Here is a 57,671-nt window from a genome sequence, read left to right on the forward strand (position 1 = left end):
CCTAGAGTAGTTTGCCCATCTCCTGTAAAAAAGCCATTGTAATAAAGCACAGGCACATTTTCATAGGCATCACTAAAAACAGAAATTACATTTTCTGGATTTTGAGTAGGTGTTGGAGCTGGAGAAAAGTTTCCTAAAGATTCAACAATTAGAGAGCCTTCTGCATCATCTTCGCCTAAAGTAGCAGAAATTACAGCAGTTCCTAAGCCTATTACTTGAACTATACCATCTTGATCTACAGTTGCAACACTTTCATCTGATGATTCAAATTCAAAATAACTTGGCGAAACAGAAGCTGTTACATCGCCTTTTGTGGTATTAAAGGTTTGCGTCAAACCAGTTACCTGCAAACTACCACCTGTAAAAGTTTGGGCTACAGTATTATTTCCATTTTGAATAGCTGGTCTAGGTTGGGCTATTGTTCCTAATTTTTCAAATTGCAACTCGTCTACCCAAAAAGTATATGCATTTCCTCCAGTTCCTTGTGAGCCAGCTGCATACCTAAACATTCCTAACACTTGATCTAATCTAGATGAATCTGGTATTGGTATAACTATTTTTTGCCAAGCAGTGCTTAAGCTTATGTTAGTAATTGTTGTTTGAAATTCGTTTTCCATAAAGTCTTCACCGAAACCAAATTCTCCAATGGTTACACCTTGAGATGCTTTAGCCCAAAAAGTTAATGCATCGAAGCCTGTTAAGTTGCGTGGTGATCCATCTATTCTTAAAATGGCACCCGCATAACTTCCTTCAGGGTCGTTTGCATTTGGTACATCAACTCGCATAGAAGCTTGACCTTCGTAACTTTCTTCTTGATCTACAGACCAAGCCGTTGGTTTAGAACCATCATATGGAAAATAAAAATCGCTTCCTAAGCCAACTGGAACATCTGTAAAAATTTCGCCTACATTTGGAAATGAAGCTAATACTGCATCATCTGAAATATCTCTTTCACAACTTAACACAAAAAGCAAACTAGCTGCTAGGCACCAAGTAAAGTTAAATTTTATTTTATTTGTTATCATGGTATTTTATTTTCCTAAGTTAAAATGAATGTATGTTCTAATTTCCCACTCCGAACCATCAGAAAAACCTATAGGATTTAATATTGGCTGAGGTGGAAAAACATTTTCGGGTGGTGTAGCTGGAGCGTATCTAGGCGAATTTTGATTTAATGATCGCCATGTACCACGAATACCAATTCTTGTATTCGGCAATACAAACCAGTCTGGTTTTCCGACAGTAGTTGAGACATCTAACATCAATTGCAAGGGGAAGGTTAAGTTAAAATCTCTGTGGTAATCGAAAGGACCCCAGTCGTTAACTTTTACATGAGTTTGTACTTTTATCTTTTTATAAATCATCCTGATATCTCCACCGTAACGAGTAATTAATCTTGCGTCGTCACCATTGGCTTGCCCATTACCGTAGTACAAGTTAGCGATAAAACCTAAGTCTGGGCTTAATTTAGAAACAATTCTAGTGTTTGCTTCCCATAAATCTTCGGCTGGTGCAGAAGTTGGAAAAGCGAAGAAAGTACGATCGGCTAAGAAACCAATGTGTCCATCCATAGTAGTTGGTAAGTGTCTATATACAAATCCTGCGCTCATTGCAAAAGCAGCATCTTCAGATCGGTCGTTATCCCATTCGTACATCCAAGTTCCTGGAGTTGGATCGTAGGTTAGTAACAACTCTCCAGCTGTTGTTTCTCTATTGCCATCTCTAACTGCAAAAGGATCGTCTATAAAATTACGTAATCTGCCAGGTGCATCAATACCGTTTGGCATTGCTTCAACCAAAGGTTTGCGCCACATAAAATTTGGAGCAATTTGCCAGTTACCAACACTATAAGTAAAGCCCGTTAAAAAATTAGATTGGTTACCACTGCCCGAATCTTTCAATTTCCAGCCTGTAAAGGTTTGTGTCATATCTGCACTTCCGTTAGCAACTAATCCCATAACAGCACCTTGTGCATACCAATTAAATTTTCCGCCTTCGTATATTAATTTGGCTTTCCCTCCCCAGTTGTCTTTGGATTTAATTTTATCTTCAAAAACAGTATAGTTTCCTTCTGTTCCTGTAAAGTCTTGATAGGAGCTTCCATTTAGTGGACTACCAGCCCAAAGACCTCCTAAAGTTATTTCAAATTTACCAAATGTACGTTCGATCGCAACCGACATTTTTTCGCTAGGCCAAGGTGGAATAATACCACTTCGAACTTGATTTTGATCTAATACACGGCGACCATTTTCATCGAAACGTAAATCGGTTTGTATATCTCTATTGTAAACTCCTGTAACATTCCATTTACCAATTTGAGTTCTATATTTTAAGAGAGTTGTTGGGTTTGCTCCCCACCAAAGTTGCGGACCAAAAGCAGCTTTTAAACCTTCAGCTACTCCTTTACCATCAACTTCAAAACCAAGAATTTCACCTCCATAAATATCTAAATTCGGACCATAATTAGCTTCTGGGTATAGGCCAAAAATATCACCTTCGTATTGCCAGTGATAATGATTGGTTCTGTAAAAACCCCGCAAATCGAAGTGTTTAGCATTCCATTCATATTCTGCCTGGTATACATTTAGACGATTAATATCGTTTAAGATTGTTTCTCCTTCTGGAGTATCGACAATTAGGTTTCTAGACCGGTTTTCATAAAAGATTTCGTCAATTGGATTTTCAGCAACATTGCCTATAATATTGAACTGAACTTCTGCTCGCATGTTTGGGGCAGGTTTAGCTTCAACGCCTACAAAGTAAGATTCCATATGGTCGAATCCTAATTGATTTGGAAAAGCATTGCTATCTGGATTAGGTGTGTCTGGTGTAGTAATTAAATGTCCGTCTGTGTAAAAAGTAGAAAATTGAGCAGATAACCTACTAATGCTAAGTTTTTCTGAATCTCCACCACCTAAAGCTGCTTTGTCGCCTCGTGCTTTTAATACGGCTCCCATTATTTCGATTTTTTCGAAATGTATTTCTAAATCTGATAAATCTTTTTCGCCTGCATAAGGATTAAAATCGTGCGCTTCTTTTAAAGCATAATAGGCAGCTCTTGGGTATAAATCGTATAATCCACTTGCATTAGTTGGTCCTTTAGCACATACTCCAAACCATTCTTCGTTCATATTATTTTCTCCTTCAGCAAAGTCTCTGTCGTATCCACCGTTAGACCAAGATGCGTTTGAGTCATGCACATCTAAATTAGAAGTTTGGCCATATTTCCACCAACCATCGCTAAATTGAAAGGTGAAGCCACCAATAGAGTTTTCAGCTAAGCCTAAACCTGCGGCATTTTGGTAAATATCTTTCCAATTATTTAGCATGTAATAAGCTTGCGATTTTTGGTCTTCTTGATTATCTCTAGCGTTAAATGCATCTGCACCAAATTCTGTAAACAAAATTGGCTTTCCATAAACATCTTTCACTTTTTGAAATGCATCTCCAAAGCTTTCTCCACGATACATATTCGTTCCGTAAATATCTACATCTGGACATTCTTCAGCTACAATTTCTAAAAACAACAGGTCTCCGTTACAAATCGCAACAGGAGCTGAATTATCGATAGCCTTCATTTTCTTAGATGCTTCATTCATTAATTGGTACATAGGGCGAGCTCTATTTTCGCCAACTGCATTAATTTGGTCTTCTTCATCTGGAAAATCTTCAGTTTCAGCACCTGCCCAAAACAAACCATAGTTGTTTTCGTTACCTAATAAATATAAAAGTAAACCTGGGGTTCCTTTATAAGTATTGGCTAGATCGGTTATTTCTGACATTAGCAATTGTTTGGTGGCAGGATCGTCATACTTTGTTACTGGCGTCCAAACGCCATCTATTGTAAGGCCATATCTTCCAAAAGAATGGTTTAACATCGTATAAATTCCATAATTCTCGTATATGTATTTAATCCATTTAGGTTGTATACCTGTATATACTCGAATTGTATTTACACCCATATTTTTGAGTAATCCCATTTCAGAATCTAAAGCAGATTTTATAATGTTATCTGGTTGATTCCACAGACTGTAATTGTAGTTTGTACCAATAGGAAAATAATCCCAATTCATCCCATTTACCATTAAGTCTTTCCCATCAACTTGTAGTTTTAGACCTTGGTCGTTAGACACAACTTTAACATTATGACCTTGCGAAAAACTTAAGGATACAAAAAGAAATAATGCACTAGCAAAAATAATTTTTTTCATTTGTTTGAATTTAATAATTCATTATACTCAAACTTAAAGCTTTTAGTTAAGATTTTATTTAGAAAATGCTAAACAAAATATATACATTTAATGAATTAATGCAGTTTATGAATTATTTAAAGCTCTTAAGGCCAATAAACACGATAGAATATGAAGTATATTAAACAAGAAAGTCTTTTAATTCTTTAAGTGTTAAAAAAGAATAATGTAGTGATTATGTATAGCTAATTTAATTAAGTGTATTGTTTTTTAGATTTTTAAATCAATAATGAAATAGTTTTAAAGGAGATTTAAAGACAAAATTCGCAAACGTTATCGTAGTTTCTATTGATTTAAATTAAAAATAAAATTTAAATGTTAATCTGTTTTATTGAAGATTTAGTTCTGCTTGAAGAGATGTATCTGAACTTGTTCCGATAAAAAAATTGAATTTTCCTTTTTCAAAAATCCAATCTCCATTGGGTAAATAATACCCCAAATCTTTTTCACTCAATAGAAAATTTATCAATTTCTTTTGATTTGGATTTAGTGAGACTTGTCTAAAAGACTTTAGTTCTTTAATTGGACGTGATATTTGAGCCACAGGATCTTGAATATATAATTGAACTGTTTCCGTGCCAAATAAAGATCCGGTATTAGTTAATTCTACACTAATACTAACTTTAAATTCATTACTTTCTGAAAAAGAATTCACACTAAAATTGCTTAGTTTAAATTGCGTGTATGAAAGTCCATAACCAAATGGGTAAAGCGGAGTGTTTTGTTGGTCTATATAAAAAGATTTAAATACATCTTGCTGTGAAGGATCGTTGGGTCTTCCTGTTGGTAAGTGGTTATAATAAAGTGGCAGCTGACCTACACTTCTAGGGAATGACATAGGCAGTTTCCCACTAGGATTATAATCGCCATAAAGAACTTGAGCAATGGCGGAACCATTAAAAGAGCCTAGTTGCCAAGCTTCAACAATTGCAGGAATGTGTTGCTCTGCCCATGTTAAAGTAAGTGGACGACCATTTTGAAGCACCAAGACTATATTTGGATTTACTTCATAAACGGCTTCTAAAAGTTCTTGTTGTAATCCGGGCAAACCAAGCTTGGTTCGACTTCTACCTTCACCACTCTGAAAACCATGTTCGCCAAGGTTCATAATTACAATGTCTGCTTGTTTTGCAATTTTAATAGCTTCTTCGAATCCTGATTTATCTGTAGTATTAACATTGAGTTCTTTCACAAAATGAACATCTCCTTTAATAAATTTAGGACCTTGCGCGTAACGAATTGAATTGGTTGCCGGGTAGTTTTGCATTGCTTCGACTAGGGACTCTGCTTTTCCATCGTCTGATGCTATTCTCCAACTACCTAAAGCTGAAGTTTTGTCTTGTGCTAAATCGCCTATTATAGCTATTTGTTGATGATCTTTTTTTAAAGGTAAAAGTTGATTATTATTTTTCAGTAAAACAATAGACTGCCTGGCTATATTTAGAATATCTTTTTTAAATTTTTGGCTATATACGGTTTCCTTTTCACGTTTTTTGGATAAATACTTGTAAGGATCGTCAAAAAGACCAAGCTCAAACTTAAGGGTTAAAATTCTACGAACAGCATCGTTAATTAATTGTAAGTCAACTTCTCCATCATTTACCAAACTAGCAAGCTCTTCAATAAAATGGTAAGACTCCATATCCATGTCACATCCAGCAATAATAGCCTTTTTGGCAGCGTCCCGACCATCTTGGGCAAAACCATGGTTTTTTAATTCACCTACCGAATCCCAATCTGATACAACAAAGCCATTAAAATTCCATTTCTTTTTAAGCACATCTCTGATTAGAAATTGGTCTGCTGTTGCTGGGATACCATTAAGCACATTAAAAGAATTCATAACTGCCTTAACATCAGCATCTACTGCAGCTTTAAAAGGTGGAAATATAGTATTGTACAAAGTAGTTGTACCCACATCTACTGTATTATATTCTCTACCGGCTTCAGCAAATCCGTATGCAGCAAAATGTTTTGCTGTGGCGGCGATTGTATGGGGTAAACCTAAGTCTTTACCTTGAAATCCTTCAACTCTAGCTTTTGCTATTAAACTACCTAAGTAAGGATCTTCGCCAGCACCTTCCATTACTCTGCCCCATCGAGCATCGCGTGAAATATCTACCATTGGAGCAAAAGTTAGATTTATACCTGCTGCAGAAGCTTCTTCAGCAGCAATTTCAGCGGAGCGTTTAATTAAGGATAAATTCCAACTGGCAGCTTCAGCTAAAGGAATAGGGCTTATTGTTTTATAGCCATGCACGATATCGAAAGCAAAAATAAGTGGAATACCTAAACGTGAATTTTCAACAGCTATTTTTTGAACTGCTTTTACATTTTCAACTCCATGAACATTAAGCATTGAGCCCACAAGACCCTTTTCAATATCTTTATATTTTTTAGCCTGCTGACCACCTTTGGGTTGTGGACCTGTAAAATCCATAAAACCACTATACTGGTTCATTTGTCCAATTTTTTCTTCCAAAGTCATTTTGGCTAAAAGTGCTTCAACTTTTTCAGAAATCATGGTATTAGAATTATTTAAAACAAAATCTTGGTTGGATGAATTACAAGCAAAACATCCAACCAAGATTAAACTATAGATCAATACTTTCTTCAAAAAAACAATTATTGATAAACTCTTACGTAGTCAATTTCCATTGTATCTTCTGTAAAATTAGGGTCTACATCACCACCTAAGCTTCCTCCCATCGCGATATTTAGGATTAGGAAAAAATCGCTTTCAAAAGGTAAGTCTGGAGAATTAGCAACCGTATGATACACATTGTCGTCTACAAGAAATTCAATGGTATCTGGGGTCCATTCTACAGTATAATTATGAAATTCTGTTGTAGAAGTGGTTAAAACGGTGCTAGCAGAATCTCCAGCTCCTGGAGAAACACCTGGATGATGAACAGTTGCTAAAACTGTATTTTTATCCTGTCCTTTTTGTTCCATTATATCTATTTCTCCACAAGCAGGCCAAGTATTGGTTTGATAATCAGCTCCTAGCATCCATATTGCTGGCCAAGTTCCAATAGAAGAAGGTAATTTTGCTCTGACCTCAACTCTTCCATAGGTAAATTCAAATAAGCCTTCAGATTTTAAACGGGCAGAAGTATAACCGCTCCCATCTGCTAAAGCTGTAATTTTTAAGAGTCCATCTTCTACAATAACGTTTTCTGAGTTATCTGTATAGGATTGGAGCTCTTGGTTACCCCAACCATCTGAACCAGTTCCTAAATCGTAGGTCCAATTACTTGAATTAGGTGCACCATCTTCATCAAATTCATCTTCCCAAATTAAATCATTGTAAATTGAAGTAAAGTCGTTTGAAGGTGGAGTAGTTGTAAATTTTTGATACCAAGCTAAGACAGGGTTTTCATTATCAAAAAACCTTACGTACAAATAGCTATCTGTAATTTCTAGAATTTCATAGGATGAAACACCCGTATAATAACCCATGAATGCATTATTAGAATAATTCAAAACCGTACCTCTTGGTTCGGGGAACTCAGGATCTGCAACTTGTGACCAATCTGTAGATGAAGGAGCTACAGAAACAATACTCTGTCCTGATGTATCAAATTCAAAACATGTATCTGCAAATTGTTCAAAATCCTGTCCTACAGCTCCACCGCTGGCCCAGTTAAAAAATGTTTCTCCATTATTTTCATGAGTAAAAGATAATTCACCATCTGGAGACATTGTAAATGTTAAAAAGAAATTACAAAAACAATCGGAATCTGAACTTGCACATTTTCCAAAAGCATTAGTTGAATCATATTGAGGGTACCAATGACCGTTTATATTACTATCGTCTGCAAGGTCTTGTGTTAAAGTTGGTCCTACTCCTAAATGACCATTTTCGTCTAATTTAGGATACCAAACTTTTGAGCTGCCAGTACCTCCACTTAAAAACTCTTTTGCTTCCACATCATCGAAGGAGCTAAAAACTTCTACATCTATTGTTGTAGTTGTGGTTAGGCCTCCAGTTCCTGTTGCAGTTATAACAGCTGTATAGGTATTTAAGCCTGGTAAACTATATCGGTTTGTTACTATACCAGAAGGAACAACTTCGCTAGTTCCGTCTCCAAATTGAAAATTGTAACTTATAGCATTATCTGCTGTAGCGGTAAACTCAACAAATCCACTTCCATCGCCATTAGGGTTTTCTGCATCAACTCCAAAAATTTCTGCATTAATCTCAAGATTAGAAGGAGCAATAAGATTTCCCAAGTTAGCATCATCATCTTGACACCCTACAAAAAGCGTAAGTGTAAGAATTATACTTGTTAATTTTATTATATTTTTCATATTCAATTTTTCTAAAGTTTAATTAGTTTGAATTGCCAGAAGATACCACCTCCAATATCGATGCTCACATTAATAGTATTAGCATCTTGAAAGGTTACATTGTATGTTATTGAGTCTGGAACAGGTACATTTGGTAACTCACCTTGATTATTTGCCTTAGCCAAACCAATATATGCGCCAGCACCGTTAAGCGTTAGCGTGCCTGCTGCTTCATCGTAGACATAAGTTGCTGGGCTAGAACCGTCGTGAGGCGCAACAGGAGTGCCACAGGCATCTCCACCGCCTTGCCAGCCTTCGATCCAAGACTGGTCTCCTAAAACATTTGTAAATGAACCGTCTGCTCCAAAAACATAATTATCATCGAAATAACAATCTCTTAAATCAACACAAGCTGCATCGCAAGAAAAGAAACTAATATCACCCATAGAAGGACCAACTCCTAAAGAACCGGCTTCTGGAGCCATTTGCCACACACCAGTTAATGGAGTAGCCGGTGGTAATTCTCTTACTAATTTAAATTGCCAAAATATCCCCCCTCCTATGTCTATATTTACATCTATTTCATTAGGGCCAGTAAAAGTTACGTTATAAGTAATTGAATCTGGAACAGGAACATTAGGTAATTCTCCTTGGTTATTAGCTTTTGCTAGACCAATATATGCTCCGACACCGTTAAGGGTTACCGTACCCGCTGCTTCATCGTAGACATAAGTTGCTGGGTTAGAACCGTCGTGAGGCGCCACAGGAGTGCCGCATGCATCGCCACCACCTTGCCAACCTTCAATCCAAGATTCGGCGCCTAAATCATTTGTGAATGAGCCGTCTGCTCCAAAAATATAACTATCATCAAAATAGCAAGCTCTTAAATCAACACAACCCACATCGCAAGAAAAGAAGCTAATATCACCAACTGAAGGACCTACACCAAGTGAACCAGCTTGTGGTGCCATTTTCCAAGTCCCTTGTAAACCTTCTGGAACATTGCTAGGCGCTTTATAAAAATATACATTATCTATAAAGAAATCGAAAGTCCCTACTGGTAAACCAGAGAATATTAATTGTTGAATTGAACTAATCGATGTCATCCCTGCGTCTGTGAAATTTGACATTGGGATATCTATTGAAACCCATTCGTTTTGTGGTATATCTTCAATTACAATTTCTGCTTCTGTAGGTGTGCCTCCTAAATCTACTAATTTAATTCTAAAAGTAGTAGCGTTTAAGCTCCAGAAATCTAAATGAAATGCATCCATGCCTGAAGCATCTACAGCATCTTCATCATAAAATTCAACTCCTACAAAATCTGCATCTGCATAAAACTTCGTATCGTTTCCATTAATTTGGATGTCTGTAAGAACGCTTGTACTCCATTCGGAACGCCAAGAACTTACATTAACGTCTAATTCGTATGCGTTGCTGTACATTGAAATTACATCTGAATCTTGTCTATTAGGTGGGTTTGGTGCTGCAACTAAGGGTTGTAAAATTTCAGTAACTTCGAACTCTTCCGTGTAAGAAACGGTTTCTATAGCGGCACTAAAAGCGGTTACTGTAATGGTGTACGTTCCAGCTTCATCATATTGATATGAAACTGTATCGTCAATATTAGCAGTTAAAGGCTCAAGGTCTGGCACTCCAAAATCAACTTCATAAGATAAAGCGAAATCTGCCGAAGCAGTAACATTAACTTGTCTTGAAATAGAAGAGTCGTTTTCAATAAACACCTCTAAATTTTCTGGAGCTTGAAATGAAACGTCGATAGTTTGAATCGATGTTGTAGATAAACCATTAAGACCATTGGCTGTAATAGATAATTCGTAGCTGCCTTCTTCGTAAATATGGTCGACGCTAGAACCTGGCTCAATTAAATCTGATACTTCAGATCCATCACCAAAATCGAGAACATAGTTAATAGCTCCTTCTGCTAATGGAATAATAGTTACTAAGCCTGTGTTATCTTGTGTAACGCTTACTTTAGCAGAAACATTTATAGGTGGCTCTGTGTTATTTAGAAAATCTTTATAATCGTCTTCATCTTTACAACCGAAAAGAGACAAAACAACAATAAAGATGCTTAAAATATATTTTACTTTTTTCATAATTCAAATTTTTATCTTTTAATATCCTGCATTTTGTTCCCAATTGCCCTGAGAGAATTGTATTTCTTCTAATGGAACAGGAAATACTTCATTTTTATTAGCTGTAAATCCTTCGATATTTTGGGCGGCTCTGCCTGTTCTAACTAGATCAAAAAAGCGATGACCTTCGCCTACAAGTTCTAATCTTCTTTCAGAGTAGATGTTCTCTAAGAGTGCATTACCTGAAGAGTCTAAATCGTCAAGCCCAGCTCTATTCCTTACTTGATTTACATATCCTCTTGCTAATTCATCATTACCACCACCTCTTATTAAGGCCTCTGCAGCCATTAACAATACATCAGCATAACGAATTGCTCTGTAATTATTAGGTTGTGTTAAGTTAGCATCAGGTTCATTTTCTGCAATTCTTGGAATATATTTCCTGTTATAATAACCAGTATGCCCAGTATCTGGATCTTGGTTTCCAATATTAAAATCTGCACTATTATCGGCTGCCCATTCTTCAATGTTTAAGATGCTAACATCTCTTCTTAAGTCGTTTTCATTATAAGCATTGTAAATATCTTCTCTAGGTAAGATAAAGCCAAATCCTGGTTCAAAAGTAGGGCCGTTATAACCTCTAACTCCACTAAATCCTACCATAACGTTTCCTGTACTACACTGTAAACAATCAAAACTTGCTCCTAAAGCTCCAGTATATTGAATTTCAAAAACAGATTCTGCACTATTTTCGCCAACAAACTCAAATAAGTTTTCGTAGGATTCGTTTCCTTGCGTTCCGTAAAGGTGAAATTGGCCAGAGTTAATTACATCAGTTAATTCTGCAACTGCAGCTCCAAAATTTTCTTGGTAAAGGTATACTTTACCTAAAAGTGCTTTCGCTGAAAATTGATTGGCTCTCCAAACTTCTTGTGCAGATGGGGACATATTTTCGATAGCAAACAACAAGTCTGCTTCAATATATGCATACACATCTTCTATACTAGCTCTTGGCAGTGAAGTTTCTTCACCTAACAAAAATCTACCTTCTGGTTTGATCGGAATTTCACCAAAAAAGCGAACCAAATTAAAGTTAAAAAACGCTCGTAAGAATCGTGCTTCTGCAAGTATTTGATTTTTACCATCAAATTCGATATTATCTTTATTTTCGACCATAAAGCTGGCTCTATAAACTCCCGCATAATTAAAATTCCATACATCTCTTAATTGCTGATTTATTGGTGTATGTATCATTCTATCTATCTGCTGCCAACCAATAACATCTGTTGGGCTTTCTCCACCAGCATTGATATCGTCCGAAGCAATTTCTGCCAACATAACACTAGCGTAGTTAGACTGTAACAAGTCGTAAACAGCAATCAAGCCATTGTAATAATCTTCTTCAGATAAAAAGAAGTTTTCTGAGTCTACCGTAAATGGTGGGTCTACTTCAACAAAATCGTCTGAACATGAAAAGCTTATTAAAGCGATCAATAAGATTGTGATATATTTTTTCATTGTGCTAAAAATTTAAAATTAAAATTGAGCATTTAGTCCAAGAATGGCTGTCCTTGGTAATGGATAAAAACCGAAATCTATTCCGCCTCCAATTGGCGCACCTGTTGATGCAGTAGGGTCATAGCCAGAGTAGTTAGTAAAAGTGAATACATTATCTACCTTAGCATAAAGTCGAAGATTAGAAATTTTTATTTTTTCAAGCAGTTGTGGTTTAAAATTATAACCTACGCTAACTGTTTGTACTCTTAAAAAAGAACCATCTTCTACGAAAAAATCAGAAAAAACACGATTGGCTGTTGCTCCAGAAGTTAGTCTTGGCACTTCGTTGCTTGTTCCAGGTCCAACCCATCGATCCATGTTGTATGACATCATATTTACATTGGGTTGGTCTCTTTCAAAATTTCTAACAATATCGTTTCCTATATTAGCAAACATATATGTAGAAAAATCAAATTGCTTGTATTTAAGGCTTAAGTTATACCCTAGAGTAAATTCAGGTATAGGGCTACCAATTCGTTTTCTGTCATTTAAATCTATCACTCCGTCTCCATTTGCATCTACAAATCTCAAATCTCCTGGCTGAGCATTTGCTCCTAGCGCCAATTGAGATGGATGAGCTGCTACTTCTTCGGGAGTTTGAAAAATTCCATTAGTTTGATATCCGTAGAAATAACCAATAGGTTGTCCTACTTCCATTCTTGATGGAGCGGGTTGCCCAACACCGAATTGTCCGCCTTCTAAAAAGTCTGCACCATTTATGCCTGTTACTTCATTGGTAAGAGTAGATATGTTAAAGCTAGTGCTTATGCTTAAATCTTCTGTCCAATTATCAGAATAGGAAATTTCAAATTCAACCCCTTGGTTACGCACATCACCAGCATTAATTGTAGGTGCAGATGATCCTGGCGCTGTAATTCCAGTAATTCCTGTAACTGGAATACCAGGGATTAATAAATCTTTGGTATCTTTTTGGAAATAATCTACTACCAAGTTTAATTTATTGTTCCAAAGTCTTAAATCAAAACCAATATCAAACATGGTGGTTTCTTCCCATTTTACATTTGGATTCGATAATGGACCTAAAGATTGGCCTTGTATAATTCCAGTGGTAGGATCTACATAATTTGCAGAACCTGTCATTAAGGATCTATATAAAAAATCTCCTATTCTGTCATTTCCTAAAATACCAAAACTACCTCTAACCTTTAAAAAATCTATGGCATCTACTTTTGGGAAAAAGTCTTCATCTGAAGCAATCCAACCTGCTGTGGCCGAAGGGAAATATCCAAATCTATTATCTGGACCAAATCGTGTGGTTGCGTCTCTTCTTAACATCCCTGAAAAAAGATATTTATCTTTCAAGGTATATTGGACTCTTCCAAAGTAAGAAAGCCTTCTTACATCGTAAGCAAATGAACCAGCGTTAAGTTGATCTCCAGTTCCAGTTGCGCTACCAATATTTGCAAATTCCCAAGAATTGTTAGGAACACCTGTTCTAGTTGCATTTACATTTTCTCCAAACTGTTTAAAAATATTCATTCCCACTACAAAAGTTAGGTCGTGGATGTCATTAAATTTATTTGAATAAGTATGAAAGATGTCGACAGTGTAGTCGTAGTCACTTTGTTGATTTTGAATAACCAAGTTATCATCTAATCGGTTAAAAACCTTATTTGGACCGTAGTTGAATATTGGTAAAAACTCTCTGTATCTGGAATTAGCAGAATTAAAACCTATTCTAGCTTGGATATCTACATTTTTCATATACTCAAATGTAGCATGAATGTTACCGCTTAAACGATTAGCTATTCCTTCGTTATACGTGTTTCTAATTTGTGTTAGTGGGTTTACTACCTCATTACCTAAGTCAATTTCACCTGTTAAATTATCTACATTGCGGCCAATTGTTGGGGCCATGTTAATTGCATTAAAAAGAACTGAGCCTAATCCAAAGGTGTTAAGGTTCCTATTTTCAGTACGGAAATAAGAAAGTGTAGTTTTTAAATTGAATTTATCTGTTAAGTCTGAATTTAAATTAAGCTGAGCAGTTTGTCTTTTAAAACCAGATTTATCGCCACCAACTATACCTTCTTGTTCTAATTGAGATGCGCTTAATCGATAAGTTGTTTTTTCTGAGCCACCGCGAACAGAAATATTATGACTTACAACTGGAGCAGTTTCAAAAACTTCTTTTTGCCAATCTGTGCCTGTACCCAAGCTGTTAATATTTTGGAGTGGATTAACTTGTCCAGCATTAGTATACTTTTCGTTCATCAATATGCCATATTCCGTAGCATTTAAAAGAGGCAAACTACGAGTTGTTTCCTGTAAGCCATAATACGTAGAATACTCAAACTGCGCTGCTTGGTTTTTAGATCCTGACTTGGTAGTAACGAGTACAACACCATTTGCACCTAATGTTCCGTAAATTGCCGCTTGTGCATCTTTTAAAACAGTAATGTTTTCAATATCCTGCGGGTTTATAGAATTAAGACCTCCTTCGTATTGATAACCATCTAGTATAATAAGCGGTTTGTTATTACCATTGGTAGAGACCCCGCGAATCCTAATGTTGGCTTCTGCTCCAGGTGCTCCACCTTGTGGAGTAACATTTACACCAGATACAGTACCTTGTAAGGATTGAGCGGCATTAAGAGGTTCTAACTTCTTAATGGACTCTGAACCTACTTTTGAAACTGCTCCAGTAATGTTTCTTCTAGAAGACTTACCATAACCTATTACGACCACATCGTCCAAAGCTTCGGTATCGGGCTGTAACACAATTTCAAACTTAGTTTGACCATTTACTGGTATTTTTTGAGTAACAAAACCCAAATAAGATACCACTATAGTTGCACTTGGTGAAACATTAGATAAACTGAAATTTCCATCGAAATCTGTAGATGTTCCGTTTTGTGTGCCTTCGACTGAAACATTTGCGTCGGGTAAGGGTATGTTACTACTGCCATCGATAACAGTTCCTGATATCTCGATAGTTTGTGCAAATACACCCAAACTTATTACGCTGCATAAAATGAATAAATAGTTTTTGAGCATGACTAAAAGATTTTGAAATAAAAATAGCTTAACAATATTATAAATTGGTTAACATTGTATTTACAAAAAAACTACAACGCTATAGTAAATTTAAAACATTTTTAATTATTTATCTATATTTCTGATTTTCTTATAATTAAATATGGTAATTAAATAATAATTAAATTTAAAAAAACATTTAAAGACCTTAAGATAGAGGTTAAATGTAGTGTTATTTTTAACAAATGTATTGTTTTTAGATCTCTAAAATGTAGTTTGTTAAGCTAGTTTCCCTGTCCAAATCCATCTTTTTACGCAAACGATATCGTTTAACTTCTACACTTTTAATTGAAATATTAAAAAGTGGAGCTATTTCTTTAGATGAAAGGTTGAGTCTTAAATAAGCACACAATCTCAAGTCGTTTGGAGTTAAAGATGGGTGCTTTGTTTTAATTTTCTTTAAAAAATCTTTATCTGCATTATTAAAAGCTTCTTCAAAGAACTTCCAGTCGTCTGAGTTATTTAAATTCTTGTCGATAATTCTTAAAATTCGTTTTATAGCAGTAGACTCTTGTGTTAGTTTTTTTAATTCACTTTTTATACTATTAAGAAACTCATTCTTTTTAATCAAACTCATTGTTGAGATAGCTAATTCTCGATTTTTGCTTTCAATATCTTGCTGTAGTTTTTCATTTTTAATATTCATTAAATTTTGCTCTGATTCAAGCTTATTGATTTCAAGAAAGCGTTGATTTTCTGCTTTTATTTTCTTCTTTTGTCTTTTGTAATATTGTTTGTAAATATTATGAATAGTAATGATTACAAGTAAAAGGATAATAATATAAACAGTAATCATTAAGTTAGAAAGCAATTTAGGTCTTTTAATTGTAAAAGGAAATTGTATTTGAGTTGCAGAAGTTTTTGAGCCTCTTTTAGCTCGAGCTTCAAAAGTGTAATCTCCAAAAGAGAGATTATTAAAACTAACCTTATTCTTGGTATGCCAATTACTCCATTGATCGGATAGACCTTTCAGTCTATATTGATATTCAATTTCGTAAAGATTATCGAATAATGCTGAGCTAAAATTGAACTGTAAATTATTGCTTTTGTTTTCAAGTACAGTTGCATCGTTTAAAGGTAAGTATTCTAATGGTTCGTCTAAAGAATTTACCTGTACAGAATTTAAAGTTAAATTAAAAGATTCTTCCATTGCTTTTAATCGGTATAAATCTAAGAGTAAATAACCTTGCGAATTACCAAATAAATAGGTGTTTTCTGAAAATTTGGTTATATTCTCATAACCTATCATAGCGTTTCTTACATGACTAGGAATTGGTATAAATAAGGATTCGAAATCTCCATTTAATTTACTAGGTGAAATAAAATTAATTCCCTTATTGGTGAAAGACCAAATTGAATTATTAGAATTTTCAGGAATAAGTTTACCTGAAGAATAGGTGCTTGTATCGAAACTTAAATTACTTAAGGTAGAATCCTTTTTAAATTTATTTTCTTGTTCATGGTAGTAAAAAACCCCTTCTTCATAAGCGTACAAAACCTTGTCGTCGAATTTAGTAATGCTTGAATATAGCCCTTTTTCAATTTCGTTATGCTGAAAAGAAGAATCTACATTGGTATAATTAGCATTCAAATTAAGATGAAAAACACCTTTGTATTCGTGGTTAATAATTAACTCATTGGGCTTAGAAAATTCAACAAACTTAGAAGATATATGAAAGCCATCTACAGCATTTCGGTAAAACCAGCCTTCATCACCAAGACTTAAGACACCTAAACCGTTATATGTACCTAATAATAGCAAGTTAGGTCGATTAGGAATTTTTTTAAAACACCAAGTGCCGGGTGCTCCTTGTAATACTTTAAGCTCAAAATCAGCAACAATAAATGCCCCATTATTATGACCACAAAACAAACTGTTTTTATGTACAAATAAATTCCAAACCTGTCCGCTAGAATTTTTAACCAATTTAAATTCTTGAGATGCGGCATCAAGGGCTTTATAAAAAAGCCCTTGATTTGTTCCTAAGTACAAAACCCCTTGATGAACTATGGATGTATAAACAGTACCGACATTTCCGCTACCATCACTATAAATTCGTACTGGAAGTGACAAATTAATACAACTTATACCATTATCAAGACCTAACCAAATATTGTAATCCGCATCTTCAAAAATATTTAAAATCGTATTGTTGTTAAGTCTTTTATTCTGGTTGATATGATAAATAATATTACCATCTTGATCTAAAAAAACCACTCCGTTAGAGATAGTTCCTAAAACAAGTTTACCAGAATGTGTTTGTAAACTGCTGTAAACAGTTAAAGAACTTAAAAAGTCGCTATTTTTGTTACCCCATACTGCAGGTTCCTTTTCTAATGTAAAAATTCCGTTTTTATCGGTTTGAACTAGAATTTGATTGCCATAAGCATAAATATTTATAACTAAATTATCAGTAAAAATAGGGTGGTTACTTATTAATTTAGAAGTTCCATTTACCAATTGAAATATTCCTTTGTTAGGCACATTATAATATAGTTCGTTATTAACAACAAAAAGTTTAAATAACTCTGGTATGTTGTCTACTTTATTGATTGTATTTTCTTGGGAATCATAAAAGTAAATATTGTTTAAAGATTGAAAAATAACAAACTTATTTAAGCTTATAATTTTCCAAAATTGCTCATCTTCTTCAAGTTGAAGATCATATTCTTTTACTAAAGATTGGTAATTAAAATTTCCTTTCTGGTCTTTTTCCCAATATCCAAAATCTTTGTAACAGCCTGTATATATTGTTTGTTTAACAGCGTGAACTGATCGTATAATGCTTTCATTTGGAGAAGGATACAAAGTCCAATTCTCTCCATTAAAATTGAGTAAGCCTTTATTATTTGCAACAAATATTTGTTTGTCTTCTGTTTGAGAGATAGACCAGTTTTGGTTATCGGCTTGATATTCTAAAGGTGTGAAATTATTTATAGGGGGGAGTTCTTGTGCGAAAAAGTTAATGGATAATAAAATAGCTATTAAACTAATACAGTTAGTTGATTTAAAAACTTTATCCATAACTAAAATAATTACCTTAAATTAATAAAAAGCATACAATAAAAGCCAAACTAAATTTATAATTAAAAATTAGTTCATGTTAAAACAACACTCTATTTTGTTGTAAAATTGGGTTACAATAATTTGTTGCAATTTAGTAAGATAATCTAAATAAATCTATTTTTGTATAGGTAAAATTAAGGTTGGTATGGGTAAATAGAAATAAAATTATAGGTATAGCATGTTGCTTTATTACTATTTCCCGTGTTCTAAATTAAATAGATTAGGTTGATTTGTTGTAAAAATTATAGATAAGAGCTTTCAATACATTCTTTTTTGTAAATCAGAGATTAAAAATTTATATGTTGGTAAACATTAGTATATAATGAGTAAAAATGAAACACAAAAACATCATAAAATAAACTTAATGAAGGCTTTAAAAGATGTTGTGGTATGTTTTTTGGTAAACTCAATTAAAATATATAAAAAAGAAAACTATGAAACTAAAAACATTTTTGGGAATTGCCCTAGCGACAATTTTCATGAGCAATTGTGCCGTAATTAGGCCTGGAGAAGTCGGTGTAAAACAAAGACTTGGAAAGTTGAATGATAAAGTAGTAGATCAGGGTATTCGTTTTTTTAATCCATTTACAACTATTTATGTTAAGGTGCCTATTAGAACTACAAACATCGAGCAAGTTTTACTGTTGCCATCTAAAGAAGGTTTAACTATTACTGCAGAAGTTTCTGTATTGTATAATTTAGAACGTGATCAAGTTCCTAGAATTATAAATGACATAGGTAAAGACTTTGAAAGAAATGTACTCGTAAATACCTTACGTTCTTCTGCAGCGAACATTTCGGCAGAATATTTTGCTAAAGATATGCACAGTTTGAAACGAAATGAAATTGAACGTTCTATTCAAGATAAAATGAATAAAATATTAGGCGATAAAGGCTTCGAAATACAAACAGTTTTAATGAAGAGTATTAATCTTCCACAACGATTATCTTCTGCTATTGAAGATAAATTAAGAGCTGAGCAGCAGTTTCAAGAAATGGAATTTATTGTACAACGTGAAATTAAAGAAGCCGACAGAAAACGTGCTGAAGCAGAAGGAATTCGCGATGCACAAGCCATTATTAATGAAGGCTTAAGTCCTTTGCTAATTCAGTACCAATCTATTGAAGCTTTTAGAGAGTTAAGCCAATCTAATAATGCAAAAATTATTATTACCGATGGCAAAGCACCCATTATGGTTGGAGAATAAATCATCAACTTATATCTACTTGTAAAAGCCCAATTTAGTTTTGGGCTTTTTTTATTTAATACTAGCCTAAGTTTGTATAACTAGTCAAAATATAAAAAGGCATCTTCTAAATGTTCAATTCGCGTTCCCATTTTATTTTTAATAATTGCAATTACATCAAAACGAACCTCTACATCTAAATCGCGTTCGTTTACATAATGGTCTACTGCTTTTACTAATCGTTTTATTTGTTGTGGTTTCAAAAAATCTTGTGGATCGCCAAATTCGGGTGTGCTTCTTGTTTTTACTTCAACAGCAACCAAAGTTTCTCCTTTTAGTGCAATAATATCTACTTCAGCTTTTAAAAAGCGGTAATTATTTTCTAGAATCTGAAAGCCTTTTTTCAACAAAAAATTTGTGGCTAAATCTTCTCCTTTTTTACCTAATTCGTTGTGAAACGCCATACTTAACATTTTAAAATTGAATTTCTGTACCTTTTTCACTCACCATTAAGTGAACTTCTTTTCCAAACGGAATCGCCAAATTTTCTTTTAAATGTCCGAATGAAACACCAAATGCAACGGGAATTTTTAGCTCGCTTACGTATTCATGTATAATTTCTTCTGCAGTTTTTCCAAAAGGAATTCTGTTATCGTTCATATCGGTCATTCCACCAATAACAATTCCAGCAAGGTTTTTAAAAACTCCATTTTGTTTTAAGTTTTGCATCATTCTATCGATGTGGTATAAGTACTCATCTAAATCTTCTAAAAGTAAAATTACATTTTCTAGCTTCGGAAAACTAGCTGAACCACAAAGCGAATACAAAACCGATAAATTACCACCCATTAGCGTAGCTGAAACCTTTCCTGTTTGATTAAAAGGATGATTTGCAAAACAATAATGCATTTTTTTTCCAAACAAAACATCTCGTAAAGTTGAAGCACTTGTTTCTGTTTTACTCGAGATACCCACCGGCATTTGCGCATGTAAACTGGCTACACCTAGTGTTTGTAAATGGCAGTGTATGGCGGTAACATCAGAATAACCAATAATCCATTTGGGTTGATTTTGCAGAGAAGAAAAATCGACTAAATCTAAAATCCGAACACTGCCATAACCACCTTTTGCACACCATATTGCTTTAAGCTTTGGGTTGTTAATTTGTGTTTGTAAATCGGCCGAACGTTCTGCATCACTCCCTGCAAATTGGTTTTGTATTTTGCCAATACTACTTCCTATTACAACTTTTAAACCCCAACTTTCTGCTAATTGAATTGCTTCTTTTAAATCGCTTGCATTAACACTTCTTGCAGTGGCTACAATAGCAATACAATCGCCTTTTTTTAAATTGGAAGGGATTTTCATTTTAGCTTTGGTTTGTTGTTATATGTATTAAGCTGCTGTTCATAACATTAATAAAAACAAATATAGAATTTTTGTAATGAATTAAATAGCTGATAATTAAGACGATATTTGAATTTTATTTCAAAAATTTATACTTACAAAGAAACAGAAAGAAAATGAATGAGTTAGATAACAAGGTTTGATATTTAAATTGGTTTAGCTTTATCCTTATTTCTGAAGCTTTTGGTTAGTTTTGCACTTGTGCAAGGGAAAGTAGCGGTTACCCTGCAAAAATAAGTTGTAGTTTTTAAGTTTTTTGTAGGCGACCTAAGAAGCCCGGCAAAAAGCTATAAAAACAAGGCAGATTTTGAAGCGTAAAAGCGAATTGCCCGACCCCGATTTTTCATCGGGGTTGCGCCCAAAATATAAATCACTATGTATATTTACAATGTAACAATCAACATTCAAGAAGATGTAGAGCAAAAATGGTTAAATTGGATGCGAGATACACACATTCCTGCTATGTTGAATACGGGGAAGTTCAGTAAAGCTTTAATGACACGTGTAGATGTTGAAGAACCTATGGGCGGAATAACTTATTCGGTACAATACACAACGGCTAATAAAAAAACTCTGGAAGCCTATTACCAAGAAGATGCAGAAAAATTAAGAAACCAAAGCAAAAAATTTGAAGGCAAATTTGTTGCTTTTAGAACTACTTTAAAAGTTATATACGAGCAACATGAATAAACCTTTTAAAAAATACCATAAATCGGAAAAATCTGAAGAAAATGTGCGAGCTAAAAAACACCTTGGTCAACATTTTTTAAAGGATGTAAACATTGCTCAAAAGATTGCGGAAACTCTTACCGAAAAATCCTACGAGACCGTTTTAGAAATCGGCCCCGGAATGGGTGTGCTTACACAGTTTTTAATCAGAAAACACAAATGTGTAGTTGCTGTAGACGTGGATCGTGATTCGATTGCATATCTCAATTCTACTTTTAAAGATGCACATGAAGCAGAAATTACTCCTGATAATTTTGAAGTAAAAGAAGCCGATTTTTTAAAAATGGATGTGCTTACAGCCTTGGGTAATGAGCAATTTGCAATTATTGGAAATTATCCGTATAACATTTCATCGCAAATTGTTTTTAAAATGTTAGAATTGAGAAACTTTGTCCCCGAATTTTCGGGCATGTTTCAAAAAGAAGTAGCGCAGCGAATTTGTGCTGGACCAGGAAGTAAAGTTTACGGAATTTTGTCGGTTTTAAGTCAAGCTTATTACGAAGCTGAATATTTATTTACGGTAAAACCAGGAGCTTTTAATCCGCCGCCAAAAGTAGATAGTGGAGTTTTACGACTAAAGCGCAAAGCGAATTTTAATTTAGCCTGCGATGAAAAAATGTTTAAAGATGTGGTAAAAACTGCTTTTAACCAACGTAGAAAAACCTTGCGCAACAGTTTAAAAAAATTCGATTTATCGGTTGAATTAAAAGAAGATGCTATCTTTGCGCAGCGACCAGAACAGCTTTCGGTAAGCGAATTTGTTAGCTTAACGCAAAAAATTGAAGCCGATGCCATTTGAACTCACTAAAGAATTAATCGAGAAAATTGAGTTTTTGATTGAAGAAAAAAACAATCAAGAACTACTCTTGCATTTTGAAGATTTGCACCATGCCGATATTGCTGAAATTCTCGATGAGCTCAACTTAGATGAAGCCACTTACATTATCAAACTTTTAGACAGCGATAAAACTGCTGAAGTTTTAATGGAGCTGGATGAAAATGATCGGGAGAAAATTTTAAGCAACTTAAACGCCAAGGAAATTGCCGATGAAATTCGGGAAATGGACACCGATGATGCAGCCGATATTATTGCTGAATTAACCGAAGAAGTTAAGGAGCAGGTTATTGAAAACTTAGACGATGAGCAACTTGCCAAGGATATTAAAGAATTGTTGCGCTATGATGAAGATTCTGCTGGTGGATTAATGGCAAAAGAACTGATAAAAGTTAATGAAAACTGGAGTGTAACGGGCTGTATGACCGAAATGCGAGCGCAAGCTGAAAATGTTACGCGCGTGCATTCTATTTATGTGGTAGACAATAAAGGCAAACTAAAAGGAAGACTTTCTTTAAAAGATTTAATAACCGCACCCAGCGATGCACATATTGAAGATGTATACATAGACAAGGTTGATTATGTAAATGTACATACCGAAGGCGAAGAAGTGGCCAGAGTAATGCAGAAATACGATTTAGAAGCCATTCCTGTGGTGGACGAAATGAACCGATTAGTAGGGAGAATTACTATTGATGACATCTTAGATTTTGTAAGAGAAGAAGCCGATAAAGATTACCAAATGGCTGCTGGTATTTCTGAAGATATCGACACCAGTGCAAGTATTCCACAAATGATTCGAGCACGGTTACCTTGGCTAATTTTAGCATTACTAGGCGGTTTTATTGCTGTAAAAGTAGCTGAAACATTTGAACCCGCAATGGACAAATTTGGTGTGCTTTTCTTTTTTACACCGTTAATTGCTGCTATGGCAGGAAATGTGGGTGTACAATCTTCAGCAATTATAGTACAAGGGCTTGCCAATGGAACGCTAAGTGGTTCGGTTTTTCAGCGCCTATTTAAAGAATTGGGCTTGAGCTTATTAAATGGATTAATCTTAGCGGTTATACTATTTTTAGGTTCACACTTTTTATTAGGTCATGAGTACATTATCGGTTTAACGGTTTCCGTTTCGTTAATAAGTGTAATTTTAATCGCTTCATTTATCGGTACTTTCGTGCCAATTGTGTTAGACAAATACAAAATAGATCCTGCTTTAGCTACCGGACCATTTATTACTACAAGTAACGATATTTTTGGTTTGTTGATCTTTTTTACGATCGCAAAACTAATTTTAGGGTTTTAATTCCTGGTTTGCAATATTTCAAACGAAGTTATGCTAATTAGGCTAAGCGAAGTTTAAAACTTCGCATTTATGCTTACCCCATACAATTTTTAAAACTCACTTCTTTAGCAATAATAGAGTTGAGTTCTTCTATTTTAATGCGTTTTTGTTCCATGCTATCGCGATGACGAATGGTTACGCAGCCATCTTCTTTGGTTTCATGGTCAACGGTAATACAAAAAAATATTAATATCAATAATTATTTAAGAAAAAAACACGAAAAATAAATTAATTTAAGATAAGCTAACTTTATATTAACAATTTGAGTGATTTGTGATAATTTGTTAATACTAAATGAAAGGAAGGTTAACCTTAGTTTAATTTCAGAAATAAAGTGTGTGACTAGTTTTGTTTTGAATCAAAAAACAATACGATGAAAGCAAAATTATTATTCTTATTTTTATTAATTAATGTTGGATTGTCTTATTCCCAAACGGGAAATTTAAAAGGTGTAGTTACCGATGAATCAGGACTTTTTGTACCTGGAGCAAATGTGTTTTTAGCCTCTTTAAATAAAGGAGCAATTACAGATGTAAATGGTGAATATGTTATATACAATGTAGAAGAAGGAACACATGAACTGACTATTCAATATTTGGGATTTAAAGACGTAAAAACAAATGTAACTATAGAAGCAAATAAAACCATAATTTCCAATTTAGTATTAACCGAAAATGCCGATCAGTTGGATGCTGTTACTGTAACTGGATATTCGTTAAACAGCCAAGCCAAAGCGTTGAATACACAAAGAAATAAAATAAATGTTACCAATATTGTTTCAACAGATCAAATCGGAAAATTTCCTGATGCTAATATTGGAGATGCTATGCGAAGAATTCCAGGTATAACGATGCAGGTTGACCAAGGTGAATCCAGAGACATCATTATAAGAGGTTTAGCACCACAATTGAACAGTGTTACCTTAAATGGTAGTAGAATTCCTTCTGCTGAAGGTGATAACCGAAATGTACAGATGGACTTAATTCCATCCGACATGATTCAAACTATAGAAGTTAATAAGGCCGTTACTCCAGATATGGATGGGGATGCTCTTGGTGGTTCTGTAAATTTAGTAACTCGATCTTCACCACAAAGTTTCAGGTTATCTGCAACTGCTGGTTCAGGTATTAACTTTTTGACCAATAAACGAATTTTGACGGGATCATTTATTTTAGGAGACCGTTCTAAAAATAAAAAATTTGGTTGGATGGTATCGGCATCAATCAACGACAATGATTTTGGGTCTGATAATGTAGAAGGCGTTTGGGTTAATGAAGCTGAAAGCCCAATTACAGGGGAAGATATTACCGTTAATCCTTATTTAGAAGAGAGCGACATACGTGTTTATTTGGTAGAACGTATCCGAAGAAGCTTTTCAGCCAACTTTGATTATGCATTTAATGCCAATAATAAAATATTCTTTAAATCAATGTATAACTGGAGAGATGATAGAGAGAATAGATTTAGATTAAGGTATGATAATATTGAACCTGTTTTTGAATCAGGAACCGAAAACGTAAGCGGTTATACAGGAAGACTGCGTCGTCAAACCAAAGGTGGTATTGATAATGATAGAAGCCAAAATAGAAGACTAGAAGACCAACGAATGTATAACTTTACATTGTCTGGGGAGCATTTATTTGGTAACCTTCAAATGGATTGGATTACCTCACTTGCCAAAGCATCAGAAGAGCGACTGAATGAACGGTATACATCATACAGAACTGGAAGTAATATTGATTTGGCTGGTGATTTTTCAGATCCAGAATTTCCATCTTTTAGACCAACCAATCCTAACCAAGTTACTTTAGACCAATTTAATCTGAACTCAATTTCAGAAGAAAATCAATATACCGAAGAAGAAGATGTAAACGCATTTGTAAATTTCACCTTGCCTCAAGATTGGTTTGGGCACGGAGATGGAACGTTTAAATTTGGTGGTCGTTTAAGACTAAAAGAGAAGTTTAGAGACAATAACTTTTTTGAATTTGAACCTACAGATGGAAATCCTCAGGCTTTTTCTACATTGGCAGATGTACCAACTAGAGATTATACCGATGCAGACTATTTACCAGGTAGTCAATACCAAGCAGGTTCTTTTGTCACAGCAGATTTTTTAGGCAGTCTTAACTTAAATAATGCGTCTTTATTTGATAAAGAAGATATTCCAGATGAGTATTTAAGAGCCAATTATAATGTGTCTGAAGATGTGTATGCAGGTTATGTTATGGCCAACCAAAAAGTTTCTGATAAACTTAGTGTTTTAGCTGGTTTAAGAGTAGAATCTACCAAAGTTACAGCCATAGGAAACCAGATTATAGATGAAGAAGAATTGATAGGGCAAGTAACCGATGAAAGTTCTTATACCAACATCCTTCCAGGGGTACATTTTAAATATGATTTGAATGACAATACGGTATTTAGATTAGCCTGGACAAACACATTGGCAAGACCTAACTATGAAGACTTGGTGCCAACAGTAGATGTTATTGCTGAAGATTCTGAAATTGTTTTAGGTAATTCAGACCTAGACCCGACTACTTCTATGAACTTTGACTTGATGGCGGAGCATTATTTTGATAATGTAGGTATTCTTTCAGGTGGAGTATTTTACAAGCGCATAAACGATTTTATTTATACACAAATCGGTGAAGTAGCTGCCGGTGAGCCCAATGCAGGTTTCAGAACTTTCCAACCACAAAACGGTGATAATGCTTTTGTTACTGGTGCTGAATTTTCTTTTCAACGTCAACTTGACTTTTTGCCAGGATTTGCTAAAAATTTCGGAATTTACTTAAACTATACCTATTTAAATTCGCAGGCTAACGGGATTAGAAATGAAGACGGAGATGAGCGTGGTGATTTGGAATTACCTGGAGCAACGCCAAACATGTTTAATGCATCATTAGGCTATGGAGATAAAAAGTTTACAGCTAGACTTTCAGCAAACTTTTCTGATGCTTATCTAGATGAATTAGGCGGAAATAACTTTGAAGACCGTTATTACGACCAACAGCTATTTGTAGATTTCAATGTTACGTTTGCTATTAATAAAAACCTTAGATTATATGCCGATTTAACCAATATTACCAATCAACCATTACGCTACTTCCAAGGGGTAAGGAGCCGTACACAACAAGTAGAGTTTTACAACAGAAGATTCACTATCGGTCTGAAATACGATTTATTTTAAGCGAACTTAATTACTATTGCGGTGTTTTAATTGAAATTAAACACCGCAATCTTTAATTTAAAAAAAAAAAATGTCACTGAAAACTTCAACTATTGCTTTAATTATTTTCCTATCAGTAACTATTTCATCTTGTAACACCAAGCCACTGCCTGTTGTTGAGCCAGATGTAATTACAGAACATACTCTACATGATACAGACGATCCAGCCATTTGGATAAACCATGATAATCCTGATCAAAGTATTGTTTTTGGAACCGACAAAGATACTGATGGGGCTATTTATGCTTTTGATTTAGAAGGTAAAATTATAGAATCAAAAACCATTAGGGGATTAAAAAGGCCTAACAATGTAGATATACGTCAGGGAATTCAAATGAATGATTCTACAAATATAGACATCATGGCTTTTACAGAGAGAGAGAACGAACAAATTCGTTTGTTTTCTATTCCAGATATGCGACCACTTGATAATGGTGGCTTTCCTGTATTTCAAGATGAAACTGAAGAAGAATTTAGATTACCTATGGGTATAAGCTTGTTTAAATCGCCAAAAGATGGTTCTCTTTATGCTATTGTAGGTAGAAAAAATGGTCCTGAGCAAGGTTATTTACATCAATTTAAAGTTAAATTTACAGACGAAAAAGTATCATTAACTCTAGTAAGAAAGTTTGGAAGATACAGTGGCAAAAAAGAAATAGAAGCCATTGCCGTTGATGATGCGCTCGGGCACATTTACTATTCTGATGAAATATTTGGGATTAGAAAGTATCACGCCGAACCATCTATGGGAAATGAAGAAATAAAGCTTTTTGGCGGAAAAACCTTTCAACGGGATAATGAAGGTATTGCCATAGTAGCTAAAGATGGTAAAGAAGGTTTTATCGTTGTATCTAACCAACAAGCTGAAACATTCAACGTATTTTCAAGATCCACCAACCAATTTTTAAAAGAAATTAACCTGAGCACAAAACAAACGGATGGTTGCGATGTAGTTGCTGTCCGGTTGAATAGCACATTCAAAAACGGACTATTTGTTGCTATGAATGATGAAAAGAACTTTTATTTTTATGATTTAGATAAATTGGGTTTAGAAGAATAATACAAAACAACCCAATAAATAAAAAGTCCTTACTGATTTACTTCGGTAAGGACTTTTTTAAGTTGATTAAGTTTTAGAGCTAACAGCTGAAGTTTCATTTTTGTAATTTCGGATAAGTAAAAGAACTAAAGGGAGTGTAAAATGGGGCACACGAATTAAAAACTCTACGTAATTTAATATACTCGCATCAAGTACGCGTAGCATGGCAGTTAAAAACCCCCAAAAAATAAGCCAATACAAGAGGTAATTCGATGACTTTATCATTACTAAAACAGCAACTGCAACATCGATAACTCCTATGATGTTCAAAAACTGTTCGGCGTCTTTTTGCTTCATAGGAATAGCGGAAAAATCTCTAAAAAACCCAAGAATATAATCAATATAGACTCCATTTTTTAAGAAGCAACCTATCCCGTGGGATAAAAAAATTAAGAAAACAGAAAACTGAATAGACAGTAAAAACCATCGGTTAAATTTTGCCTTCCTGTTGTAAAAATGGTGGATACTAATCAAAGTAAGAATTGGAAGCCACCATTTAGAAATGGCTGAAATAAGCGACAATTCTAAAAATGCCTTACCACCATTGGCATAACTCAGTAAACTATACAAAACAAGAAAAGTACTAATCAACCATAAGCTTAGTTTGTAAGTGGATTTAAAAAACACCCCAATCAAACAAAAAAGTAAAAGGATGGCAATACTTTTTTCTATCCAAAAAGAAAACTGCTCACTAAATCCATTTTCTACCACTAATACAGAGCTGATAACTGCTCCCTTATATAGCTTTAAGCAAAACGCAAGAATATAGAAAACAAGTGTGATTTTAAAAATAGTTGCAATTGTAGTGAGTTTATAAAAATTGACGCTACTCATGCACTTCACTTTTGGTTTCAAAAACTTTGGATGTTACAGAAAAGCTGTGTAATGTGTCTTGCTCAATTCCAAAGGCAGTCACATTAGCAATGGTATCATCAACTGAAATTTTCCATAAATGATGTTTAGCTTCCACTATGCTTTCCTCATCAAAAAACCACCTCTCTGGAAATGGTTCTCGTTGAGGTACACCTAAGCCACCTTCACCAATGTAAATAATACCCTTAGGGTCAATTTTTCCATCTAAAATAGGAGCTGTTTTTTTAAGCGAATGCCCGTCTGATTCAAGAGCCATACTTATTTTGTGTTTTTCAAATAAAGGCACCCAGTATTTTCTTACGTGATAAAAATCTTCTCGGTTAAAATCCTTGACAGCAGGATAGGCAGGTTTATGGTATTGGACAAACATCCAATTATTTTTGGCACGGTGTTCTTCTAAGGTCTCTTCTAAAAATTCTAATTGATCTCCTGCCATACTCGTTTCAGTATTAAGTGTAAGCAGTGCTGATGTTGGGGTAATCTGGGTCATAAAAAAATAACCATCGCTATGTTCATTAGATATTTCACCCAACCAGAAGTTTTCAAGAAAACCTATTTCATGTTCATGATTTCCTCGAGTTAAGATTAAAGGTAAAATCCGTTTATCTTTGGTAATGGTGAGTTCATGGTCTTCAAACCAATAGTATAAATGTCGCCAATCTGCAGTTGTACAATAATCGCCTCCATGAGCAAATGCCAAAATCGAAGGGTCTTCTTCAGTCATTTTAGCAATCATTTTATTCATTTTTTGTCTTTCAATTAAAGGTGTTCTTCCTGCAAAACGAGGTTTTTTTCCTCCTAATCGAGAATCGCCTCCAGAAATGATTGAGTAAGACTGATCTTTTTCTGGTGCGGTTATAAAATAATATATGTCAGAACAAGTGTTGTCTGTACAAAATTTGAAATAGTATGTTGTAGAAGAATTTAAATTCTTTAATTCTGCATGATGGTAGTAGGCTTCTGGAACTCCTTCCTCATAATCCATAGAGCGCATGGTTATTTTTCCTTCCTTAAGACTTTTTGATTGAAGAGTGTTTTTATTTAGTTGTTTATTAGTTCCGAAAACTACATAGTTATCTGTACCAAAAACACTGCTCGTCCAAGAAACAATGGCATGTTCAGATGGCTTTTCAGTCCAAATAACACGCGGGTGCATGACTTCAACATTTACTTTTAAAGTGTTTTTGTTTTGATGTTGATTTTCACTACAACACAAAAAGCTTACGATGCAACTTGAAATAACAATAAATTTGAATAGGGTTTTCACAAGAGTTAAATTTGAATTAGTTCTTAACTCAAATTTAGCGAATTCTACTAATTAATTTTATAAGCGGGAATTATCAAATTGTTAATGATTTACCCCATCCAATTTTTAAAACTCACTTCTTTAGCAATAATAGAGTTGAGTTCTTCTATTTTAACGCGTTTTTGTTCCATGCTATCGCGATGACGAATGGTTACGCAGCCATCTTCTTTGGTTTCATGGTCAACGGTAATGCAAAATGGAGTTCCAGCTGCATCTTGACGGCGGTAGCGTCTTCCTACGGCATCTTTTTCGTCGTAGGCTACATTGAAATCCCATTTCAATTGGTCAACAATTTCATGAGCAATTTCAGGTAATCCATCACGCTTCAATAAAGGAAAAACAGCTGCTTTTACAGGAGCTAAAATCGAAGGAATTTTAAGTACTGTTCTGCTAGAACCATCTGCTAATTCTTCATCCTGAAGTGCAGTGGCAAAAACGGCTAAAAACATTCTATCTAAACCTATAGAAGTTTCAATTACAAAAGGAACATAATTTTTATTGAGTTCTGGATCGAAAAATTGCAGCTTTTTTCCCGACATTTTTTCATGTGCTTTTAAGTCGAAGTCGGTTCTAGAGTGTATTCCTTCTAGTTCTTTAAATCCAAAAGGAAAATTAAATTCAATATCGGTTGCTGCATTGGCATAATGGGCTAATTTTTCATGGTCGTGAAAACGGTAATTTTCTTCACCTAAACCAAGCGATCGATGCCATTTTTGGCGTTGTTCTTTCCAATATTCAAACCATTTTAGTTCATCTCCTGGACGCACAAAATATTGCATTTCCATTTGCTCGAATTCTCTTTGACGGAAAATAAATTGTCGAGCTACTATTTCATTCCTAAAAGCTTTTCCTATTTGGGCAATTCCAAAAGGAATTTTCATTCGGCCTGTTTTTAGCACATTAGCAAAGTTGACAAAAATACCTTGTGCCGTTTCTGGACGCAGGTATAAATCGGATGCAGAATCTGCAGAAGCACCTAATTTAGTACCAAACATTAAATTGAATTGCTTTACTTCTGTCCAATTTCTAGAACCACTTTCTGGGCAAGCAATCTCTAATTCTTCAATCAAGTTTTTTACATCGACCAAGTTTTCCGCTTCAAGCGATTTGGCCATGCGTTGTAAAATTTCTTTTTGTTGAGCTCGGTATTTTACAACTCGTGGATGGGTGGCAACAAATTGGGTTTCATCAAAATCATCGCCAAAACGTTTTTTAGCTTTTGTAATTTCCTTTTGTGCTTTTTGTTCTAATTTTTCGCAATAATCTTCAATTAGCACATCGGCACGGTAGCGTTTTTTAGAATCTTTATTATCAATTAACGGATCATTAAAAGCATCTACGTGGCCAGAAGCTTTCCAAGTTTTAGGATGCATTAAAATTGCCGCATCTAAGCCTACAATTTCTTCATGCAATTGTACCATGCTTCTCCACCAATATTCTTTTATATTCTTTTTAAGTTCTGCCCCGTTTTGACCATAGTCGTATACTGCACTTAAACCATCGTATATTTCACTGGAAGAAAAAATATAGCCATACTCTTTAGCATGGGCTATAACTTGTTTGAATTTATCTTGATTATTTGCCATAGCGCAAAAATAGGAAATAGAAATTGTACAGAAGCCATTCTAAAAAGTGTTTTTTATTTATAATTAAATTGTCGTCTGTTAAAAGACAAAAGTCTTGCTTCGAGAAGTTTAGCTAAGTAAGTTCTGTAAACTCAACACGGGTGTTTCGATTAGACTTAACAAAAATCGCTAAAAGAAATAAGTTTTTTTTTGTTGAACGCTAATGGTATAATTTATTAAAGATTATCTAGAAAAAGAAAACTTTCAAATTAAAAAGTAAGAATTCCATAAAAAAGAAATCTATAAATTTCGCATTCCATAGAATAAAGTATATTTGCTGTATGAAAAAATTATTTGTAATCCTACTCGCTTTGAGTTTAGTAGGTTGCGCATTACGAAAAGATGTTGCCTACTACCAAGATATCGATGAAAAAAAATTCACTCCACTACCTGAAATTAATTCTCATCAAGTAATTCAAGTTAACGACATCTTGAATATTAAACTCACTTCTCTTAACCCTGAATCTGTGGCTCCTTTTAGTTTTGAAGGAGGAGATGGTCAAATGCGACCGCAGCAAATTGAAGTTTTACGATTATCTGGTTATATTGTAGACGCAGACGGGTTTATTGAATACCCACATATAGGGAATATTTACTTAAAAGGTAAAACCACTATCGAAGCGCAAAATATTATAAAAGAAGCTGTACAGGACGAAGTTAAAAATCCCAATGTTAAGGTAAGTTTGCTGAATTATAAATTTACAATTCAAGGCGAAGTTAGGATGCCAGGAACCTACGAAATTTTAGAAGAAAACATTACATTACCGCAAGCTTTAGGTATGGCAGGAGATTTAACCATTAACGGAAGAAGAGATAATGTAACTATAATTCGTCACGATGGAGATGAACGAATTGTAAAGCGAATCAATCTTACTCAAACCGATTGGATGGACACTCCGTTTTATTACGTAAAACAAAACGATATTATCTATGTTGAACCCAATAATCCACGCGTTAAGTCTGCAGGTTTTATTGGAAATGTAGGGACAGTTATATCAGTTTTTTCAATTATACTGAGTACAGTTGTAATTCTTAGTCGTTAAATATTATGATGGAAAATCAATCTCAAAATTCGCCACAGTTGGAATCGAATGATGCAGAAGACATCAAAAAACTTTTAATTAAATATTTACGCTACTGGCCTGCATTTATATTGTCGGCAGTTATTTTTGTTTCTGGCGCATTTATTTATTTACGTTATACACCTAACGTATATCAAACCAGTGCTAAAATTAAAGTCTTAAAAGATCAAGGCGGGATTGATATGAGTGGCTTTCAAGGATCTTCTCCTTTAATTGATTTAAGCAAAGTAAACCTAGATAACGAAGCCGAAATTTTAAAATCAAGACGTTTGGCTGAAAATGTAATCGAAAACCTTGGCTTACAAACACAATTTTACTCGCAAGGAACTATCAAAACATTTTTACTTTGGGGGAATGAAATTCCTTTTCAAGTAGCTTGGAATCTTGATCAAAAAAGAAGTACGCCACAATTTGAACTTACATTAATTAACCAAAATGAGTTCAAATTATTTGAAACTGAGTCAGAGTTTAAAGGAACATTTCAATTTGGTGATTTAATAGAGTTTGAAGATTATTCGTTTAGCATACTAACTAAAGGTGAAGCTTCTTTAACCGAAAACCTTGACGAAAACAAGGTGTATAAATTTAGCCATGCTGGTTTAGATAATGCCGTGACAAGACTTACTTCAAAAGTGAATGTAGAAAATGTAGGTGATAGAAGTGAGATTTTAAGAGTGAGCATGAATGGTGAAAATAAAGTTCAAAATGAAGCTATTATTAATAATCTAATCTACCAATTTAATAAAGATGGTGTAGATGATAACAAGAAAATTGCAGAACAAACTGAAAAGTTTGCTAGTGAAAGACTAGAATTTCTTTTCGAAGAATTAGATACTGTAGAAACCGATTTGGTTGATTTTAAAAAAGAAAGCAACTTAGTGACAGTTGAAAGTAGTGTCACCGAATTATTCAGTAAAAATGCTACTGCAGAAGGTGAAGCTTTTAAAATAGCAACACAATTACTCTTGGTTGAAGCGCTTCAACAACGCATTGAACAAATGGATAATTATGCGTTACTGCCAGCCAATATTGGTTTATCTGATGGAGAAGTGAATTCATTTATCGAAAAATATAACGAAATTGTATTAAAAAGGCAAGAACTCTTGGTTTCTTCAACTGAAAATTCATTGGTAATACAAGAAATAAACCAACAATTAAAAAGACTAAAACAAAATATAGTTAGAACGGTTGACGCTTACCAAAGTGGTTTAGAAATTTCAAAACGAAGGTTAGATCAAAAAGAACGTTCAACACAATCTAATATTTCAAGCTTGCCCGAAAAGGAAAAAAGATTACGCGAAATTACAAGACAGCAGCTGGTAAAAGAACGCCTATACGTATTTTTACTTCAAAAAAGAGAAGAAGCTGCTTTAACTTCGGCAGTGATGTCTGACATTGCAAAAGTAGTAGATTATGCATACACAGCTCCTGTTCCTGTAAGTCCTAAATCTAGAATTGTATTATTAGGTAGTTTTTTACTTTCGTTAATTTTACCTTTTGGTATTTTATACATTAAATTTTTACTAAACACTAAAATTAATGACAAAGAAGAGATAAAAAGCTACCTACCCAACTTACCAATTGCGGGAGAAATACCTTTACTAAATAAAAATGAAGATACTTTAATTCGAAAAAATTCTAGCGATGCTTTAGCTGAATCTTTTCGGATTTTGAGAACGAACTTAAACTTCATGGGGCTAAATAAAAATGGGGCTAAAATTATTTTTGTTACCTCTACGATGAAGGGCGAAGGAAAAACTTTTGCATCGATTAATCTTGCAGCAACTATTAGCACTACTCGATCTAAATGTTTATTAATAGGAGCAGACTTAAGAAACCCACAAATTCATAATTTCTTAAAAATTAAAAAAGACAGAGCTGGTTTAAGTAAGTTTTTATACGACGAAACTACAGCTATAGACGAATTAATTATTAAAAATCCATTACCAGATTTTAATCTTGATGTTGTGCTTTCTGGCGAAATACCTCCAAACCCATCAGAGTTATTAGTAGGTAATCGTTTTGAAGAGTTTTTAAATGAAGTAAAAAAAGATTACGAATATATTATTGTAGATACTGCTCCAACTATTTTAGTAACCGACACCTTACTTATTTCAAAATATGCCGATATAACACTGTATACCATTAGAGCTAATTATACAGACATTCAATTACTGGACCATGTAAGAGAAATAAGTAGTAGCAAAAAACTAAACAACATAGGCATTGTTTTTAATGGTGTTGAAAATACAGGAGCTTACGCATATAATTACGGCTATGGCTATGGTTATCAAACTAGCACTAAAGCTAAAAGAAATAGACTGAAATTCTGGTAAAATTGTATAAGTATTAAACTTAACAAATATGAGTTTTGATGTAATGATTATTGATAACGATAAAATGGTCTTGTTTATCCAAGAGAAAATAATGCAAATAAGCGGTTTTTCTAACAAACCGTATAAATACGAAGATGCATCCAAAGCTTTAGGATATTTTAAGCCAACCACTAAAAATCATCAAAAAGTTAAAGATGTTGTTGTTTTTTTAGACATTAACATGCCTTATGTAAGTGGTTGGGAGTTTTTAGATGAATTGAAAAAATTAAAACTAGAACAAAAAATACATGTAATAGTTGTTACTTCTTCCATTGATTTAAGAGATAAAGAAAATGCTTTTGAATACAATAATGTGGTAGATTACTTTATAAAACCTGTAACTACTGAAGATTTAGAAAAACTAAAACTAAATAAACGTATAAAACATTTATTCTAAATTTTATAGTTTGGAACGATATTGGATACATTTGTACTTTAAATTAAATTAAAGTATGAAATTAGTTGCATCGTTCATTTTTTTAAGTTTTTTAATATGTATTTCTTGTAATACAAACAAATCGGATACAAAAAGAACAGCTAGTGAATCTTCTGGCAATATCAATTCTTTAAATATTATTATTGAAAACGAAGATTGGAATGGAATGCTGGGCGAAAAAATACGCTCTGTATTTGCTGCAAATGTAGATGGCTTACCACAACAAGAACCGCTTTTTAATTTAAACCATATTCCTCCTTCAAGTTTTTCTGGTTTTGCACGAAAAAACAGAACCTTCTTTAAAGTTGAACTTAACAAAACCAAACCTAAACATGTTTTTTTAAAAGACTCTTTTGCTAGACCCCAAACAGGAATTTTAGTATCGGGTAACAGTAAAATAGAAGTTGCAAATTATATTGGCGAACATGCAAATTTGTTTATTAAAGAATTTAAAGAAACCGAAATAACCGAACAACTTAGAAGAATTAGTAAATCTCCAAAAGATGATACTCCTCTTAAAGAAAACTTAGGTGTTAGTTTGTTGTTTCCAACCGCATATCGCTACGCAAAAGAAGAATCTAACTTTGTTTGGATGCGAAAGGACATTAAAAATGGCAGTATGGAATTAACCATTTACGAAGTTCCTATCAATGCTATTGAAAATAATAAAGATGTAATTTGTAATATAATTAACATTAGAGACTCTATCGGTAAAAAACATATTCCTGGACCGTCCGAAGGACAACATATGATTACTGAAGAAGCTTTTGCACCCTATATTAATGAAATTAAGTTTAGAGGAAGAAAAGCATACGAAGTAAAAGGCACCTGGGAAGTAAAAGGAGCTTTTATGGCTGGACCATTTTTTACCTACGCTATTAAAGATGAAGCTAAACAACACTATATTATAGCCGAAGGCTTTGTTTTTAGACCATCCTACTCCAAGAGAGATCAAATCTTCGAAATTGAAGCGATTTTAAAATCGCTTCAATTTACCGAAGATTAGTATTACAAGCTAAAATTTAAAGGTTGCGCCTACTAAAAAGTTAATTCCCGCTTGTGGATAATAACCTGCACCACCAAAGGTTTGAGTTTGTCCTTGTTCGTTTACATCGTCAAAAGTGAAAAAGTATCCGTTAGAAACAAATTTTTCATTAAAAATATTGTTTACCAATCCATTAATTAAAATAGATTTAAAAAAACCAATATTTTTTAATTCATAAACAATATTTAAATCGTTGGTGAAAAAGGCATCTAATTTTGAAGACTCAAAATCTATATTCCCCATATATTGTTCACCTACATATTTGGTTAATAAACCAAATTGAAGTTGTTCAGTTGGATGAAACATCAACATATTTCCAGCAATTATTTCAGGTGAAAAGGAAATATTTGTAGTCCCTAGATTTACTAATTCTCCATTAATTTCAGCTGAAAAATTTCGGTTTTTATTTCTGCTTAAAGCCAAATTAGGTCGAGTGCTAAATAGCTTATTGAACTTGATTTCTGCATCGATTTCTATACCCAATCGGTAACTTTCTCCAGATGTTTCTCGAATAGGTGCGCCTACATCGTCTAATTGGCCAGTTAACACCATTTGGTCGGTATAATCCATATAATACAAATTGGTATTTACCTTTACTTTTGGAGTTTCAAAACGCCAGCCCAATTCGTAATCGTCTAGTTTTTCGGCATCGGTAATACCTTCTTCAAAATCAGTACGTCTAGGTTCGCGCTGTGCTTTACCATAAGAAACATACAATTGATTGTTTTTATCTGCTTGAAAAGTGGCTCCCGCTTTAGGATTAAAAAAATTGAAATCTCGGTCTACTAATAAATTTTCTAAATCGGATGTTAATCCTGTAGTTTTGTAATTGATAAATCTTCCTTGCAAATCGCCATACACGCTCCATTGGTTATTAATTCGATGGGTTGCTTTGGTAAAAATTGTTACTTCTGTTTTAGTACCATTGCCTCGGTAATATTCATCTCTAATTTCAGAATTACCTGCAAACTTAGCCCAGATTACTTGACCAAAATGCTCGTTAGTATAGTAGCTATAAAATCCACCAGCAGTTACATCCCAAGCATTATCGGTATAATTAATGTTTCCGTTCACAACATAATAGTCATTATCAAGCCATCTTCTGCGAATCAAATCAGTTTCATCAATAGTTTCGTTGCCAATTTCAACAGGCTCAATTCCATGAAAACCCATGCTTGCATCTTCTCGGTATTGCTCAAAATAACCGCGACCGTAAGTATAATTTAATCCTAAGTTTGTCGACCAATTTTTATCTAATTTTTGGTTCCAATGCAACTGATAATGGTCTTGTTTATAATCGTCAATTTCGTTGTCGTAAAACTGAGCCTCACCGTTTTCATCGGTGTATTGTCCGGCTGGATTAAAGGTTCTATTTTCTCTGAGTGTTTGTGCATCAATACCAAACCAAGATTGATAAGTAATATTGTGTCCGCCAAAAACAACTGCCTTTACCAAGGTGTTTTCATCTTTATAAGCCGCTTGCAAGAAATAGGATTTTAAATCTGAAAAAGCTCGATCGATGTATCCATCTGACTGAATATTTGATAGTCTTCCAGAAATTTCAATTTTATCTTGTAGTAAACCCGTGCTGAATTTCACGTTGTGGCGTCGAGTGTTAAATGAACCAAAAGAATTACCAATTTCGCCATAAGCTTCTTCTGAAATTCCATCTGTCAAAATGTTTAAACTCGCTCCAAAAGCACCCGAGCCATTGGTAGATGTTCCGACTCCACGTTGCAACTGAATATTTTCGGTAGAAGATGCAAAATCTGGCAAATTAACCCAAAAGGTTCCTTGGCTTTCTTGGTCGTTGTACGGTATTCCATTTAAGGTAACATTTACCCGAGAAGCATCGCTACCACGAACGCGAATACCTGTGTAACCCACTCCGTTTCCTGCATCGGAAGTAGAAACTACAGAAGGTAAAAAATTTAATAAAATAGGAATATCTTGCCCTAAATTTCGTTCTTTAATCTCCTCCTTGCCAATGTTAGAGTGCGTAATTGGCGAATCTGCATTTACCCGAACAGAGCGCACCATTACTTCTTCTAAAGATTCCATAGCATCAGACAAATCTACGTTTAAGTTTAGATTTTCAGAAAGTTCAATTCGAACTTCCTTTTTGTTTCCAAAAGCAAAAACCAGCGTATGTTTTCCAGGAGAAAGTTGAAGTTGGTACCTGCCATTTTGATCGGTATAGGTTCCTTTGGCACTTCCTTTGGCATGAACACTTACATCGGCAAGCGGAATTGCTTTATCGGTAACTTTACCGTTTACTAAATAAGTTTGTGCATTGGCTTGTACGGCAAATAAAAGTAGCAAGCCCAGTTTAAATAAGGTTTTCATTCGTAAATTTTTTTACGAATAAAAGGGGCCATTATTCTGGTTGTTATTAAAATAAAAAATCCTGAAAACCACTTTGGTTCACAGGAGTAATACAATCTAAAGCTACAGCCTTTAGTTTTCCCTTAGCAGCATTACCTGCCCAGGTTCATTGGGTATAATCTCAGTCTTACAACGAAAATTCGATATAAAACACCCCTTATTGAGATTGAAAGTGCAAAACTAGTTTTTATATTTAAAAAGGCAAGTGCTTTTTTGTGGTTTTATTTAAAGCAAAGGTTTCTTCCGATTGACCTTCTTTTCTGAATGAAGCTTCTTCTTTTTTAAACGTTTCAACTTAGCAGACTTAGAAGGTTTTGTTGGTTTTCGTTTCTTTTTTTGTTGAAGTGAAGCTTCAATTAAATGTAAAAAGCGTTCAATCACTAATTTTTTATTTTTATGCTGACTTCGGGTTTGGGCAGAATTCATTTGAAAAACACCTTCTTTAGTAATATTGTTTTTTAGCTTATGTTGAAGCCTTTCTTTTTCTTCTACCGAAATCGCTTCACTCGTAAAAACATCCCATTCTAAAATAACTTTGGTTTCAGTTTTATTAACATGCTGACCACCAGGACCACCACTTAACGCCGTTTTAAAATTAATTTCCTGAAGTAATCGAATTGTGTTCATTTTTCAAATAAAGGCTTTCTAACATAATTTTCTTGTTTAATTTAGCTTAAAATCAAACAAATGAAGCTTTTTTTTCAACATCTTGTTTTTACTTTCGGTTTTTTCATTTTCCCAAACCGAAGAATACTTCACTTCTATAAAAGCATTTCAAGATAAATATACCGAACATTACACCAATCCTGAAACTTAGCCTTCCAAGCAAAATGTAGATTTATTTGGTGGTCACCAATTTTTTCCGATTGATAAAAAATTTAAAGTAAATGCTATTTTTAAAGAAACACCTTCACTTGCTGTTTTAAATACCAGCACTAGCCGATTAGCAGAATATACAAAACTGGGCGTTTTAGAGTTTCAACTAGAAGGAAAAACTTTTCAATTGGCGGTATTTTATAGTGATGGCTACGCTAAAGACGATGAATATGCCGACAAAGCTTTTGTTCCTTTTATGGATTTAACCAATGCAGAAACTTCGTACACCAACGGCCGATATTGCTATGTACAATTGCCTAAAAAAATGGTGAAGAAGTAATTTTAGATTTCAATAAAGCAACCAATCCTTATTGTGCTTATGTAAGTGGTTACTCTTGCGCAAGACCTCCAGAATAAAATAACTTGAGTATCGAAATTTTAGCTGGAGTAAAAAATCCAAAGTAAGAACTATTTTTAAATTGATGCAGAAACAGTTTTTCCTAATTTGCCTATTTCACTGACAAAAGCGTATTTTTGAAAATCTGAATTGATAATATCTCAAATTGAAGCATCAACCCATTAAAATTGGAACGCGTGATAGCGAATTAGCACTTTGGCAAGCTAAAAAAGTAGCGAAAGAATTGGCTAATTTAGGCTATGAAACTGAATTAATTCCCGTAAAATCTACTGGCGATCTTAATCTTGATGAACCACTTTACGAAATGGGAATTACTGGAATTTTTACCAAAACCTTAGATGTTGCTTTAATTAAAGGCAAAATTGACATTGCCGTACATTCTATGAAAGATGTACCAACACATTTACCTAAAGGTGTAGTAGAAGCAGCTGTTTTGCCAAGAGCAGATGTAAGCGATTTGTTAATTCATAAAGGTGAAGATTTTTTAAAGCAAAAACAAGCTACAATCGCCACAGGAAGCTTACGCCGTAAAGCGCAATGGTTAAACAAATATCCTACACACAAAGTGGTAAACTTGCGTGGAAATGTAAATACGCGTATGCAAAAATTAAAAGATAATAACTGGAATGGAGCTATTTTTGCCGCAGCTGGTTTGGAGCGTATCAATTTAAAACCCAAAAACAATCTGGTACTCGATTGGATGATTCCTGCACCCGCACAAGGAGCTATGTTAGTGGTTTGCATGGAAAATAACAAGTATTGCAAAAAAGCATTGGCCAACTTGAATGATGCAGAAACTGAAATTTGTGTTCATATAGAACGAGAATTTTTACAAACTTTAGAAGGTGGTTGTACTGCTCCCATTGGTGCTTTAGCTGAATTTAAAGATGGCAAAATTCATTTTAAAGGCGCGTTATTTAGTTTGGATGGAAAACAAAATATTGAAGTTAAAAAAATAGTAAGTCCTTCTGAAGCTACTCAATTGGGAAAAAACTGTGCTAGAGAAATCCTGGCTAATGGCGGAAAAGAGCTCATGAAGGCGATTAAAAAAGTTTTGAAATAATGCCTCGTGTACTTTCTACCAAATGCTTAACCGAAAGTCAAAAAAATTTGATTTTACAATCGGGTTGGAGTTTGGTAGCATACAATGCCATACAAACTAAAGCCTTTCCCAATCTGTCTTATTTAGAAAATGCAAAATTTGAAAATGGAATTGTAACAAGCCAAACGAGTGTCTCCATTTTAAAAGAAAAGCAAGTTGAACTTAAAAATGTATTTTGTGTAGGACAAAAAACTGCTTCAAAATTAAAAGAGCTCAATTTTTCTATCGCTGAAGTCGCCAACTATGGAGAAGATTTAGCTAAAATTATTTCAACAACATACACAGGTTTAAGCTTTTCTTTTTTCTGCGGAAGAATAAGAAACGACGAATTACCTAGTTTATTGAAAAAAAATAAAATTGATTTTACAGAGCATCATTTATATAAGACTGTAAGCATTCCAAAAAAATTTACACATTGTTTTGATGCAGTTATGTTTTTTAGTCCTAGCGGAATAAAAAGTTATTATGCACACAATTCATTTAAAGGAGAACGCATAATTTGCATTGGAAAAACTACAGCCATGGCTGCAAGGCAAATTAACAATAAAATTGAAATTGCTAATAAAACAAGTGTAGAAAGTGTAATTGTACAATTGGTAAAGCAAGTTTTTTAATTTTCTTCTTCGGGCAGAAGTAAGTCGTTTTCTTTTGCGTAGGTAACTAAATCTGGTAAATATTCTTCTACTACATCATCAAAAAAAACGTATGTAACCGAATCTTTAAAAACGCTTTTATTTTCTAAAAATCCTGTTTTTTTATTAATGGTATTCAACACCAAAACTAAAACCAAAACAATTAGTGTCATTTTTAACAATCCAAAAACACCGCCAGCTAAACGGTTTAACATTCCTAAAGCAATAGCATTAGCTAACCTAGTTAGAACTTTACCAATAAGGGAAACCGAAATTACAATTATCAAAAAAGTAAGTACAAAAGCTGTTAACTGAATATACTTTGCATCCCAATCTAAATATTGAAGCACATAACTTTCAACTACATCTGCAAAGAAGAATGCACCAACAATTCCTAGTATAACCGATAGTAAAGAAGTAAGTTCTAATATAAAACCCTTCATTAAACCGCGAACCAATCCAATTGCTAGAATAATGGCAATACCAATGTCTATTTCATTCATAAGCGGTAAAGATAAACATAGAAGTGAATTTAGAAATAATTTTTTATGAGTTTGACCAATTGGTTCAATAAACAATTAAACTGAACTTGCTAAAATGAGTTTAACTTGAAACGTAAGAACAATTTAATCTTCCTAGGTTTCGTACCTAAAGGAAAAGACCAAAAATCAATAAATTTCAATGCATTCAGAAATATAAAAACTTTTCTAGAAAAGAACTTCACTTTACAAAATAGAAAGAGAGTAGTTAAAAGTAAGCTTTTATACTAAAAACAATAGCCCAAAATAAACTTTTGGGCTATTGTTTTTATTGGACTTTTAATTAGTAAAGCAACAGTTGTATACTTTATAGTGTAACAAAAAATGCTAATTTATAGAAGTCATTCTGAGCAAAACCATCGTCATCGACTAAGTTGCTTCCAAATGAAAATCTTAAGCCAGCATTGCCTTTTGTAAACTGAACATAAGGGCCAAACCATTTGTAACCATCAACTCTGTCTAGACTTCCTCCGCCGTTAACTTCACCACCAGAAAGGTATAATTCTTCATAATGAGCACCAAAAGATAAAAATGAGTTAGCTACGTAGCCAAAATTTGCCCAATAATGAACATAATTATTGGTAGCTCCTTGCGGCATTGTATTATCGCTTAGTGCAGCATAATAGCCAAAGTAAAATTGGCCTTCAAATTTATCTGACCCATAATTTACAGTTAAGTTAGGAACAATACCGTCTCCTACTATTCCTTCCTGAGAAGCACCACTAGATAATAAGCTACCCATGGTAAAACCCAATTGAGGATTGATATCAAAATCCCCCAAGGTTTTATTGTAACCTACACCAAACTCTGTCCATTGACCCCAAGCACTTGCTGTACCAGCACCCCACTGAATACCATATGCAGTAAAAGCATCTGTATCTGATAATGCATAACTAACAGTCATCATGGGGTTAAAGCCAAAAAAAGCATCGTGATTTAAATTAAGACCAACACTAACCTTGTCTTCTAAGCTTTCATCTTGCGCAAAAGATGCGAAAGCAAATAACATTAATGTTAAAAAAGTAAAGATTTTTTTCATGATTAAAATATTTAAAATTAAGCTTCAAATATATGTTAATATACTATAGACCCCCTAAAAAAATAGCCTCGTGTTGTTATTTTTATTGTATTTAAATTTTATACCCCCTTTTATTTTGTATAAATCTTTAAAAACTTTAAAAATTATTCATTTGACATAAAAAAGATGTTTTTTTGAACAGACGGGATAACAATTATTTTAATTTACATCAATAAAAAACACTTTTTTTAAATAATAATCGCATTAATTAACAACAATAATGATTAATAATTAATCTTTAGGCTGTTTATATGAATTTAAATCATTTTAAAACTAACGAAAAGAGTTAAAGATAAGCCCTGAAAATATTTTAAATAAATCGCTCATGTATAAGTTTTCTGTTTACGGCATAGTTCCCTTTTGTGCAAAAAACAAAGGCCGACTAAAAATAAAATTCACAACATCTAAAATTAAAAGCAGAAACCTTAATTTTGCAATATGGCAAGAGACGAACAATTAAAAGAACTTTGGGAGCAAGTTGAGCAAAAAATTTCGACCGATTTTGGTGATGGCGAACGCTTAGAATTAGATGCCATTATCTATTTAATTGGTGTTCAAGAATATGGAAAACCCCACAAACGCTTCAAAAAAGACGACAAAATTAATTTGATGCACATTGCTATTTGTCGTTTATTAGAGCCTTTTGGCTATTACAATTTCGATTTTATAGACGATGAAGGTTGGCCACATTACCAAATAACCGAAAAACTTCCGAATTTAAAAGCTGGCGAACAAAGCGTATTGATGAAAGAAGCAATCATACAATATTTTCAAAATAAAAAATATATATAAGTAGCTAAATTTAAAAATTCATAATAAAAAAACAGCTGCTTGTATTTTGTTTGTTCAAAGTTATTTAATCGAACATTTAATAAAGCATGCGGCTAAATTTTTATAAATTTGCAGCCCATTTAGAAGTTATGATAGACCAGATAAAAAACTACATTAAAGAAGCTGAAGCATTCACTTCAGAAAAGTTAGATGAAGTAGAAGCTTTCCGCATAAAATTTCTTGGTAAAAAAGGAATTTTAAACGAGTTTTTTGCAGAATTTAAAAATGTACCTAATGAGCAAAAAAAAGAATTTGGTCAAAGCATCAATCAATTAAAACAAACGGCTCAAGCTAAAGTTGATGAGCTGAAACTTAAAATTGAAAGCCAAAAAGATGAAGCTGGTATTTATGGCGATTTAACGCGTTCTGCTCAGCCTTCTGAAATTGGCGCACGACACCCCATTTCGATTGTAAAAAATCAAATTATCGAAATTTTTGCTAACATCGGATTCAATGTTTCAGAAGGACCAGAAATTGAAGACGATTGGCACAATTTTACAGCTTTAAATTTACCTGAATACCATCCGGCCCGCGATATGCAGGACACCTTTTTTATACAAACCAATCCTGAAGATATTTTACTAAGAACACATACTTCTAGTGTGCAAGTTCGGTACATGGAAAACAACCAACCGCCGATTCGAACCATTTCTCCTGGCCGTGTATTTAGAAACGAAGATATTTCTGCACGTTCACATTGTATCTTTCATCAAGTGGAAGGTTTATACATCGATAAAAATGTTTCGTTTGCAGACTTGAAGCAAACTTTGTTGTATTTCACCAAACAACTTTTTGGGAAGTCTAAAATTCGTTTACGACCATCCTATTTTCCATTTACTGAACCAAGTGCAGAAGTAGATATTTACTGGGGTTTAGAAACCGAAACTGATTACCGCATTACCAAAGGAACAGGTTGGTTAGAAATTATGGGTTGCGGAATGGTAGACCCCAATGTGTTGAAAAATTGCAATATCGATCCAAATACTTATTCTGGTTTTGCATTTGGAATGGGTATCGAACGCATTGCCATGCTGCTTTACCAAATTGGTGATATTAGAATGTTTTACGAAAATGATTTGCGATTTTTGAAACAGTTTAAATCGGTAGTTTAAGTTTTTTAAATGAAAAAAGACCTTACTATTCCAAAAGTAAAAGATGTGTTTGTTGCAGCAGTTTATGCTTATAATCCATCTTTTGAAGCCAACGAGTGGAATGTATACCTCATCAATAATCAACATGAAGCTATTGAAACGGTCTTGGTCGTTTCCAAAGGAAAAAGCAAAACTAAATCAACTTCCGTTTTGCGGAAAAAATTAGATGTACTTCCAGCAAAATCTTTTGCCAAACTAGAATTTATTCAAGATGAAGTTTTGGCTTTAGAAAACCAATTTCTAGTGAGTTTTTTTCAAGGCAATCAATTGTTTGATAAAATTTTCGTGTTTCAACCCAAACAGATTCAAGTGAAAAACTTAACCGAAATTCCTTTGCTAAGTGACAAAGGGGTTTTGGCAAGTTAATTTTTTTCTTTTCAAGGCTTCATTTAAAATTTATACAAAAAACATACATTTGAAGCTTAATATAAATCTATGCGTTTCAATACTTTTTCTGCTCTCTTATTTTTAGTCAGCTTTTCTTTTTTACTAACTTCTTGTGGTGGTGCCAAAAAACTCCGCCAGCAACAAAGTGCCAGTGTTGTGGCCAACGCAAAAACTTTTTTAGGAACTCCTTATGCTTGGGGCGGAACTACGAAAAGTGGAATAGACTGCTCTGGATTAGTATTAAATGCTTTTCCTAATCAATATAGCTTGCCCAGAACCGCCAAAGCCATGGCTAAAGAAGGAAAAAGAACCAAACTAAAAAAACTAATACCTGGCGATTTGGTTTTTTTTAAAACAGGTCGGGGACGCAAAATCACGCATGTTGGCATTGTAGTAAGTAACAACAAGGATTATCCGGAATTTATTCACAGCTCGACAAGCAGAGGTGTTATTATTTCTTCTTTGGGTGAAGCTTATTGGCGAAAAAATTTCAGAAAAGCAAGGAGGATTATTCATTAGCCCATTCAGAAAAATTTGATGGTTTCCTAAAAAAACACTATTTTTAGTTTCACAACCATCTACAAATGAAACTTTTAAACTTTTTAGTCATTCGACTAAGTTTATTTTTCTTACTCGGAATTTACTTAGGCTTGCAGTTTTCCATTCCTACAGAAACGCTTCTTTTTTATATTGGAATTGGTATTGTAGTACTTGTTGTTTTTCATTTAGCTTACCTTAAAAGCTTCAACATAAACTACGGATTTTCAATCTTTGTGCCTATTGTTTTTGTATGTATTGGAATGCTTTCCAGTGCAATTCAGCAAGCTAAAAACCAAAAAAACCATATTGCTCATCAGGTAAAAAAAGATACCGTTCATTGGGTTTTAGTTGAAGTTAATGAAGTTTTAAAATCCAACAATTATAATTTCAAGTATTTAGTTGATGCTCATTCAATTGATGATGCAAAAACCCACGGAAAATTACTTGTACAAATTGCAAAAGAAGATGAAGATGAAGCATTTTCAGTTGGCGATCAGTTAATTTTTGCAACCGAACTTTCTGCTTTTAAAGATCCTAAAAACCCACAAGCTTTCAATTACAAAACCTATATGAATAATCAATTGGTTTTTTATCAAGCCAAGCCTAAAGTATACATCCATCAAACTAATGAAGACGGGACAAGCTTATTGTCTAAAGCAGATAATTTTCGGAATCAAATTCAATTTAAATTAGACCAAGCAGGATTCAACAAGCAGCAATTAGGTTTAATACAAGCTTTACTTTTAGGACAAAAAAAGCAAATTGACCCTGAAACTTATGCTAACTTTTCAAAAGCGGGAGTAGTTCATATTTTGGCAGTTTCGGGTTTGCATGTAGGAATTGTCTTGCTCTTATTACAATGGGTTTTTAAACCTATAGATTACCTTAAAAATGGACGGATTTTCAAAACTATAATCATCGTAATTTTACTTTGGGGGTTTGCGCTGATTGCTGGATTTTCTCCTTCTGTAACGCGCGCTGTAAGCATGTTTAGCTTGTTTGCCATCGCCTTAAATATGAAACGTAAAACCAACACCATTAATTTACTGTGTTTATCCTTATTTCCCATTTTAATCGTAAAACCACATTTTATTTTAGAAGTGGGTTTTCAACTGAGTTATGCAGCTGTATTTTCTATTGTTATGCTGCAACCGAAACTATATGCATTGTATCGACCCAAATTTTACATCGATAAGCTATTTTGGTCTGTTTTTACGGTAACCAAAAGCGCACAATTGGGTGTTTTGCCATTCTCTTTGTTTTATTTTCATCAATTTCCAGGATTATTCATGCTGGCTAATTTGGTAATTATTCCATTTTTAGGAATTTTATTAGGCGGTGGCATTTTGGTAATCATTTTAGCTTTCCTGGATTTCTTACCTGAATTTTTAGTTCGCTCCTATTCTTTTTTATTAGATGTGCTTCAAAATTTCGTGAACTTTATCGCTTTACAAGAAGAGTTTGTTTTTCAAGATATCTTTTTCAATTTCACTATGTTTTTGTGTCTTCTTTTTATGATTTGGAGCTTATTATTTTACGTTAGAAGCAAGCATTACAATTACATTATTGGTTTTTTTATAGGTGCAATTGGCATGACTTGGTCTTATACTTTAGCAATTGAAGAACAACAAAATTCGGCTGAACTTATTATCTTTAACGAATACCGAAAAACGGCATTGGGCATAAAAAAAGCAAGGCAGTTTAGCTTATATTTTTCGGACAGTTTGCAAAACCCAAAAGAATTATACAGCATAAAAAACTACTTACCACTGTACAATATTGAACGTTTTGAAGTAAAAAATCCCAAGCCGTTTTATCATTTCAACCAACATGAAACTTTATTAGTTATTGATAGTACAGCCATTTATCCACGAAAAGTGAAAAATGCCTATGTGTATTTAAGTCAATCGCCAAAACTGAATTTAGAACGTTTAATCAACGAAATCAAGCCCAAAGAAATCATTGCCGATGCCAGTAATTATCCTTCGTTTGTTAAGCAATGGCGAGCAACTTGCAAAGAATTAAATATTCCGTTTCATTCTACATATCGAGATGGCGCTTGGCGTAGAAAAATCGAAAGAAAAGGATTGTAAAATTTATGCTCATGTAACATAACCACAGAGACACAAAGTGCACAAAGAACATAATTAATAAAAATTCAACTTAATTTGAATCTTCCAACACCTTCTCCACTTCCTTTAAGTGATGCGTTCTTTTGATGATTTGTTGGTCTTCATTTACCAAAATATAAGTTGGAAAACTCATTACTTTAAATTGAAGTGCAGGTTTTTCAGAATCCTTAGCTTCTGCAGTAGCAAATAAAGTGTTCCAATCCATTTGCTGTCTGGCAATCATGCGTTCTACCGCACCTTGATTGGCGTCTACCACAACTCCCACTACAGCTAATTCATCGTGTTCTTGTTGTAATCTTTTCAATCGATTAACATCTTCCAAGCTTGACAAACTCCAGGTAGTCCAAAAATAAAAAAGTTGCTGTTTTCCTTGGTATGTTTTAGTTGAATACGGCTTACCATCTATGTAATCAATATGTATTTGTGGTAAATAAAAACCTTCAGTTACTCCGGTTGGCTTTTCATTAAAGCCTAAGTTTTGAAGCATAAATTGTTCACCTTCATAAACGAGCTTAAAATCATATTGATTTAAATGAAGCGTATCGTTCAATTTAAAACGAAGTAAATTAACTTCTTGACCAACTTCAACAGAATCCTTTTTTTCAAAAACCAAAAATTGAAGTTTTTTAGGATTGGTTTCTAATTGAGTAAAATTCGATTTAGCTTCTAACACATAGGTTTTATCTTCTATTGTAAATTCTTGTGTTTTTAAATGTGGAATGCTCAAGCCTAAAAAATATTTTTCAGCGGTAGTACTGATGCCTATATTTTCGTTGTATGGGTCTAACAACAAAACAAACTGTTCATTTTTACGGGTACCAAACTGAACTTTGGTTTTCGGTAAAAATTGAACCTTATTTTCTTCGTAAAAGGCTTCATCTTGTTCATCTATAAACTGAATAGGGTATTCAAATTCTTGGATTTTTTCATTTTGAAAATCAAGGTTTAAATCTGTATCTACTACAAGAGCTCGATTTCCATTTTTAAGCTCACCTATAACAATATGAACTTTAGATGGAATATAAGCATCTGAAACTTGGGTGGTATCGATTTTATAAATCTGTTGAAGCAAAGAAAACTCTTCTTCAGAAATGTTGTCATTTATAAAATCTTGGTAATAGGCTTGTGCTACATTAAAAATGAAAAGCTTTATCTCATAATCGTTAAACTCACTTGGAATATTTTTGAATTGTATGCTATCGGGAGAAATGCTATTAACAGGTTCACGTTGCGGATAAAAATGGCCATAAGAGATTTTACTTTCTAGGTTCAGTTTAATGTTTTTTAATGCTTTCTCTTGTTCTGATGTTGTTTCTTTACAAGCCCAAAAACTGACTATACTACATAAAAAAACGACTTTTAATATGTTTCTCATTTTTGTTGTTTTCTTTTTTGCTTAAAAAAATCTTTTAATAATTGGCTACATTCCTCTTGCATAATTCCAAAAGCTACTTGAGTTTTAGGATGCAGATTAGCACCAAAAGCTCGGTATCCGCGTTCGTGGTCTTCTGCTGCAAAAACTACTTTACTTATTTGGCTCCAATACAAAGCGCCGGCACACATTTGGCAAGGTTCTAAACTTACATAAAGCGTACAGCATTTTAAATATTTTCCGCCTAAAAAATTAGCTGCCGAAGTAATAGCTTGCATTTCGGCATGTGCCGTAACATCGTTTAAACGCTCAGTAAGGTTATGGCTTCGTGCAATAATTTGATTTTTACTTACAATTATAGCACCAACTGGAACTTCTCCTAGTTCAAAAGCAATTTGGGCTTGCTCTAAGGCTTTGCGCATAAAATAAGTATCGTCGAATTCTGCTATCATGCGCTAAAAATACAAATTCATGCTTTACCTTTGTAAGAATGAAGAATGGAATTTTGTCGCAAATCAATTCGCCTGCAGCTATAAAAAAATGTAGCAAAAACGAGCTATTAGCTTTAACTAAAGAGTTACGCGAATTTATTATAGATGTAGTCTCTACCAAAGAAGGCCATTTGGGAGCGAGTTTAGGTGTCGTTGAGCTTACGGTTGCTTTACACCATGTATTTAATACACCTAAGGATCAATTAATTTGGGATGTGGGACATCAAGCCTACGGACATAAAATTTTGACAGGCAGAAGAGCTAATTTTCACACCAACCGTAAACTCAACGGAATTTCAGGTTTTCCAAAACGCGGAGAAAGTGAGTATGATGCATTTGGCGTTGGGCATAGCTCTACTTCTATTTCGGCAGCTTTAGGAATGGCTATTGCTGCCCAACTCGATGGTGATTTTGAACGCCAACATATCGCAGTCATCGGCGATGCGTCTATAGCGGCAGGAATGGCTTTTGAAGGTTTAAATCACGCTGGAGTTACCGATGCTAACTTACTCGTTATTTTAAACGATAATGCCATTGGCATCGACCCCAGTGTTGGCGCGCTAAAAAACTACCTTACCAAAGCAAAAGTGGGTTTTAAACCTAAACAGAACAACATTATTGAAGCTTTAAATTTCAATTACAAAGGCCCAATCGATGGTCATGATTTACCTGCTTTAATTGAAGCTTTAAACGAGTTAAAACAACAAAAAGGACCACGATTTTTACACGTTATCACCAAAAAAGGAAAAGGTTTACAAAAAGCGGAAGAAGACCAAGTTACTTACCATGCGCCGGGTAAATTTGACAAGACAACGGGCGAAATTATCTCGAAAACAGACGAAAATTTACCGCCTAAATTTCAAGATGTATTTGGGTTGACCTTGGTAGAATTGGCTGAACAAAATCTAAAAATAATTGGTATTACACCGGCCATGCCCACAGGAAGTTCATTAAAATACATGATGCAAAAATTCCCCAATCGAGCCTTTGATGTAGGTATTGCCGAGCAACATGCAGTGACGTTTGCAGCAGGTTTAGCCACCCAAAACTATATAGTTTTTTGTGCAATTTATAGTACGTTTTTACAACGTGCCATGGACCAAGTTATTCATGATGTGGCTTTGCAAAATTTACCGGTCATTTTTTGCATCGATCGAGCGGGATTGGTGGGTAACGACGGCGCAACCCATCATGGTGTTTTTGACATTGCTCTATTGAAAAGCATTCCTAATATTATGATTGCTGCACCTTCTAATGAAATTGAATTGCGGAATTTATTGTTCACAGTTTCAAAAGGAGTTAACCAACCCATTGCCATTCGCTATCCGCGTGGACGAGGAAACATCATCGATTGGCAACAAGATTTTAAAGCTATTCCGCTTGGAAAATTTCAACAGTTAAAAAAAGGAACCCAAATTGCAGTAGTTAGCTTAGGAACACTTAGCGTTGAAGTGGAAAAAGCTATTGAAATGCTTGATGAAAAAGACAAACCAAAGATTGCACATTTTGATGTTCGCTTTGTGAAGCCTTTTCAAAATGAATTTTTTGTGATGCTTTTTTCTAAATTCAGTTGTATGATTACTTTAGAAGATGGAAGTATAAAGGGCGGTTTTGGTGAAGATGTAAGTGCTTTTGCTCAACAGAAAAACTATCCTGGAAAAGTGATTAATTTAGGCATTCCCGATGAATTTATCGAACACGGGAGTCCAGAAGAATTGTATGATTTGGTGGGTTTATCTGCTGCTAAAATTGCGAATGTGTTAGAAGAAAATTTGTAGATAAAATGAAACTCAGCAAGGATTCAAAGCCATTGCAGAGTTGGTTAAAACTTCAGAATTTAAACCTTCAAGGTCTTCGAGACCTTGAAGGTTTTTATGCTAGATTAAAATAGCAATTGATGCTTACTTCTTCACAAACTTCTTAACTAACTCACCTTCACTTGTACTCACTTTTATAAAATATATCCCATTAGTAAGCTGACTTACATCTATGCCATTTAGATAAGCAGAATTGAGTTGCATAACACGTTTTCCTTGCAAATCAAAAATTCCGATAGCAGTAATATCTATTTGACTAGTTTCTATATGTAGCAAATTACTCGTTGGGTTGGGGTAAATCATGATTTTTTTCAGTTCTTCTCCTTCAATACCCAAATTATCTTCACCGAGCAAACAATCTTCCTCATTTTCGCATGTGTAATAGCATTGATGAAATTCGATAGTATTTGTGAATTCATTCAGAATATCAAATAATTTTATATTAGACTCTATATCAATAACTAAATGCAAATGAATAAAAGAAGAAAATTCAAATGGTTTAATCACTGATATTATTTCTTGATTCAGCATTGATATCATATCATCTGAAATATTATCATTGATGGATAAAAGGTTTATTAAGTCGTCTTTATCAAAACCATCTTCAGGATAATCACTTATCACAGCGGAATAAGTAAATGGCCCTTCATCCCCTTCACATTCTGTTATAAAACAATGGTAACTACCTACTGAATTGGTAATCTCTGTTATGATTGAAAGAATACTTTCTGTCGATGTTATACTTACATAATGGTTATGTTCCCATGGTGGAACTGTTTTTTTAACTGATGTGATGAGCGTATTAAGTGTTTCTTCATCTTCTACTGAAATATTATCATTGCTAACCACATAATTTATAAAATCATCTTTGTCAAAATCAGGAGATACATTATCAATGTTTAAACTTACAGCATAGCTATAAGTATCATCAACTTGCATACAGTCATTTTGAGCGAATGTTAGACTAACTACTGAAATAAAAATGATTACAAATATTTTTTTCATGATTTCTAGTTTTATTGTATTACTAAATGTTTTGCATCGATGATGTTACCGTCTATCGCCAAATTAACTATATAAGCGCCTGTGGTAAAGTAATGAAGATGAACACTAAGCAGGTTAGTTAGGATGTGGACTTGTGGTTTCATACATGCTAACTTTGGTAATTTGAATGGGATTTATTAAATTTTTACTAAAAGTAAAGAAATAAATTTTAATTTTTAGATTGTTTATAAGAATTTAAAAGTCAAAGCGAAAAATGACTAGCAACTTAAAGCATTGTATTATAATTCCCAAGTTCGCCTTGCGCAAAAAATATGTGCATCATCACGATGGAAGATGAAGTCTAATTGGTGGTTTTGGTGAAGATGTAAGTGCGTTTACACAACAGCAATCTAATAGCGAAAAAATGATTTACCTCGGCATTTCTTATGCATTTATCGAACACGGAAGCCCAGATGAATTGTATGAGTTGGTGGGTTTGTCTGCTGCTAAGATTACTAAGATGATAAAAGAAAATTTGTGAATGAAATGAAACGCTCCAAAGGTTCTGAGCCCTTGCTGTGTTGGGTAAAATCATTAATAGGAATCAAACCTGCAAGGTCTCAGAGACCTTGCAGGTTTTTCACGAAATAACCTAAAACTGAATCAACCCATTTACGATATCGTATACCAACTCCGATTCATAACCTTTGTAGAGTAAATGTTGTACAACTTTTTGTTTGGTTTTGGCATCTTTTGTGTTGCTGAGCAACTTCCACTTCTTGACTGCCAAATTTTCTAAAGTGTCTAAGTAATCTTCTTGTTTAATTTCCTGCATTCCAATTTTTATGAGGTGATCAGGAATGTTTTTTTGCTGCAAATGCATTTTAATTTTCTGTTTTCCCCAGTTTTTAAAGTTGAATTTTCCGCGTACAAAACTTCTTGTAAAACGCTCTTCATTTAAAAATCCATCTTGCATTAATTGAATAATAATTTGCTCTTGTGCTTCGGGAATCATATTCATTTTGTGGAGCTTCTCTTCTACTTCTTTATGGCATCGATCCTGATAAGCACAATACTTCATCAAGGTAATTAAAGCCTCTTTTACCGTATAGGTTTTAGTGTTTATATGTTCATTAAAATTCATTTATCTAAGTTACAGAAAATTTCACTTTTAAGCATAAAAAAACCCTATTTCGAATAAACGAAACAGGGTTTTTTTTAAACTTTTATCTCATTTCCAGAAGCATCGTGGAAATGATATTCTAGATACGTATATGCATCTCTCGATTGAATTTTTACCCACTTTTTATGGTCGAAAAACCATTTACTACGGGGTGACGGAAATCCGCGCGTTAAATAAGCTGCGATAAATGGATGCGTAGTAAGCGTAATTTTTTTGTGGTTTTTTTTAATGATTTTTAGTAAATCAACATTAATTTTATTTACCACTACAATTGGCGCTTCAATTTCTCCATTTTCGTTAGGATTTTTCTCTCTTGTTTTGATATCAATCTCGGGGCGAACACGTTGTCGTGTAATTTGTACCAAGCCAAATTTACTGGGTGGTAAAATTTTGTGTTTAGCCCGATCATCACTCATTTCATCACGTAGATAATCGTATAATTTTTTTCGGTTTTCAGATTTATGCATATCGATAAAATCGACTACAATAATACCTCCCATGTCGCGAAGGCGCAATTGTCTTGCAATTTCATTGGCACTAATCATATTTACCTCGAGTGCAGTATCTTCTTGGTTTTTTGCTTTATTGCTTCTATTACCGCTGTTTACATCAATTACGTGCATCGCTTCCGTATGCTCGATAACCAAGTAAGCTCCTTTTTTCATGGTAACTGTTTTACCAAAAGAAGTCTTGATTTGACGTTCTATATTAAATTTTTCAAAGATGGGTACATTTGCCTTGTATGGTTTTACAATGGATTCTCTATCGGGAGAGATATCTTTAACGTATTCTTTAATTTGGTCGTGTACATCTTCTTCATCTACACAAATAGAAGTAAACGTGTCGTTAAAAATATCGCGTAAAATAGACGATGCTTTATTAAGCTCACCTAATACTTTAGAAGGCGGTTTTGCTTTTGGAATTTTTTTGCAGAGTTTTTCCCAGCGATTTAATAAATTTTGTAAATCACGGTCAATTTCGGCAACTTTTCTTCCTTCGGCTACGGTTCTAATAATAACGCTGAATCCTTTGGGTTTTATGCTTTTTACTAAGCGTTTTAGTCTGCTTTTTTCTTCTTTGCTTTCAATTTTTTGAGAAACTGAAATACGGTCTGAAAAGGGGACTAAAACAATATATCTACCTGCTAAGGAAAGTTCAGAGCTAAGTCTTGGACCTTTGGTAGAAATAGGTTCTTTTACTACTTGAACCAATATGGATTGGTTGGAGTGAAGAACATCGGCAATGCTTCCATTTTTTTCAATGTCTTCTTCAAAAGTTTGATTTTTAAGTGAAAAATCTTTGATTTTATTGGCTCCAACGCCTTTAATATATTTCAGCATGGTTTTTACTTGTGGTCCTAAATCGTGGTAATGTAAAAAACCATCTTTTTCGTAACCAACGTCTACAAAAGCAGCATTTAAGCCTGGTAAGGCTTTTCTAATTTTAGCCAAAAATATATCGCCAACTGCAAATTTATTGTCTTCTGTTTCTCTATGAAGTTCAACAAGTCGTCCATCTTTTAATAAAGCAAAATCCACAGCATTGGAACTTGATCTAACTATTAATTCCTTTTTCATGCTAATAAGATTTTTATTCCGATTTATCGGAATGGATTAAACATTTTATCGACTAATTTTAAGTCGATACCGGTGAAATTCTTCTGTTAAGAATTTCGATGTCAAAGAACTTATGAAATACAAAAAGTAGTTGAAAACAACTACTTTTTCTTTTTGTGACGGTTTGCTCTGCTGCGTTTTTTTCGCTTGTGCGTTGCTACCTTATGTCTTTTTCTCTTTTTACCACTTGGCATACATTTAATTTTTTAGAGATTAATATTTGTTATTTTACCTCAACATTAGATTTTACTCCTTCTAAAAATACTTTAGCCGGCTTAAATGCAGGAATGTTGTGTGCTGGAATTTTAATAGTTGTGTTTTTAGAAATGTTTCTTCCTGTTTTAGCAGCTCTTGTTTTGACAATAAAACTACCAAAACCTCTTAAATATACATTGTTACCTTTTTCTAAAGAGCCTTTTACTTCTTCCATAAAATGCTCTAAGGTAGCCTGTACATCATTCTTTTCTAAACCTAATTTTTCTGATATATTAAGTACAAGATCAGCTTTTGTCATTATCTTTTATTTTAAGGGGTTTATTTTTATTTTGCGAGCGCAAATATACGTAATTATAATTCAATATTTCAACTCAATTTGCTAAATAGTAGATAAATAAGATTTATCATTGCACAAAAAAGCCCAATAAAATGTTTTTTTCTAAACAAATTACGCAATGGTACACCACTCATAAACGCGATTTACCTTGGAGAAACACAAAGGAAGCTTACCCAATTTGGTTAAGTGAAATAATGTTACAACAAACTAGAGTTGATCAAGGTCTACCTTACTTTTTAAAATTTTTAGAGCACTTCCCAAAGGTGGAAAATTTAGCTGAAGCTACTGAAGAAAAAGTACTTAAACTCTGGCAAGGTTTAGGATATTATTCTCGAGCTAGAAATTTACATGCAACGGCTAAGTATATTACCGAAAATTTAAATGGAGAGTTCCCCAATACTAAAGATAGCTTGCTTCAATTAAAAGGAGTTGGAGATTATACATCGAGTGCGATTGCTTCTTTTGCATTTAATGAAGCAACACCCGTGGTAGACGGAAATGTAAACCGCGTACTTTCGCGTTATTTTGGAATTGATTTACCAGTTAATGAAAGTGCAGGACAAAATTTAATTAAAGAAAAAGCAATTGAAGTTTTAGACAAGAAAAATCCTGCTCTACATAACCAAGCCATAATGGAATTTGGTGCTTTACAATGTAAACCCAAAAACCCATATTGCCATATTTGCCCGTTGCAATCTAAGTGTGTGGCATATCAGCAAGGTATGGTGGAGCGTTTACCTGTTAA

General features: G+C 33.9%; 44 protein-coding genes and 2 pseudogenes (2 of these 46 only partly in view). 21 read left to right on the plus strand and 25 right to left on the minus strand.

Features of this window, described 5'->3' with window-relative positions; all coding sequences use genetic code 11:
• The 8 genes from IEV63_RS00950 to IEV63_RS00985 all read right to left on the minus strand — a co-directional run.
• Positions 1 to 1,025, minus strand: the 5' portion of a protein-coding gene (locus IEV63_RS00950; protein ID WP_188404877.1) for an Ig-like domain-containing protein. It extends 403 nt beyond the left edge of the window; 1,025 of the gene's 1,428 nt are visible here — the first part of the coding sequence; it begins with the start codon at positions 1,023 to 1,025; its stop codon lies beyond the left edge, outside the window.
• Positions 1,026 to 1,031: 6 nt separating this feature from the next.
• The gene (locus IEV63_RS00955) at positions 1,032 to 4,211 is read right to left on the minus strand and encodes a glycoside hydrolase 5 family protein (protein WP_188404878.1); all 3,180 of its coding nucleotides are present in this window, start codon (positions 4,209 to 4,211) and stop codon (positions 1,032 to 1,034) included.
• Positions 4,212 to 4,578: 367 nt separating this feature from the next.
• A complete protein-coding gene (bglX, locus tag IEV63_RS00960) occupies positions 4,579 to 6,867 on the minus strand; it encodes a beta-glucosidase BglX (RefSeq protein WP_229737143.1) in 2,289 nt (762 codons plus the stop codon).
• 8 nt (positions 6,868 to 6,875) lie between these two features.
• Positions 6,876 to 8,564, minus strand: coding sequence for a glycoside hydrolase family 16 protein (locus IEV63_RS00965; RefSeq protein ID WP_188404879.1), 1,689 nt, complete (start codon positions 8,562 to 8,564; stop codon positions 6,876 to 6,878).
• A gap of 11 nt (positions 8,565 to 8,575) precedes the next feature.
• Entirely contained in the window at positions 8,576 to 10,663 is a 2,088-nt protein-coding gene (locus IEV63_RS00970) for a hypothetical protein (protein WP_188404880.1), read from the minus strand.
• A gap of 18 nt (positions 10,664 to 10,681) precedes the next feature.
• A complete protein-coding gene (locus tag IEV63_RS00975) occupies positions 10,682 to 12,160 on the minus strand; it encodes a RagB/SusD family nutrient uptake outer membrane protein (RefSeq protein WP_188404881.1) in 1,479 nt (492 codons plus the stop codon).
• A gap of 18 nt (positions 12,161 to 12,178) precedes the next feature.
• Positions 12,179 to 15,217: a SusC/RagA family TonB-linked outer membrane protein gene (locus tag IEV63_RS00980; RefSeq protein ID WP_188404882.1), complete on the minus strand. Its 3,039-nt coding sequence runs from the start codon at positions 15,215 to 15,217 to the stop codon at positions 12,179 to 12,181.
• A gap of 235 nt (positions 15,218 to 15,452) precedes the next feature.
• Entirely contained in the window at positions 15,453 to 18,281 is a 2,829-nt protein-coding gene (locus IEV63_RS00985; RefSeq protein WP_188404883.1) for a triple tyrosine motif-containing protein, read from the minus strand.
• A gap of 476 nt (positions 18,282 to 18,757) precedes the next feature.
• Here IEV63_RS00985 and IEV63_RS00990 point away from each other — a divergent pair, with 476 nt between their 5' ends.
• On the plus strand, positions 18,758 to 19,531 hold the full coding sequence (locus IEV63_RS00990; protein WP_188404884.1) for a prohibitin family protein: 774 nt from the start codon (positions 18,758 to 18,760) through the stop codon (positions 19,529 to 19,531).
• An 80-nt stretch (positions 19,532 to 19,611) separates the two neighbouring features.
• Here IEV63_RS00990 and IEV63_RS00995 read toward each other — a convergent pair whose 3' ends face one another.
• Together IEV63_RS00995 and IEV63_RS01000 are read right to left on the minus strand one after the other, a co-directional pair.
• The gene (locus IEV63_RS00995; protein ID WP_188404885.1) at positions 19,612 to 19,974 is read right to left on the minus strand and encodes a YraN family protein; all 363 of its coding nucleotides are present in this window, start codon (positions 19,972 to 19,974) and stop codon (positions 19,612 to 19,614) included.
• 10 nt (positions 19,975 to 19,984) lie between these two features.
• Positions 19,985 to 20,878: a S66 peptidase family protein gene (locus tag IEV63_RS01000; protein WP_188404886.1), complete on the minus strand. Its 894-nt coding sequence runs from the start codon at positions 20,876 to 20,878 to the stop codon at positions 19,985 to 19,987.
• 414 nt (positions 20,879 to 21,292) lie between these two features.
• Here IEV63_RS01000 and IEV63_RS01005 point away from each other — a divergent pair, with 414 nt between their 5' ends.
• Genes IEV63_RS01005 through mgtE form a run of 3 tightly spaced genes read left to right on the plus strand, consistent with a single transcriptional unit; the run spans position 21,293 to position 23,787 of the window.
• Complete coding sequence (locus tag IEV63_RS01005; protein WP_188404887.1) at positions 21,293 to 21,607, plus strand: DUF4286 family protein; 315 nt, start codon at positions 21,293 to 21,295, stop codon at positions 21,605 to 21,607.
• Positions 21,600 to 22,445: a 16S rRNA (adenine(1518)-N(6)/adenine(1519)-N(6))-dimethyltransferase RsmA gene (gene rsmA / locus IEV63_RS01010; RefSeq protein WP_188404888.1), complete on the plus strand. Its 846-nt coding sequence runs from the start codon at positions 21,600 to 21,602 to the stop codon at positions 22,443 to 22,445. Before IEV63_RS01005 ends, rsmA begins: the two co-directional genes overlap by 8 nt.
• Positions 22,435 to 23,787 carry a magnesium transporter gene (mgtE, locus tag IEV63_RS01015; protein ID WP_188404889.1) on the plus strand — a complete coding sequence of 451 codons (1,353 nt, stop codon included), beginning with the start codon at positions 22,435 to 22,437 and terminating at the stop codon, positions 23,785 to 23,787. The genes rsmA and mgtE overlap by 11 nt, the downstream gene beginning before the upstream one ends.
• Positions 23,788 to 23,860: 73 nt before the next feature.
• Here the strand turns inward: mgtE and IEV63_RS01020 are convergent.
• Positions 23,861 to 24,007: pseudogene (locus IEV63_RS01020) on the minus strand (His/Gly/Thr/Pro-type tRNA ligase C-terminal domain-containing protein); the annotation flags it as partial.
• 192 nt (positions 24,008 to 24,199) lie between these two features.
• Between IEV63_RS01020 and IEV63_RS01025 the strand changes: the two are divergent.
• Both IEV63_RS01025 and IEV63_RS01030 read left to right on the plus strand, forming a co-directional pair.
• A complete protein-coding gene (locus tag IEV63_RS01025) occupies positions 24,200 to 27,019 on the plus strand; it encodes a TonB-dependent receptor (RefSeq protein ID WP_188404891.1) in 2,820 nt (939 codons plus the stop codon).
• 70 nt (positions 27,020 to 27,089) lie between these two features.
• Positions 27,090 to 28,118, plus strand: a complete 1,029-nt coding sequence (locus IEV63_RS01030; RefSeq protein ID WP_188404892.1) for a phytase — start codon at positions 27,090 to 27,092, stop codon at positions 28,116 to 28,118.
• A gap of 66 nt (positions 28,119 to 28,184) precedes the next feature.
• Here IEV63_RS01030 and IEV63_RS01035 read toward each other — a convergent pair whose 3' ends face one another.
• From IEV63_RS01035 to IEV63_RS01045, 3 genes are all read right to left on the minus strand, one after another.
• Positions 28,185 to 28,991, minus strand: a complete 807-nt coding sequence (locus IEV63_RS01035) for a hypothetical protein (protein ID WP_188404893.1) — start codon at positions 28,989 to 28,991, stop codon at positions 28,185 to 28,187.
• Positions 28,984 to 30,297 carry a fibronectin type III domain-containing protein gene (locus tag IEV63_RS01040; RefSeq protein ID WP_188404894.1) on the minus strand — a complete coding sequence of 438 codons (1,314 nt, stop codon included), beginning with the start codon at positions 30,295 to 30,297 and terminating at the stop codon, positions 28,984 to 28,986. The genes IEV63_RS01035 and IEV63_RS01040 overlap by 8 nt, the downstream gene beginning before the upstream one ends.
• Before the next feature lie 89 nt (positions 30,298 to 30,386).
• Positions 30,387 to 31,922, minus strand: coding sequence for a glycine--tRNA ligase (locus IEV63_RS01045; RefSeq protein ID WP_188404895.1), 1,536 nt, complete (start codon positions 31,920 to 31,922; stop codon positions 30,387 to 30,389).
• A 320-nt stretch (positions 31,923 to 32,242) separates the two neighbouring features.
• On the opposite strand from IEV63_RS01045, the gene IEV63_RS01050 reads away from it, so the two are divergent.
• From IEV63_RS01050 to IEV63_RS01065, 4 genes are read left to right on the plus strand one after another with little or no spacing between them, the layout of a single operon-like run.
• A complete protein-coding gene (locus tag IEV63_RS01050) occupies positions 32,243 to 33,004 on the plus strand; it encodes a polysaccharide biosynthesis/export family protein (protein WP_188404896.1) in 762 nt (253 codons plus the stop codon).
• A gap of 5 nt (positions 33,005 to 33,009) precedes the next feature.
• The gene (locus IEV63_RS01055) at positions 33,010 to 35,379 is read left to right on the plus strand and encodes a GumC family protein (RefSeq protein ID WP_188404897.1); all 2,370 of its coding nucleotides are present in this window, start codon (positions 33,010 to 33,012) and stop codon (positions 35,377 to 35,379) included.
• Positions 35,380 to 35,407: 28 nt separating this feature from the next.
• Complete coding sequence (locus IEV63_RS01060) at positions 35,408 to 35,815, plus strand: response regulator (protein ID WP_188404898.1); 408 nt, start codon at positions 35,408 to 35,410, stop codon at positions 35,813 to 35,815.
• Positions 35,816 to 35,870: 55 nt separating this feature from the next.
• Entirely contained in the window at positions 35,871 to 36,860 is a 990-nt protein-coding gene (locus IEV63_RS01065; RefSeq protein ID WP_188404899.1) for a DUF4837 family protein, read from the plus strand.
• A gap of 9 nt (positions 36,861 to 36,869) precedes the next feature.
• On the opposite strand, the gene IEV63_RS01070 is transcribed toward IEV63_RS01065, so the two are convergent.
• Positions 36,870 to 39,245 carry a TonB-dependent receptor gene (locus tag IEV63_RS01070; protein WP_188404900.1) on the minus strand — a complete coding sequence of 792 codons (2,376 nt, stop codon included), beginning with the start codon at positions 39,243 to 39,245 and terminating at the stop codon, positions 36,870 to 36,872.
• A gap of 264 nt (positions 39,246 to 39,509) precedes the next feature.
• Positions 39,510 to 39,911 (minus strand): alternative ribosome rescue aminoacyl-tRNA hydrolase ArfB, encoded by a 402-nt coding sequence (gene arfB / locus IEV63_RS01075; protein WP_188404901.1) that lies wholly within the window; start codon positions 39,909 to 39,911, stop codon positions 39,510 to 39,512.
• Between the two features lie 226 nt (positions 39,912 to 40,137).
• Between arfB and IEV63_RS13050 the strand changes: the two are divergent.
• From IEV63_RS13050 to IEV63_RS01095, 4 genes and pseudogenes are all read left to right on the plus strand, one after another.
• A pseudogene (locus IEV63_RS13050) lies at positions 40,138 to 40,440 on the plus strand (DUF1684 domain-containing protein); the annotation flags it as partial.
• Positions 40,440 to 40,517 (plus strand): DUF1684 domain-containing protein, encoded by a 78-nt coding sequence (locus IEV63_RS13100; protein ID WP_188404934.1) that lies wholly within the window; start codon positions 40,440 to 40,442, stop codon positions 40,515 to 40,517. The pseudogene IEV63_RS13050 and the gene IEV63_RS13100, both read left to right, overlap by 1 nt.
• A gap of 146 nt (positions 40,518 to 40,663) precedes the next feature.
• A complete protein-coding gene (gene hemC, locus IEV63_RS01090; RefSeq protein ID WP_188404902.1) occupies positions 40,664 to 41,581 on the plus strand; it encodes a hydroxymethylbilane synthase in 918 nt (305 codons plus the stop codon).
• Positions 41,581 to 42,234 carry a uroporphyrinogen-III synthase gene (locus IEV63_RS01095; protein ID WP_188404903.1) on the plus strand — a complete coding sequence of 218 codons (654 nt, stop codon included), beginning with the start codon at positions 41,581 to 41,583 and terminating at the stop codon, positions 42,232 to 42,234. The genes hemC and IEV63_RS01095 overlap by 1 nt, the downstream gene beginning before the upstream one ends.
• Here the strand turns inward: IEV63_RS01095 and IEV63_RS01100 are convergent.
• Both IEV63_RS01100 and IEV63_RS01105 read right to left on the minus strand, forming a co-directional pair.
• Entirely contained in the window at positions 42,231 to 42,755 is a 525-nt protein-coding gene (locus tag IEV63_RS01100; RefSeq protein WP_188404904.1) for a CvpA family protein, read from the minus strand. The two genes, IEV63_RS01095 and IEV63_RS01100, sit on opposite strands and share 4 nt — an antisense overlap.
• Positions 42,756 to 43,098: 343 nt before the next feature.
• Positions 43,099 to 43,830, minus strand: a complete 732-nt coding sequence (locus tag IEV63_RS01105) for a DUF6733 family protein (RefSeq protein ID WP_188404905.1) — start codon at positions 43,828 to 43,830, stop codon at positions 43,099 to 43,101.
• Positions 43,831 to 44,307: 477 nt separating this feature from the next.
• Here IEV63_RS01105 and IEV63_RS01110 point away from each other — a divergent pair, with 477 nt between their 5' ends.
• The 5 genes from IEV63_RS01110 to IEV63_RS01130 all read left to right on the plus strand — a co-directional run bounded on the left by IEV63_RS01110 (position 44,308) and on the right by IEV63_RS01130 (position 48,871).
• Positions 44,308 to 44,661, plus strand: a complete 354-nt coding sequence (locus IEV63_RS01110; RefSeq protein WP_188404906.1) for a hypothetical protein — start codon at positions 44,308 to 44,310, stop codon at positions 44,659 to 44,661.
• A 128-nt stretch (positions 44,662 to 44,789) separates the two neighbouring features.
• Positions 44,790 to 45,812: a phenylalanine--tRNA ligase subunit alpha gene (pheS, locus tag IEV63_RS01115; protein WP_188404935.1), complete on the plus strand. Its 1,023-nt coding sequence runs from the start codon at positions 44,790 to 44,792 to the stop codon at positions 45,810 to 45,812.
• A 9-nt stretch (positions 45,813 to 45,821) separates the two neighbouring features.
• Positions 45,822 to 46,217, plus strand: a complete 396-nt coding sequence (locus tag IEV63_RS01120; protein ID WP_188404907.1) for a hypothetical protein — start codon at positions 45,822 to 45,824, stop codon at positions 46,215 to 46,217.
• Between the two features lie 69 nt (positions 46,218 to 46,286).
• Positions 46,287 to 46,757 carry a C40 family peptidase gene (locus IEV63_RS01125; protein WP_188404908.1) on the plus strand — a complete coding sequence of 157 codons (471 nt, stop codon included), beginning with the start codon at positions 46,287 to 46,289 and terminating at the stop codon, positions 46,755 to 46,757.
• A gap of 65 nt (positions 46,758 to 46,822) precedes the next feature.
• Positions 46,823 to 48,871 carry a ComEC/Rec2 family competence protein gene (locus IEV63_RS01130; protein WP_188404909.1) on the plus strand — a complete coding sequence of 683 codons (2,049 nt, stop codon included), beginning with the start codon at positions 46,823 to 46,825 and terminating at the stop codon, positions 48,869 to 48,871.
• Positions 48,872 to 48,941: 70 nt separating this feature from the next.
• On the opposite strand, the gene IEV63_RS01135 is transcribed toward IEV63_RS01130, so the two are convergent.
• Positions 48,942 to 50,285, minus strand: coding sequence for a TlpA family protein disulfide reductase (locus IEV63_RS01135; RefSeq protein ID WP_188404910.1), 1,344 nt, complete (start codon positions 50,283 to 50,285; stop codon positions 48,942 to 48,944).
• Entirely contained in the window at positions 50,282 to 50,734 is a 453-nt protein-coding gene (locus IEV63_RS01140; RefSeq protein WP_188404911.1) for a nucleoside deaminase, read from the minus strand. Before IEV63_RS01140 ends, IEV63_RS01135 begins: the two co-directional genes overlap by 4 nt.
• A 38-nt stretch (positions 50,735 to 50,772) precedes the next feature.
• On the opposite strand from IEV63_RS01140, the gene IEV63_RS01145 reads away from it, so the two are divergent.
• Entirely contained in the window at positions 50,773 to 52,551 is a 1,779-nt protein-coding gene (locus IEV63_RS01145) for a 1-deoxy-D-xylulose-5-phosphate synthase (RefSeq protein ID WP_188404912.1), read from the plus strand.
• 123 nt (positions 52,552 to 52,674) lie between these two features.
• Here IEV63_RS01145 and IEV63_RS01150 read toward each other — a convergent pair whose 3' ends face one another.
• From IEV63_RS01150 to IEV63_RS01165, 5 genes are all read right to left on the minus strand, one after another.
• The gene (locus tag IEV63_RS01150) at positions 52,675 to 53,595 is read right to left on the minus strand and encodes a T9SS type A sorting domain-containing protein (protein WP_188404913.1); all 921 of its coding nucleotides are present in this window, start codon (positions 53,593 to 53,595) and stop codon (positions 52,675 to 52,677) included.
• An 11-nt stretch (positions 53,596 to 53,606) separates the two neighbouring features.
• Positions 53,607 to 53,738 (minus strand): hypothetical protein, encoded by a 132-nt coding sequence (locus IEV63_RS13055; RefSeq protein ID WP_262890047.1) that lies wholly within the window; start codon positions 53,736 to 53,738, stop codon positions 53,607 to 53,609.
• Between the two features lie 488 nt (positions 53,739 to 54,226).
• Positions 54,227 to 54,718: a regulatory protein RecX gene (locus IEV63_RS01155; protein WP_188404914.1), complete on the minus strand. Its 492-nt coding sequence runs from the start codon at positions 54,716 to 54,718 to the stop codon at positions 54,227 to 54,229.
• 74 nt (positions 54,719 to 54,792) lie between these two features.
• On the minus strand, positions 54,793 to 56,334 hold the full coding sequence (locus tag IEV63_RS01160; RefSeq protein WP_188404915.1) for an Rne/Rng family ribonuclease: 1,542 nt from the start codon (positions 56,332 to 56,334) through the stop codon (positions 54,793 to 54,795).
• A gap of 262 nt (positions 56,335 to 56,596) precedes the next feature.
• The gene (locus tag IEV63_RS01165; RefSeq protein WP_188404916.1) at positions 56,597 to 56,887 is read right to left on the minus strand and encodes an HU family DNA-binding protein; all 291 of its coding nucleotides are present in this window, start codon (positions 56,885 to 56,887) and stop codon (positions 56,597 to 56,599) included.
• 131 nt (positions 56,888 to 57,018) lie between these two features.
• Here IEV63_RS01165 and mutY point away from each other — a divergent pair, with 131 nt between their 5' ends.
• Positions 57,019 to 57,671, plus strand: partial view of an A/G-specific adenine glycosylase gene (mutY, locus tag IEV63_RS01170; RefSeq protein ID WP_188404917.1) — the 5' portion only. The gene runs 403 nt beyond the window's last position; only the first 653 of its 1,056 coding nucleotides appear in the window; it begins with the start codon at positions 57,019 to 57,021; its stop codon lies beyond the right edge, outside the window.

The sequence above is a fragment of the Psychroflexus salis genome, assembly GCF_014640175.1.
GTDB lineage: Bacteria > Bacteroidota > Bacteroidia > Flavobacteriales > Flavobacteriaceae > Psychroflexus > Psychroflexus salis.

Excerpts from the sequence above, each read along its gene's own strand:
- IEV63_RS00955 (WP_188404878.1), bottom strand. The coding sequence starts at position 4,211 with ATGAAAAAAATTATTTTTGCTAGTGCATTATTTCTTTTTGTATCCTTA.
- IEV63_RS00965 (WP_188404879.1), bottom strand. The coding sequence starts at position 8,564 with ATGAAAAATATAATAAAATTAACAAGTATAATTCTTACACTTACGCTT.
- IEV63_RS00970 (WP_188404880.1), bottom strand. The coding sequence starts at position 10,663 with ATGAAAAAAGTAAAATATATTTTAAGCATCTTTATTGTTGTTTTGTCT.
- IEV63_RS00975 (WP_188404881.1), bottom strand. The coding sequence starts at position 12,160 with ATGAAAAAATATATCACAATCTTATTGATCGCTTTAATAAGCTTTTCA.
- IEV63_RS00980 (WP_188404882.1), bottom strand. The coding sequence starts at position 15,217 with ATGCTCAAAAACTATTTATTCATTTTATGCAGCGTAATAAGTTTGGGT.
- IEV63_RS00985 (WP_188404883.1), bottom strand. The coding sequence starts at position 18,281 with ATGGATAAAGTTTTTAAATCAACTAACTGTATTAGTTTAATAGCTATT.
- IEV63_RS00990 (WP_188404884.1), top strand. The coding sequence starts at position 18,758 with ATGAAACTAAAAACATTTTTGGGAATTGCCCTAGCGACAATTTTCATG.
- IEV63_RS00995 (WP_188404885.1), bottom strand. The coding sequence starts at position 19,974 with ATGGCGTTTCACAACGAATTAGGTAAAAAAGGAGAAGATTTAGCCACA.
- IEV63_RS01000 (WP_188404886.1), bottom strand. The coding sequence starts at position 20,878 with ATGAAAATCCCTTCCAATTTAAAAAAAGGCGATTGTATTGCTATTGTA.
- IEV63_RS01005 (WP_188404887.1), top strand. The coding sequence starts at position 21,293 with ATGTATATTTACAATGTAACAATCAACATTCAAGAAGATGTAGAGCAA.
- rsmA (WP_188404888.1), top strand. The coding sequence starts at position 21,600 with ATGAATAAACCTTTTAAAAAATACCATAAATCGGAAAAATCTGAAGAA.
- mgtE (WP_188404889.1), top strand. The coding sequence starts at position 22,435 with ATGCCATTTGAACTCACTAAAGAATTAATCGAGAAAATTGAGTTTTTG.
- IEV63_RS01025 (WP_188404891.1), top strand. The coding sequence starts at position 24,200 with ATGAAAGCAAAATTATTATTCTTATTTTTATTAATTAATGTTGGATTG.
- IEV63_RS01030 (WP_188404892.1), top strand. The coding sequence starts at position 27,090 with ATGTCACTGAAAACTTCAACTATTGCTTTAATTATTTTCCTATCAGTA.
- IEV63_RS01035 (WP_188404893.1), bottom strand. The coding sequence starts at position 28,991 with ATGAGTAGCGTCAATTTTTATAAACTCACTACAATTGCAACTATTTTT.
- IEV63_RS01045 (WP_188404895.1), bottom strand. The coding sequence starts at position 31,922 with ATGGCAAATAATCAAGATAAATTCAAACAAGTTATAGCCCATGCTAAA.
- IEV63_RS01050 (WP_188404896.1), top strand. The coding sequence starts at position 32,243 with ATGAAAAAATTATTTGTAATCCTACTCGCTTTGAGTTTAGTAGGTTGC.
- IEV63_RS01055 (WP_188404897.1), top strand. The coding sequence starts at position 33,010 with ATGATGGAAAATCAATCTCAAAATTCGCCACAGTTGGAATCGAATGAT.
- IEV63_RS01060 (WP_188404898.1), top strand. The coding sequence starts at position 35,408 with ATGAGTTTTGATGTAATGATTATTGATAACGATAAAATGGTCTTGTTT.
- IEV63_RS01065 (WP_188404899.1), top strand. The coding sequence starts at position 35,871 with ATGAAATTAGTTGCATCGTTCATTTTTTTAAGTTTTTTAATATGTATT.
- IEV63_RS01070 (WP_188404900.1), bottom strand. The coding sequence starts at position 39,245 with ATGAAAACCTTATTTAAACTGGGCTTGCTACTTTTATTTGCCGTACAA.
- arfB (WP_188404901.1), bottom strand. The coding sequence starts at position 39,911 with ATGAACACAATTCGATTACTTCAGGAAATTAATTTTAAAACGGCGTTA.
- IEV63_RS01095 (WP_188404903.1), top strand. The coding sequence starts at position 41,581 with ATGCCTCGTGTACTTTCTACCAAATGCTTAACCGAAAGTCAAAAAAAT.
- IEV63_RS01100 (WP_188404904.1), bottom strand. The coding sequence starts at position 42,755 with ATGAATGAAATAGACATTGGTATTGCCATTATTCTAGCAATTGGATTG.
- IEV63_RS01105 (WP_188404905.1), bottom strand. The coding sequence starts at position 43,830 with ATGAAAAAAATCTTTACTTTTTTAACATTAATGTTATTTGCTTTCGCA.
- IEV63_RS01110 (WP_188404906.1), top strand. The coding sequence starts at position 44,308 with ATGGCAAGAGACGAACAATTAAAAGAACTTTGGGAGCAAGTTGAGCAA.
- pheS (WP_188404935.1), top strand. The coding sequence starts at position 44,790 with ATGATAGACCAGATAAAAAACTACATTAAAGAAGCTGAAGCATTCACT.
- IEV63_RS01120 (WP_188404907.1), top strand. The coding sequence starts at position 45,822 with ATGAAAAAAGACCTTACTATTCCAAAAGTAAAAGATGTGTTTGTTGCA.
- IEV63_RS01125 (WP_188404908.1), top strand. The coding sequence starts at position 46,287 with ATGCGTTTCAATACTTTTTCTGCTCTCTTATTTTTAGTCAGCTTTTCT.
- IEV63_RS01130 (WP_188404909.1), top strand. The coding sequence starts at position 46,823 with ATGAAACTTTTAAACTTTTTAGTCATTCGACTAAGTTTATTTTTCTTA.
- IEV63_RS01135 (WP_188404910.1), bottom strand. The coding sequence starts at position 50,285 with ATGAGAAACATATTAAAAGTCGTTTTTTTATGTAGTATAGTCAGTTTT.
- IEV63_RS01140 (WP_188404911.1), bottom strand. The coding sequence starts at position 50,734 with ATGATAGCAGAATTCGACGATACTTATTTTATGCGCAAAGCCTTAGAG.
- IEV63_RS01145 (WP_188404912.1), top strand. The coding sequence starts at position 50,773 with ATGAAGAATGGAATTTTGTCGCAAATCAATTCGCCTGCAGCTATAAAA.
- IEV63_RS01150 (WP_188404913.1), bottom strand. The coding sequence starts at position 53,595 with ATGAAAAAAATATTTGTAATCATTTTTATTTCAGTAGTTAGTCTAACA.
- IEV63_RS13055 (WP_262890047.1), bottom strand. The coding sequence starts at position 53,738 with ATGAAACCACAAGTCCACATCCTAACTAACCTGCTTAGTGTTCATCTT.
- IEV63_RS01155 (WP_188404914.1), bottom strand. The coding sequence starts at position 54,718 with ATGAATTTTAATGAACATATAAACACTAAAACCTATACGGTAAAAGAG.
- IEV63_RS01160 (WP_188404915.1), bottom strand. The coding sequence starts at position 56,334 with ATGAAAAAGGAATTAATAGTTAGATCAAGTTCCAATGCTGTGGATTTT.
- IEV63_RS01165 (WP_188404916.1), bottom strand. The coding sequence starts at position 56,887 with ATGACAAAAGCTGATCTTGTACTTAATATATCAGAAAAATTAGGTTTA.